This window comes from Actinomadura barringtoniae (assembly GCF_017573505.1).
GTDB classification, from domain to species: Bacteria; Actinomycetota; Actinomycetes; order Streptosporangiales; family Streptosporangiaceae; genus Spirillospora; species Spirillospora barringtoniae.
The window spans coordinates 57,672-113,029 of sequence record NZ_JAGEOJ010000022.1; the positions used below are offsets into that span (position 1 = coordinate 57,672).

Annotated in this window: 55 protein-coding genes (2 of these 55 cut by a window edge); 23 read left to right on the forward strand and 32 right to left on the reverse strand. The window is 71.4% G+C overall.

Annotated features, from left to right (window positions below):
* From J4573_RS41920 to J4573_RS41975, 12 genes are all read right to left on the reverse strand, one after another.
* Positions 1-517, reverse strand: the beginning of a protein-coding gene (locus J4573_RS41920; protein WP_208261730.1) for an outer membrane protein assembly factor BamB family protein. The gene continues 1,220 nt to the left of window position 1, outside the view; the window shows 517 of its 1,737 coding nt (coding positions 1-517); it begins with the start codon at positions 515-517; its stop codon lies beyond the left edge, outside the window.
* A gap of 121 nt (positions 518-638) precedes the next feature.
* Entirely contained in the window at positions 639-1,484 is an 846-nt protein-coding gene (locus J4573_RS41925) for an alpha/beta fold hydrolase (protein WP_208261731.1), read from the reverse strand.
* Entirely contained in the window at positions 1,466-2,083 is a 618-nt protein-coding gene (locus tag J4573_RS41930; RefSeq protein ID WP_208261732.1) for an isochorismatase family protein, read from the reverse strand. Before J4573_RS41930 ends, J4573_RS41925 begins: the two co-directional genes overlap by 19 nt.
* A complete protein-coding gene (locus tag J4573_RS41935; RefSeq protein ID WP_208261733.1) occupies positions 2,073-2,738 on the reverse strand; it encodes an SRPBCC family protein in 666 nt (221 codons plus the stop codon). The genes J4573_RS41930 and J4573_RS41935 overlap by 11 nt, the downstream gene beginning before the upstream one ends.
* Positions 2,735-3,238 carry a (2Fe-2S)-binding protein gene (locus J4573_RS41940; protein ID WP_208261734.1) on the reverse strand — a complete coding sequence of 168 codons (504 nt, stop codon included), beginning with the start codon at positions 3,236-3,238 and terminating at the stop codon, positions 2,735-2,737. The genes J4573_RS41935 and J4573_RS41940 overlap by 4 nt, the downstream gene beginning before the upstream one ends.
* A complete protein-coding gene (locus J4573_RS41945) occupies positions 3,235-5,592 on the reverse strand; it encodes a xanthine dehydrogenase family protein molybdopterin-binding subunit (RefSeq protein ID WP_307797339.1) in 2,358 nt (785 codons plus the stop codon). The genes J4573_RS41940 and J4573_RS41945 overlap by 4 nt, the downstream gene beginning before the upstream one ends.
* Complete coding sequence (locus J4573_RS41950; protein WP_208261735.1) at positions 5,589-6,365, reverse strand: FAD binding domain-containing protein; 777 nt, start codon at positions 6,363-6,365, stop codon at positions 5,589-5,591. The genes J4573_RS41945 and J4573_RS41950 overlap by 4 nt, the downstream gene beginning before the upstream one ends.
* The gene (locus J4573_RS41955; RefSeq protein ID WP_208261736.1) at positions 6,365-7,765 is read right to left on the reverse strand and encodes an MFS transporter; all 1,401 of its coding nucleotides are present in this window, start codon (positions 7,763-7,765) and stop codon (positions 6,365-6,367) included. Before J4573_RS41955 ends, J4573_RS41950 begins: the two co-directional genes overlap by 1 nt.
* 49 nt (positions 7,766-7,814) lie before the next feature.
* Positions 7,815-9,071 carry an FAD-dependent monooxygenase gene (locus tag J4573_RS41960; RefSeq protein WP_208261737.1) on the reverse strand — a complete coding sequence of 419 codons (1,257 nt, stop codon included), beginning with the start codon at positions 9,069-9,071 and terminating at the stop codon, positions 7,815-7,817.
* Positions 9,072-9,191: 120 nt separating this feature from the next.
* Positions 9,192-9,668 (reverse strand): MarR family winged helix-turn-helix transcriptional regulator, encoded by a 477-nt coding sequence (locus J4573_RS41965; protein WP_208261738.1) that lies wholly within the window; start codon positions 9,666-9,668, stop codon positions 9,192-9,194.
* A 4-nt stretch (positions 9,669-9,672) separates the two neighbouring features.
* Positions 9,673-10,743 carry a cytochrome P450 gene (locus tag J4573_RS41970; RefSeq protein WP_208261739.1) on the reverse strand — a complete coding sequence of 357 codons (1,071 nt, stop codon included), beginning with the start codon at positions 10,741-10,743 and terminating at the stop codon, positions 9,673-9,675.
* On the reverse strand, positions 10,730-12,169 hold the full coding sequence (locus tag J4573_RS41975; protein ID WP_208261740.1) for an ABC1 kinase family protein: 1,440 nt from the start codon (positions 12,167-12,169) through the stop codon (positions 10,730-10,732). The genes J4573_RS41970 and J4573_RS41975 overlap by 14 nt, the downstream gene beginning before the upstream one ends.
* Before the next feature lie 53 nt (positions 12,170-12,222).
* Between J4573_RS41975 and J4573_RS41980 the strand changes: the two genes are divergently transcribed.
* From J4573_RS41980 to J4573_RS41995, 4 genes are all read left to right on the forward strand, one after another.
* Positions 12,223-12,825, forward strand: coding sequence for a TetR/AcrR family transcriptional regulator (locus tag J4573_RS41980; protein ID WP_208261741.1), 603 nt, complete (start codon positions 12,223-12,225; stop codon positions 12,823-12,825).
* An 89-nt stretch (positions 12,826-12,914) separates the two neighbouring features.
* Positions 12,915-15,206: an ATP-binding protein gene (locus tag J4573_RS41985; protein WP_307797341.1), complete on the forward strand. Its 2,292-nt coding sequence runs from the start codon at positions 12,915-12,917 to the stop codon at positions 15,204-15,206.
* A 56-nt stretch (positions 15,207-15,262) separates the two neighbouring features.
* A complete protein-coding gene (locus J4573_RS41990; protein WP_208261743.1) occupies positions 15,263-17,512 on the forward strand; it encodes an FdhF/YdeP family oxidoreductase in 2,250 nt (749 codons plus the stop codon).
* Between the two features lie 27 nt (positions 17,513-17,539).
* Entirely contained in the window at positions 17,540-18,220 is a 681-nt protein-coding gene (locus J4573_RS41995) for a DUF1707 SHOCT-like domain-containing protein (RefSeq protein ID WP_243774448.1), read from the forward strand.
* Between the two features lie 21 nt (positions 18,221-18,241).
* On the opposite strand, the gene J4573_RS42000 is transcribed toward J4573_RS41995, so the two are convergent.
* Together J4573_RS42000 and J4573_RS42005 are read right to left on the reverse strand one after the other, a co-directional pair.
* Positions 18,242-19,006, reverse strand: coding sequence for a hypothetical protein (locus J4573_RS42000; RefSeq protein ID WP_208261744.1), 765 nt, complete (start codon positions 19,004-19,006; stop codon positions 18,242-18,244).
* 54 nt (positions 19,007-19,060) lie between these two features.
* Positions 19,061-19,747, reverse strand: coding sequence for a TetR/AcrR family transcriptional regulator (locus J4573_RS42005; RefSeq protein WP_208261745.1), 687 nt, complete (start codon positions 19,745-19,747; stop codon positions 19,061-19,063).
* Between the two features lie 95 nt (positions 19,748-19,842).
* Here J4573_RS42005 and J4573_RS42010 point away from each other — a divergent pair, with 95 nt between their 5' ends.
* Positions 19,843-20,853, forward strand: coding sequence for an alcohol dehydrogenase catalytic domain-containing protein (locus J4573_RS42010; RefSeq protein ID WP_208261746.1), 1,011 nt, complete (start codon positions 19,843-19,845; stop codon positions 20,851-20,853).
* Positions 20,854-20,872: 19 nt separating this feature from the next.
* On the opposite strand, the gene J4573_RS42015 is transcribed toward J4573_RS42010, so the two are convergent.
* Together J4573_RS42015 and J4573_RS42020 are read right to left on the reverse strand one after the other, a co-directional pair.
* Entirely contained in the window at positions 20,873-22,264 is a 1,392-nt protein-coding gene (locus J4573_RS42015) for an amidase (protein ID WP_208261747.1), read from the reverse strand.
* On the reverse strand, positions 22,261-23,238 hold the full coding sequence (locus tag J4573_RS42020; protein ID WP_208261748.1) for a D-2-hydroxyacid dehydrogenase: 978 nt from the start codon (positions 23,236-23,238) through the stop codon (positions 22,261-22,263). The genes J4573_RS42015 and J4573_RS42020 overlap by 4 nt, the downstream gene beginning before the upstream one ends.
* Positions 23,239-23,371: 133 nt before the next feature.
* Between J4573_RS42020 and J4573_RS42025 the strand changes: the two genes are divergently transcribed.
* The 5 genes from J4573_RS42025 to J4573_RS42045 all read left to right on the forward strand — a co-directional run bounded on the left by J4573_RS42025 (position 23,372) and on the right by J4573_RS42045 (position 27,414).
* Entirely contained in the window at positions 23,372-23,863 is a 492-nt protein-coding gene (locus J4573_RS42025; RefSeq protein ID WP_243774449.1) for a DUF3830 family protein, read from the forward strand.
* Positions 23,864-23,876: 13 nt separating this feature from the next.
* Positions 23,877-24,638 carry a maleate cis-trans isomerase family protein gene (locus J4573_RS42030; protein WP_243774450.1) on the forward strand — a complete coding sequence of 254 codons (762 nt, stop codon included), beginning with the start codon at positions 23,877-23,879 and terminating at the stop codon, positions 24,636-24,638.
* 113 nt (positions 24,639-24,751) lie between these two features.
* A complete protein-coding gene (locus J4573_RS42035) occupies positions 24,752-25,498 on the forward strand; it encodes a maleate cis-trans isomerase family protein (protein WP_208261750.1) in 747 nt (248 codons plus the stop codon).
* A complete protein-coding gene (locus J4573_RS42040; protein ID WP_208261751.1) occupies positions 25,482-26,141 on the forward strand; it encodes a GntR family transcriptional regulator in 660 nt (219 codons plus the stop codon). Before J4573_RS42035 ends, J4573_RS42040 begins: the two co-directional genes overlap by 17 nt.
* 13 nt (positions 26,142-26,154) lie before the next feature.
* Positions 26,155-27,414 carry an aspartate aminotransferase family protein gene (locus tag J4573_RS42045; RefSeq protein ID WP_208261752.1) on the forward strand — a complete coding sequence of 420 codons (1,260 nt, stop codon included), beginning with the start codon at positions 26,155-26,157 and terminating at the stop codon, positions 27,412-27,414.
* 5 nt (positions 27,415-27,419) lie between these two features.
* Here the strand turns inward: J4573_RS42045 and J4573_RS42050 are convergent, their stop codons facing one another.
* On the reverse strand, positions 27,420-28,256 hold the full coding sequence (locus J4573_RS42050; RefSeq protein WP_208261753.1) for an expansin EXLX1 family cellulose-binding protein: 837 nt from the start codon (positions 28,254-28,256) through the stop codon (positions 27,420-27,422).
* A 136-nt stretch (positions 28,257-28,392) separates the two neighbouring features.
* On the opposite strand from J4573_RS42050, the gene J4573_RS42055 reads away from it, so the two are divergent.
* Complete coding sequence (locus tag J4573_RS42055) at positions 28,393-29,532, forward strand: acyl-CoA dehydrogenase family protein (RefSeq protein ID WP_208261754.1); 1,140 nt, start codon at positions 28,393-28,395, stop codon at positions 29,530-29,532.
* A gap of 6 nt (positions 29,533-29,538) precedes the next feature.
* Here the strand turns inward: J4573_RS42055 and J4573_RS42060 are convergent, their stop codons facing one another.
* The gene (locus J4573_RS42060; protein ID WP_208261755.1) at positions 29,539-30,183 is read right to left on the reverse strand and encodes a TetR/AcrR family transcriptional regulator; all 645 of its coding nucleotides are present in this window, start codon (positions 30,181-30,183) and stop codon (positions 29,539-29,541) included.
* Positions 30,184-30,240: 57 nt separating this feature from the next.
* Here J4573_RS42060 and J4573_RS42065 point away from each other — a divergent pair, with 57 nt between their 5' ends.
* The gene (locus tag J4573_RS42065; RefSeq protein WP_243774451.1) at positions 30,241-31,677 is read left to right on the forward strand and encodes an MFS transporter; all 1,437 of its coding nucleotides are present in this window, start codon (positions 30,241-30,243) and stop codon (positions 31,675-31,677) included.
* Positions 31,678-31,729: 52 nt separating this feature from the next.
* Here J4573_RS42065 and J4573_RS42070 read toward each other — a convergent pair whose 3' ends face one another.
* Positions 31,730-32,875 carry a CaiB/BaiF CoA transferase family protein gene (locus J4573_RS42070; RefSeq protein WP_208261756.1) on the reverse strand — a complete coding sequence of 382 codons (1,146 nt, stop codon included), beginning with the start codon at positions 32,873-32,875 and terminating at the stop codon, positions 31,730-31,732.
* A gap of 116 nt (positions 32,876-32,991) precedes the next feature.
* Positions 32,992-34,833, reverse strand: coding sequence for a hypothetical protein (locus J4573_RS42075; protein WP_208261757.1), 1,842 nt, complete (start codon positions 34,831-34,833; stop codon positions 32,992-32,994).
* A 186-nt stretch (positions 34,834-35,019) separates the two neighbouring features.
* Between J4573_RS42075 and J4573_RS42080 the strand changes: the two genes are divergently transcribed.
* On the forward strand, positions 35,020-35,397 hold the full coding sequence (locus J4573_RS42080; protein WP_208261758.1) for a nuclear transport factor 2 family protein: 378 nt from the start codon (positions 35,020-35,022) through the stop codon (positions 35,395-35,397).
* A 33-nt stretch (positions 35,398-35,430) separates the two neighbouring features.
* Here the strand turns inward: J4573_RS42080 and J4573_RS42085 are convergent, their stop codons facing one another.
* Positions 35,431-36,810 carry a carotenoid oxygenase family protein gene (locus J4573_RS42085; protein WP_208261759.1) on the reverse strand — a complete coding sequence of 460 codons (1,380 nt, stop codon included), beginning with the start codon at positions 36,808-36,810 and terminating at the stop codon, positions 35,431-35,433.
* A 249-nt stretch (positions 36,811-37,059) separates the two neighbouring features.
* Between J4573_RS42085 and J4573_RS42090 the strand changes: the two genes are divergently transcribed.
* Positions 37,060-38,796, forward strand: a complete 1,737-nt coding sequence (locus J4573_RS42090) for a serine/threonine-protein kinase (RefSeq protein ID WP_208261760.1) — start codon at positions 37,060-37,062, stop codon at positions 38,794-38,796.
* A 25-nt stretch (positions 38,797-38,821) separates the two neighbouring features.
* On the opposite strand, the gene J4573_RS42095 is transcribed toward J4573_RS42090, so the two are convergent.
* Together J4573_RS42095 and J4573_RS42100 are read right to left on the reverse strand one after the other, a co-directional pair.
* Entirely contained in the window at positions 38,822-39,862 is a 1,041-nt protein-coding gene (locus J4573_RS42095) for a hypothetical protein (protein WP_208261761.1), read from the reverse strand.
* Positions 39,859-40,797, reverse strand: coding sequence for a threonine ammonia-lyase (locus tag J4573_RS42100; protein WP_208261762.1), 939 nt, complete (start codon positions 40,795-40,797; stop codon positions 39,859-39,861). Before J4573_RS42100 ends, J4573_RS42095 begins: the two co-directional genes overlap by 4 nt.
* 74 nt (positions 40,798-40,871) lie before the next feature.
* Here J4573_RS42100 and J4573_RS42105 point away from each other — a divergent pair, with 74 nt between their 5' ends.
* Entirely contained in the window at positions 40,872-41,447 is a 576-nt protein-coding gene (locus J4573_RS42105; RefSeq protein WP_208261763.1) for a helix-turn-helix domain-containing protein, read from the forward strand.
* On the opposite strand, the gene J4573_RS42110 is transcribed toward J4573_RS42105, so the two are convergent.
* Complete coding sequence (locus J4573_RS42110; RefSeq protein ID WP_208261764.1) at positions 41,401-42,243, reverse strand: hypothetical protein; 843 nt, start codon at positions 42,241-42,243, stop codon at positions 41,401-41,403. The genes J4573_RS42105 and J4573_RS42110 overlap by 47 nt on opposite strands.
* Positions 42,244-42,305: 62 nt before the next feature.
* On the reverse strand, positions 42,306-42,866 hold the full coding sequence (locus J4573_RS42115; RefSeq protein ID WP_208261765.1) for a cupin domain-containing protein: 561 nt from the start codon (positions 42,864-42,866) through the stop codon (positions 42,306-42,308).
* A 100-nt stretch (positions 42,867-42,966) separates the two neighbouring features.
* On the opposite strand from J4573_RS42115, the gene J4573_RS42120 reads away from it, so the two are divergent.
* Positions 42,967-43,524 (forward strand): TetR/AcrR family transcriptional regulator, encoded by a 558-nt coding sequence (locus J4573_RS42120; RefSeq protein WP_208261766.1) that lies wholly within the window; start codon positions 42,967-42,969, stop codon positions 43,522-43,524.
* 72 nt (positions 43,525-43,596) lie between these two features.
* Here J4573_RS42120 and J4573_RS42125 read toward each other — a convergent pair whose 3' ends face one another.
* Complete coding sequence (locus J4573_RS42125; RefSeq protein ID WP_208261767.1) at positions 43,597-44,394, reverse strand: isocitrate lyase/PEP mutase family protein; 798 nt, start codon at positions 44,392-44,394, stop codon at positions 43,597-43,599.
* Between the two features lie 86 nt (positions 44,395-44,480).
* Between J4573_RS42125 and J4573_RS42130 the strand changes: the two genes are divergently transcribed.
* Entirely contained in the window at positions 44,481-45,071 is a 591-nt protein-coding gene (locus tag J4573_RS42130; protein WP_208261768.1) for a TetR/AcrR family transcriptional regulator, read from the forward strand.
* On the opposite strand, the gene J4573_RS42135 is transcribed toward J4573_RS42130, so the two are convergent.
* Positions 45,036-47,513, reverse strand: coding sequence for an MFS transporter (locus J4573_RS42135; RefSeq protein ID WP_208261769.1), 2,478 nt, complete (start codon positions 47,511-47,513; stop codon positions 45,036-45,038). The two genes, J4573_RS42130 and J4573_RS42135, sit on opposite strands and share 36 nt — an antisense overlap.
* Positions 47,514-47,635: 122 nt before the next feature.
* Entirely contained in the window at positions 47,636-47,818 is a 183-nt protein-coding gene (locus J4573_RS42140; RefSeq protein WP_208261770.1) for a hypothetical protein, read from the reverse strand.
* A gap of 18 nt (positions 47,819-47,836) precedes the next feature.
* Between J4573_RS42140 and J4573_RS42145 the strand changes: the two genes are divergently transcribed.
* From J4573_RS42145 to J4573_RS42165, 5 genes are all read left to right on the forward strand, one after another.
* Positions 47,837-48,469: a hypothetical protein gene (locus tag J4573_RS42145; protein WP_208261771.1), complete on the forward strand. Its 633-nt coding sequence runs from the start codon at positions 47,837-47,839 to the stop codon at positions 48,467-48,469.
* Complete coding sequence (locus J4573_RS42150) at positions 48,466-48,612, forward strand: hypothetical protein (protein ID WP_208261772.1); 147 nt, start codon at positions 48,466-48,468, stop codon at positions 48,610-48,612. Before J4573_RS42145 ends, J4573_RS42150 begins: the two co-directional genes overlap by 4 nt.
* Before the next feature lie 295 nt (positions 48,613-48,907).
* The gene (locus J4573_RS42155) at positions 48,908-49,843 is read left to right on the forward strand and encodes a DUF5996 family protein (protein ID WP_208261773.1); all 936 of its coding nucleotides are present in this window, start codon (positions 48,908-48,910) and stop codon (positions 49,841-49,843) included.
* A 9-nt stretch (positions 49,844-49,852) separates the two neighbouring features.
* The gene (locus J4573_RS42160) at positions 49,853-50,647 is read left to right on the forward strand and encodes an SDR family oxidoreductase (RefSeq protein WP_208261774.1); all 795 of its coding nucleotides are present in this window, start codon (positions 49,853-49,855) and stop codon (positions 50,645-50,647) included.
* A 39-nt stretch (positions 50,648-50,686) separates the two neighbouring features.
* On the forward strand, positions 50,687-51,277 hold the full coding sequence (locus J4573_RS42165; RefSeq protein ID WP_307797343.1) for a GNAT family N-acetyltransferase: 591 nt from the start codon (positions 50,687-50,689) through the stop codon (positions 51,275-51,277).
* Between the two features lie 287 nt (positions 51,278-51,564).
* On the opposite strand, the gene J4573_RS42170 is transcribed toward J4573_RS42165, so the two are convergent.
* The 3 genes from J4573_RS42170 to J4573_RS42180 all read right to left on the reverse strand — a co-directional run bounded on the left by J4573_RS42170 (position 51,565) and on the right by J4573_RS42180 (position 53,688).
* A complete protein-coding gene (locus J4573_RS42170) occupies positions 51,565-51,765 on the reverse strand; it encodes a hypothetical protein (RefSeq protein ID WP_208261775.1) in 201 nt (66 codons plus the stop codon).
* Between the two features lie 109 nt (positions 51,766-51,874).
* Positions 51,875-53,047, reverse strand: coding sequence for a helix-turn-helix domain-containing protein (locus J4573_RS42175; RefSeq protein ID WP_208261776.1), 1,173 nt, complete (start codon positions 53,045-53,047; stop codon positions 51,875-51,877).
* The gene (locus tag J4573_RS42180) at positions 53,044-53,688 is read right to left on the reverse strand and encodes an HAD family hydrolase (protein ID WP_208261777.1); all 645 of its coding nucleotides are present in this window, start codon (positions 53,686-53,688) and stop codon (positions 53,044-53,046) included. Before J4573_RS42180 ends, J4573_RS42175 begins: the two co-directional genes overlap by 4 nt.
* A 78-nt stretch (positions 53,689-53,766) precedes the next feature.
* Between J4573_RS42180 and J4573_RS42185 the strand changes: the two genes are divergently transcribed.
* Complete coding sequence (locus J4573_RS42185; RefSeq protein WP_208261778.1) at positions 53,767-54,213, forward strand: hypothetical protein; 447 nt, start codon at positions 53,767-53,769, stop codon at positions 54,211-54,213.
* A gap of 65 nt (positions 54,214-54,278) precedes the next feature.
* Here J4573_RS42185 and J4573_RS42190 read toward each other — a convergent pair whose 3' ends face one another.
* Positions 54,279-55,358 carry the 3' portion of a transglutaminase TgpA family protein gene (locus J4573_RS42190; RefSeq protein ID WP_208261779.1) on the reverse strand. It continues 1,053 nt past the right edge of the window, so 1,080 of the gene's 2,133 nt are visible here — the last part of the coding sequence; its start codon lies beyond the right edge, outside the window — the gene reads right to left on this strand; its stop codon occupies positions 54,279-54,281.

Genomic DNA, 55,358 nt, shown 5'->3' on the forward strand with positions numbered 1-55,358 from the left:
CGGCGGGGCTGTTCTTGACGGGGTTCTGCTTGAACTGGTCGCCGGTGGGCTCGACCGGCCCGGCGACGGGCCGCAGGTCGAAGGTCCACTTGGTGGCGCCGGTGCGCGCGTTCAGCGCGTAGAGCTTGGAGTCGGGGCCGCCCACGTACATGGTGTCGCCGACCACCGACGGCTGGCTCCACACCATCCCGGTGTAGTTCGGGAAGACGAACGACCACTTCAGCTTGAGGTTCTTGACGGTGGCCGGCGTGATCTTGTTCTCGAACGGCTGGTACCGCCCGCCCTGCGAGGTGTGCTGCCATTCCGCCCAGTCACCCGGCCGGGCCCCCGGCGGAACGCCCTGCTCCCGCGGAACGGAGGCGCCGTTCCCCGGCACGGCGGCACCTGCGGCGGCGCCGGCCGAGGCACCGGCGGCCGACGACGCGAACGCGGCGACCACCGCCAGCACGACCAGCGAGAACAGCGCTATCACCGGCCGGAGCCGACGTCTCGGCGCCCGGAACGCGAACCGATTCATGTTCCGCGAGCTCCTCTCAAGAAAGTAGGTAAGCCTTACTTGAGGAGATGCTCGTGGGCGTGAATCCAGGATCGCTGGAGCGCTCATGGAGGCGGGCCCGGCGGCGGCCGGGACGTCCGGCCTATTTCAGGGCGGTCAGTTCTGCGCGGACGGCGTCCAGAGCGGCCTTCGGGTTGTCCCAGAAGACCATGTGACCTGCGTCGGGGACCTCGACCAGGCGGGCGGCCGGGTTGGCGGCGGCGGCCTCGGCGGCACCTTCCGAGGTCACCACGGGGCTGTCGGCGCCGTAGATGAGGGTCGTGGGAGCCGGAACCTTCGGCCACGTGCCGAAGAAGTCCTCGGTCTCGAAGCCGCGATGCGTGGCCGCGATGGCCTCGGCGCCGCAGCTGGTCAGCCACCGGGCGCGGAGCTCCTGTTCGCGGCGGGGCCAGCGCGGCCAGGACTGCGCGACCTCGTCGGCGGTGGTTCCGAGTTGCGCCTGCGCCAGCTGGCCCTGGAAGGCGGCGAGGGTGGTGGGGTACGGGCCGCGCCCCGGGCCGCTCATGGGCGGGTCCACCAGGATCGTGCGGAGCGAGCTTCGGGCGGCGGGAGTGACTGCGGCGGTGACTGCGGCGATGCGAGCGCCCATCGAGTGGCCCAGGAGGATCGGGTCCTTCAGGTCCAGGCCGGCGATGACGGCCTCGGTGTCGGCCGCGTAGGCGTCGAGGCTGTACGAGGCGCCGTCGTCGGACAGGCCCCGCCCACGGACGTCGAGGATGATCGGGCGGGCCAGGTCCGTCAGCTCGCGGGCCACGAAGTCCATGGCGATCGCGGGGCTGGTGATGCCCGGCAGGATCAGGAGGGGAACGCCCTCGCCCCCGTAGTCGAGCACGTGCAGGCGTACATCGCCCGAGGCGACCCAGCGGCTCGTGGCGGGGACGGCGGCCAGGTCGGCCAGCGCGGGCTGGGTCAGGACGCGGTCAGGCATTGGATGGCCTCTTTGAGATCGATGACGTCGCCGTACTTGGCCTGGATGTCGAAGAGGTTGGCCTCGTGCGGCTCGGCGGCGCGGTCGCCCACGCACTCGCGGGGCACCAGGACCGGGAAGCCGGACTGGACGGCGTCCACGGCGGTCGCGCGGACGCAGCCGCTGGTGGTGGCGCCGCAGATGATGACCATGTCGCGGCGCATCGCCGAGAGGCTGGCGGCCAGGGTCGTTCCGAAGAACGCCGAGGCGCCCTTCTTGGTGATGAGGACGTCCTCGGGGCCGCGCGGCAGGCGCGGGTCGATCTCCACGGCGGGCGTGCCCTCGCGCATCGCCCGCATGCCGGTGGCCTTGTCCAGCCAGGTGACCGTCGTCAGCTCGGCCGGGGTGTAGGCGATCGTGGTGAAGATGACCGGGACCGACGCAGCCCGGGCGCTCTCGATGAGCTCGGCGGTGGACGCGACGACGTCCGAGAGATCGGCGCCCGATGGGTAGGCGGGATCGGTGAAGCCGTTGGTGAGGTCCACCACGACGATCGCGGGGCGTTCGCCGCGACGGATCGTTCCGCCGAAGCCGGCGCGTTCGTAGACGTCATCGATCACGGCGGAGCTCCTTCATCTGGCGGCTCTGGGCGCGCAGCTTGCCCAGCAGCCACCCCTGGAACAGGCCGGCGGCGAACGCGGCGGCGACCGGGGCGTACTTGGCGGCGTTCGGCGGCAGCAGCATCGACAGCCCGTCCAGCTCGGCGGACTGCGCCGGGGCGACCTGCTGAGCCGCGGAACCAGAGGCGGCCGGAGCAGGAGCGCCGGAACGGTCCGACTCGATCAATGCGCCGAGGTTCTTGGCGAACTGCCGCAGGAGACGGTCGGAGACGGCGACGATCGCGCCCTTGCCGAACTGGACCAGCTTCCCCCGGATGAGCAGGTCCGTCTTCAGGCGCAGGACCGAGCCCTCCGGCGCCGCCTCGACCGTGAGGGTCACCTCGGCCTCGGCGTCTCCGTTGCCGTGCGCGTCGGCGCCGCGGCCGGCCAGGCGCAGGTGGCGGCGTTCGGAATCCACCTCCAGAAAGCGGACCGTGCCGGTGTAGGCGGCGCTGATCGGGCCGACCTTCACCTTGACGCCGCCGGTGTAGGCTTCGCCGTCGCGGCCGGTGAGGGCGGCGCCAGGCAGGCACGTGACGACGCGTTCGACGTCGTTGATGAGCGTGAACACCTCGTCGGGCGCGGCGTTCAGGGTGATCTCGTTGTCGAGGATCACGCGGTCCTCCCTTCTCGTTCGGCGGCGCAGGCGCGTTGGCCGGCGCAGTCTTCGATCGCGTCGACGATCGTCTGGTAGCCGGTGCAGCGGCACAGGTTGGACGAGACGACCTCGCGGATCTCTTCTCGGGAGGGGTTCGGGTGTTCGGCGAGGAAGCCCTCGGCGAGCATCAGGAAGCCGGGCGTGCAGAAGCCGCACTGCAGGCCGTGGTGGCCCGAGAACGCGCGCTGCAGGTCGTTCATCTCGCCATCGCCCGCCAGCGACTCGACGGTGCGGATGTCGCGCCCCTCGGCCTGCGCGGCGAAGACCAGGCAGGCGCGTACGGGGGCGCCGTCGAGCAGGACCGTGCAGGCGCCGCAGATGCCGTGCTCGCAGCCGACGTGCGTGCCGGTCAGGCCGATCTGGTGCCGCAGGACGTCGACGAGGGTGTGGCGGGACTCGATGACCAGGTCGTGGTCCTCGCCGTTCACGGTCAGGTTGATCAGGAGCTTCTCGGTCATGCGTTCTCCAACGTCTCCATCGACTCCAGGGCCCGGTGCAGGATCTCCGGGCGGATCGGGGTGTCGTCCAGTTCGATCCCGGTGGGCCGGAGGGCGTCGTTCACGGCGTTCAGCACGGCGGCCGGGGCGCCGATCGTGCCGCCCTCGCCCGCCCCCTTGGCACCGCTCTCGGTGAACGCGCAGGGCGTCTCGAGGTGGTGGACGGAGATGTCGGGGATCTCGTTGGCGGTCGGCACCTTGTAGTCGATGAAGCTGGCGCAGGACGGCTCGCCCTGCTCGTCGTAGGTGACCTCCTCGAACAGCGCCCCCGCGATGCCCTGCGCGATGCCGCCGCGCGCCTGGCCCTCGACGACCTTGGGGTTGATCGCGACGCCGCAGTCCTCGACGCAGACGTAGCGGAGGATCTTCACGCCGCCGGTGCCGGGGTCGAGCTCGACCACGACGCCGTGCGCGGCGTTGGAGAACGTTCCATCGCCCTGCACGTCGAAGGTGGCGGCCGCGGTGAGGCCGGGCTCGGCCTCCTTGGGCAGCAGGTGCGCCTTCAGGTAGGCGACGTCGGCCAGCTCCTCGAACGTCAGGGCCCGCGAGTGGTCGTCGCGCAGGCGGATCCGGCCCCGGCCGAGCTCGACGTTGTCGCGGTTGGTCTCCAGCAGGTGCGCGGCCAGGTCCAGGAGGCGGTCCGCCAGTGCGGTCGCGGCGCGGGCGACGGCGCTGCCGCCGATGGTGGCCGAGCGGCTGGCGAACGTTCCGAAGCCGTAGGTGACGCGGTCGGTGTCGCCCTGGTGGATCTTGACCTGGGCGAGGTCGAGGCCGAGCCGGTCGGCGACGATCTGGGCGAGGGTGGTCTCGTGGCTCTGGCCGTGGCTCATCGTGCCGGTGGTCACGGTGACGCAGCCGCTGAGGTCCATGCGGCACTCGGCCATGTCGAAGCCGGGGACGACGGCCATCTTGCGCTTGGCGAACGCGGCGGAGCCGTAGCCGGTGCGTTCGCTGAAGCACGAGTAGCCGATCCCGATGAAACGCCCCTGCGCACACTCGCGCGAACGCCGCTCGTACCAGCCCTCGTCCTTCAGCACCTTCTCGCACAGGTCGAGCGACTCCAGATAGGAGCCGGGGTCGTAGGTGACGTCGTTGATCCCGGTGTAGGGGAACTCGGTGATCAGGTTGCGGCGGCGGATCTCGACCGGGTCGACGTCCAGCTCACGGGCGGCGCGTTCGAAGAGCCGTTCCATCACCATGACGATCTGCGGCCGGCTGACGCCACGGTAGGGCGCGGTCGGCGCCTTGTTGGTGGTGACGGCCCGGCCCCGCACGCGGTACGAGGGGACGCGGTAGACGCCGGGCATCTCGGCGGAGGCCATCAGCGGCTCGATCCCGGCCGTGAACGGGTAGCAGGAGTAGGCGCCCATGTCGCAGACGACGTCGGCGTCCAGCGCCAGGATGCGGCCGTCGCCGTCGAACGCCGCGCGCACGTCGTAGCGCTGCTCGCGGGCCAGGAACGAGGCGGTGAGGGCGTCGCGGCGGTCCTCGATCCACTTGACCGGGCGGCGCAGCCGCAGCGCGGCGGCCCCGGCGGCGATCTCCTCGCGGCCGACCACGCACTTCTGGCCGAAGCCGCCGCCCATGTCGGGCACGACGACCCGTACGGCCGCCTCCCGGAGGCCGAGGCAGGCGGCCATGACGGTGCGGACCTGGTGCGGGGTCTGCGTGCACGTCTGGACGAGCAGCTGTTCCTCGCGCGCGTCCCACTGCGCGACCGCTCCCCTGGTCTCCAGCGGCAGCGCGTTCTGGCGGCCGGTCTTCATCCGCACGTTCACCACGCAGGGCGCCGCGTCGATCACCTCGTCGATGCCCTCGGTGGCGAACATCGAGACGTCGACGAGGGTGTTCGCCACCGCCGCGTCATGAACGAGCGGCGCGCCTTCCGCCAGCGCCTGCCGGTCCGACAGCACGGGCCGCAGCGCGCGATAGCCGACCTTGGCGGCCTCCACGCCGTCCTCGACCGCGTAGGGATCCTCGGCGAGGACGATCGCGATCGGCTCCCCCACGTACCGCACGCGGTCCCGCGCGAGCACCGGCATGGCGGTCGGCACGAACTGCGACAGCGGCCGGTCCAGCACCGCCTCGATGTCGCCGGCCTCCAGTTCGGCGGCCGTGAACGCCGCGACGACGCCCGGCACCTCGCGCGTGGCGGACAGGTCGACCGACTCCACCTCGCCGTGCGCGACCGTGCTCCGCACGAACTGTGCGTGCAGCATCCTCGGCAGGTGGATGTCGTCCACGAACCGGCCGCGTCCGGTGAGGAGCCGGGTGTCCTCCCGCCGCGCGACCGAGCTTCCTACCAACGGCTTCACTGGGCAGCAGCCTCCTCACAGGCTCGCAGAACCAGGGTTCGGGTGAGCGCCTGGCGATGCCGGTCCTCGGGCGGGACGGCGGCGACCGCGGCCTCCGCGTGCTCGGCGAACGTGCCGCCGGTCAGCGGGAGCCGTACGGGGGCGGGCGCGACACCGCCGAGCACCAGCGCCCCGGCGTCGAGGTCGACGGCCGCCGCGACGATGGCGAAGTCGCCGCGCCGTTCGGCGAACTCGGTCAGCGCGGCGCGCGGCGCCGGGTGCGGGAAGAAGATCTCGACGATCATCTCGTCGGGTTCGAGCGCGGTGGTGAAGAAGCCGAGGAACAGCTCCGCCGCCGGGATCGTCCGGCGCCCGCCCGGTCCCTCGGCGACGATCTCGGCGTCCAGGAGCAGGGCGAGCATGCACCACTCGGCGGTCGCGTCGCCGTGCGCGAGGCTGCCGCCGATCGTGCCGCGGGTACGGATCGGCAGGTGCCCGATCCAGGGCATCGCGTTCGTCAGGAACTGAAAGCCCCCGACCGACGCCGACTCGACTTCGTGGTGCGTGGTGAGCGCGCCGATGCGCAGGCCCTCGCCCTCGCGGCGGATGAACGAGAGTTCCGGGCGGAGCGGCCCCAGGTCGACCAGGTGCGCGGGCCGGGCGAGCCGGAAGTTCATCATGGCGACCAGGCTCTGACCGCCCGCGATGAACTTGGCGTCCTCCAGTTCCGACGCCAGCCGCACCGCGCCCGCCACGTCGCGGGCGCGGTGATAGGTGAATGCCGCGGACTTCATCAGGTGGCCCCCACGGGTAGCGGTTCGTCGGCGCCCGACTCGACGTCGGCCTCCGCCTCGTCCAGCTCGCGGCCCTTGGTCTCGGGAGCGCCCACGGCCATCCACAGCACCACGGCGATCGTGACGCCCGTGAGCAGGGTGAACGTCCAGGTGAGGCCCAGCGCGGGCTTCAGCAGGCTGCCGAAGATGTAGGGGATGAACCCGGTGACCGCGCGGCTGACCGACGACGCCCAGCCGAAGCCGCTGGCCCGGATCTTGGTCGGGTAGAGCTCGGACACGTACGCGTACAGCACCGGGACGGCGAGCTGGATCAGGAAGCCGAAGATCCCGAGCCACACCAGCGCGGCGGTCTGGACGTGCAGCGAGGCGGCGAAGGCGATGAGCGCGGCGGCCGAGATCGGTGCCGAGATCCCGATGACCCACTTGCGGCCGACGACCTCGACGAGCCAGGCCGACAGCAGCACGCCGACGATGCCGACCGCGGTCATCAGGGTCGTCTTGGCGAACGCGGCGACGTCGCTGTAGCCCTCGTCCTTGAGGATCGTGGGCATCCAGGTGAGCGCCACGTAGTAGACCGTCATCACGGCGACGAACAGCAGCCAGGCGACCGAGGTGATGCGCGGGTTGAAGCTCCACACCAGGCGCAGCTGCTCGTAGGCGGCGCGCAGGCCGCGAGCCCGTCCGGCCGTCGCCTTCGGCGGCGGTGCGATCGTGTACGGCTCGGCCGGTGCTCCCGTACGGGCGACCAGGTCGTCGATGACCGCGCGCGCCTCCTCCTCACGGCCGGTCTTGGCGAGGTAGATCGGCGACTCGGGGATGCCGCGCCGGACCCAGAACAGCAGCAGCGCGGGCAGGATCATGACGGTGAGCATCCAGCGCCAGTTGCCGTCGGCCGGTTCCAGCAGGGTCGCGACCACGCCGCAGAGCGTGGCGCCGACCGGCCACCACACGTCCATCGCCGACAGGATCTTGCCGCGCAGCCGGCTCGGCGAGAACTCCCCCACCAGCGCGTAGTCGACGGGGATGCAGCCGCCGAGGCCGAAGCCCGCCAGGAAGCGGAACGCCAGGAACACCTCGTAGTTCGGCGACAGCGCGCCGAGGACCGAGAACAGCGCGAACACCAGCAGCGTCAGGCTGAAGGCCCTGCGGCGTCCGAGCCGGTCGGCGATCGTGCCCCAGACGACGGCGCCGACCGCCATGCCGATCAGGTTGGCGGTCGCGACCAGGCCCTTCTCGCCCACCGAGAGCGAGAACTCCTTGGCCAGCAGCGGCGTGAGGAACCCGTTGAGGGCGACATCCCACGCGTCGAACATGTAGCCGAGGCCACCGATGATGAAGATCTTTCCTTGGACGCCCCACTTCCAGGGCAGGTCCGCGACGACTTGGTTTCCGGTTTTCATGCAGGCTCTCCCGCCTGGTCGGCCCCCGGTCGAACTGGATCGGCCGCGATCAGCCGTGGAACTGGTAGGAGAAGGTCTCCTGGTCGGGGTCGTTCAGCGGCGTTCCCCGCCAGAGCCACTCGTAGGAGACGTCGGACTCGCCGCCGAACCGCTTGAGCTTCTCGTCGCGCTCGCGCTGCTCGGGGCCGTCGGGCAGGTGGTAGAAGGACATGTTGTTCCAGGCCGCGTCCTGGACCATGCCGGCGTGCTTGGCGCGGCGCGCGACGTAGCGCGCGAGCGCGGCGGGAACGTCCGCGGCCGTGACGGCGCCGAGTTCCTCGGCGAGCACGGCGGCGTCCTCCATGGCCTGCGAGGCGCCCTGTGCCTGGTAGGGCAGCATGGCGTGGCAGGCGTCGCCGAGCAGGGCCGCGCGGCCGTCCACCCACACCGGATCGCGGCGGCGGTGGTACATCGCCCAGGCGGAGATCTCGCCCTCGGCCTTCTCCAGCATCGAGGCCACCCGGTCGTCCCAGCCGGGATAGGCGTCGACGAGCTCGTCCACGGTGGCGGGCGCGGTCCAGTCGCGCTCGCACTCCGGGCTGGACGGAACGATCGCGACGACGTTGAGGTACTCGCCGCCGCGGATCATGTAGTGCACCAGGTGCCGGTCGGGGCCGTACCAGATGGTGCTCTGGAACCGGTCCACCAGCCAGCGGGTCGCCGGGTCGGCGGCGATCTTGTCGCCGGGGATCAGCACGCGGTAGGCCATCTCGCCGGAGAACAGCAGCGTGTCCGGCATGCCGAGGGCGTCCCGTACCCCGGAACGGATGCCGTCCGCGCCGATCAGGACGTCGGACTCGTGCCGTTCGCCCGCCGCCGTGACGGCGACCGGGCGGGCCGGGTCGGACTGGTCGATCTCGACGACCTTGGCGCCGGTGTGCACCTGCACGACCGGACCGGCCCCCTCGGGGTCCAGGCACGCGTCGAGCAGGACCTTGTGCAGGTCGGCCCGGTGGTAGTGCCAGTACGGGGCGTTGTACTCGCGCTTGCAGAACTCGCCGAGCGGGGTGAGGCCGATGACGCTGCCGTCCTGCCACCGCCGCCGCACCTGGTCGAGCGGCTCGGTGCGGATGGCCTCCAGCTCGCGGCGCAGGCCGAGGCCGAGCAGCACCCGGCTGGCGTTCGGCGCGGTCTGGATCCCCGCGCCGACCTCGCCGAGCTGGGCCGCCTGCTCCAGGACGGTGGCGCGCAGACCCCGCTGCCGCAGCGCCAGGGCCGCGGTCAGGCCACCGAGGCCGCCGCCCACGATCGTGACGGTGTAGGACAAGGCTCAGCTCCTCCGAATGAGATCGTCCGTGTTCGGACGAAACTAATCCGAACACGGACGATCTGGGAAAAGCAAGACCCTGCGGTTAACTCGTCGTAACGAATGGGGCTCCCGGGGCGGCTAGGCGTCGCCCAGCAAACCCTCCCAATGACCTGCGAGAGCGGTCATCTCGCGCAGCCAGCGCTCCCGGTCGGCGGCCGAGAATCCGCGCATCAGATCCTGGTCCAGGCTGCGGGTGCGGCGCTCGACCTCGTCGAGCCGGCGCCGCCCCTCGTCGGTCAGGTAGAGGAGCTTGCGGCGGCCGTCGTGCATCGCGGTCTCCCGCGAGATCAGGCCGTTGTCCTCCATGCGGCGCACGACGTCGGCCATGGTCGAACGGTCGAGCGCCACCGAGGCCGCCAGCGATCCCTGGTCCACGCCGGGGTAGGCGCGGACCGCGGTCAGCACGGCGAACTGCGGGCCGGTGAGGACCGGGTCGACCGCGCGCGCCCAGAGCGCCACGTACGACTGGTAGAGCCGTCTGGCCACGTAGCCGGGTGCGGCCAGGAGTTCCGGTGGGGTGTCGATACCGGCCGTCGTTTTGCCCGCGTCCGCCATGCGCCTAGCTAACCATGATCCCCCGCGCGGCTCGCACCGGGAGCTCTGTCAAACCGTGGAACGTGGTGGACTCGCGCCACCGCGGCTCGTCGTTCACCAGCGACAACTCCGGGAAGCGCTGGAAGAGACGCGGGAGCGTGACGTTCGCCTCCAGACGCGCGAGCGCGGCGCCCAGGCAGTAGTGGTGACCGGCGCCGAACGCCAGGTTGGGAACGGGTTCGCGGGACAGATCGAGCCGCTCGGGATCGGGGAAGCGCCGCGGGTCGCGGTTGGCGGCGTCGATCCGGACGAGCACGGGGGTGCCGGCCGCGATCTTCTGGCCGCCGAGGTCGTGGTCCATCGTCGCGACCCGGCCGGCGAACCGCACGGGCGACTCCATCCGCAGCAGCTCCTCGACGGCCCGCGCCGGGTCGGCGTGCAGGTGCGGGATCTGGGCGGGATCGCGCAGCAGCGCCAGGGCGCCGTTGCCGATGATGTTGGCCGTCGTCTCATGGCCGGCCGCGAGCAGGAGCATGCAGGTCGACAGCACCTCGTCGATGGTGAGCTCCTCCGCGCGCAGCAGGAAGCTGATGAAGTCGTCGCCCGGGTGCTCCCGCCGCTCGGTCAGGATCGGCACCAGGAACATCATCAGCTCGTTGGCGGCGGCCATGCTCTGCTCGATGTCCTCCGGGCTCGGATCGACCTCCAGCATCCGCACCAGCGCCGGGGTCTCCTCGCCGAAGATCTCCGCGCCCTCGATCCCGACGTCCAGCAGCTCGGCGATCACGGCGAGCGGCATCACATAGCCGAGGTCGGCGAGCAGATCCGCCTCGCCGCTCTCCTCGAAGAGGCCGTCCAGCACCGCGCCCGCCACCGCCTCGACGCGCGGCCGGAGCCGTTCGATCGACCGCGGGGTGAACGCGGGCGAGATCAGCCGCCGCAGCCGGGTGTGGTCGGGCGGATCCATGAACAGCAGCACGTTCGGCGGCAGGAACGCCGAGGCCTCGCCGCCGGCGCTGCTCCAGCCCTCGCCGCGCAGGACCTGCGCCGCCTCCTCGTAGCCGGTGACCTCGACGATCTCCTCAGTGATGGGCATGCCGGTCCTCCCAGAAATGCCGGTCCTCCCAGAAGGCTTGGTCGAGTTCGCCGAACGGTGTGGCGGGCGGGCCGCCGCGGTCCCATTCGTCGGCGATCGCCCGCCAGGGGCCGGTGGAGCCCAGCTCGCCCAGGACCGCGGTCATGCCCAGGTCGATGCGGGTGAGGAACAGGTAGTCGGGGTTCATGGTGAGCCGCCGGATGGTCTCGCCGTGCGGGCCCGTCGGCGAGAAGCCCAGCCGTACGGCCTCGGCCGCGAACTCGCGCGTGTAGGTGAAGGGCTGCGCGGAGACGAGCGGGCGCAGGCCGATCTGGAACCAGGCCAGGAGCTCGGTGGGGGTGGGCAGGTCACCGGCGCCCTCTTCGACGAAGCCGGCGTCCCGCATGCCCGCGAAGACCTCCTCCGCGTCCCCGTCCACCGCCGCTGTGACGAACCTGGAGATGTGCGTTCGCTGCTCGACGCTGAAGTGCTTGGTGCAGCCGAAGTCCAGGAACGTCACCGACCCGTCGGGGTGGAAGAGGTAGTTCCCCGGGTGCGGGTCGGCGTTGAAGAGCCCGAGCCTGCGCAGGCTGCCGATCGAGAAGCGGTAGATCACCTCGCCCCATCGGTCGCGCAGGTCCTGGCCGGCCTCCAGCGCCTTCGACCAGCGCATGCCGTCCGACAGCTCGGTGGTGAACACCCGGCCGGTGCTCAGCTCCGGAACGACCTCCGGGACGCGGATCAGCGGATGCCCCCGGTAGGCCCCCGCGAACTCGGACTGGTTCTTGGCCTCGGCGCGGTAGTCGATCTCCTCGCCGATCCGGTCGCTGACCTCGCGGGCGAGCGCGCGCACGTCCATCCGGGTCATCTCGGGCGCCATCGGCCGGATCAGCTTGAAGAACGTGGCGAGCAGCTCGGCGTTCTGCAGGTCGGCGCGGATCGCCTGCTCGACGCCGGGGTACTGGACCTTGACCGCGACCCGCCGCCCGTCGTGGGTCGTCGCCGCGTGCACCTGGCCGATGGAGGCGGCGGCGAGCGGCTCGCGGCCGAACTCGGCGAACAGCTCCTCGGGCGGCGCCCCCAGCTCCGCCATGACCATCCCGCGCGCGACCTCGTACGGCATCGGCGGGGCGTCGTCCTGCAGCCGCGCCAGCGCGGCCTGGTAGATGCGCTGGTTCTGGTCGTCCGTCGCCGGCGCGAACGAGACGAAGGACAGCAGCTGACCCGCCTTCATCAGCACGCCCTTGGAGCGTCCGAGCTGCTGTGCGTACCGCGCGGCGGCCCGCTGGTGGAAGTCCTGGTCCTTGCCCGCGCGCTCCCCGGTCCTGCGCCGCCGCATCGACGCGACGACCGCCTCTCCCGCCGTCCGGCTCGCCACCCCGAGCAGGGGAGCGGCCCGCTTGATCCGCCCGCCCGGAACGACGTGCGGCCTCTGCTGTTCAGTCATCAGCGAGTCCCCGTCAGTAGACACTGGCTTGGCCTAAGTGTTTACTTAGGAGCATGACGACGTCAACCCCGCCCACTCCGACCCGCGAGCGGATCATCGACGCTGCCATGCGGCTGTTCGGCGAGAACGGCTACCGCGGAACGAGCGTCGCCCAGATCGAGAAGGCCGCCGGCCTCACCCCCGGCGCGGGCGGCATGTACCACCACTTCCGCACGAAGGAGGCCGTCCTCCGCGCGGGCATCGAGCGGCATCTGTCCAGGCTGGACGCGCTGCGCGACATCCGCCGGCTGCTCGGCGGCCTGGGCGACCTGCACGCCGAGCTGACCATGACGGCCCGCTACATCCTGGCCGAACTGGAGGGCGAGGAGGAGCTGCTGCGGATCATGGTCTCCGAGGCGCGCAGCCGCCCCGAGATCGTCGAGGCGGCGGTCGAGCAGCTGGTCAACACGACCTACGGCGAGTTCACCGGGTGGCTGCGCGAGAGCGCCGGGGTGTCGGAGGAACGCGCCGAGGCGGTGGCCTCGGTCGGCCTCGGCGCGCTGATGTCGTTCCGCATCCTGCCGAGCGTCCTGCGGGTGACCGCGGCGGGCGTGGACGACGAGACGTTCGTGGCGACGTGGGTCGAAATGATGCACGGCATGCTCTGTGCGAAGTAGACCCGGGGTAATCGACCGAATGCGGCTGGCGACGTACGATGCTCTCGACCCCCGACGCGACGGCCGAGGCAGCGGTGACGATTCCTGCAGTGGAACGACGGGCCGGGACGACGCTCCCGGCCGAGATGACCAGGTTCATCGGGCGCCAGCGCGAGCTGGCCGACATCGAGGCGGCGTTCGGCCGCTCGCGGCTGGTGACGCTGTGCGGACTCGGTGGCGTGGGCAAGAGCAGGCTCGCGCTGCGCGCGGCCTCGGCCCTGCGCGACCGCTACGCCGACGGCGCCTGTTTCGTGGAGCTCTCGGCGCTGCGCAGGCCCGAGCTGCTCGCCAGGACGGTGGCCGAGGCGCTGCGGATCCCCGACCAGGAGGCGGGCGATCCGGTGGACGTGCTCGCCGACCGGATGGCCGACTGCGAGCTGCTGCTGGTGCTGGACACCTGCGAGCATCTGGTGGACGCGTGCGCGCTGCTGGCCGAGGTGCTGCTGCGCGCGGCGCCGCGGCTGCGCATCCTGGCGACCTCGCGCGAGTCCCTGGACGTCATGGGCGAGCACGTGTTCCGGGTGGCGCCGCTGGAGACCGAGGGCGAGGACTGCGACTCGGTCGCACTGTTCACCGACCGCGCGGTCGCGATGGCGCCGGGCTTCGAGCTGAGCGACGCCAACCGCGCGGCGGTGGCCAGGCTGTGCCGGCGGCTGGACGGGCTGCCGCTGGCGATCGAGCTGGCGGCGGTGCGGCTGCGGGTGATGTCGGTCGAGCAGATCGACGAACGGCTCGGCGACCGCTTCCGGCTGCTCGGCACCGCGCGCTCGGGCCGTGACCGGCATCGGACACTGCGCGCCACCGTCGAGTGGAGCCACGACCTGTGCGACGAGGGTGAGCGGCTGCTGTGGGCGCGGCTGTCGGTCTTCCCCGGCACGTTCGACCTGACCGCCGCCGAACGGGTGTGCGCCGACGACGAACTGCCCGCCTACGACCTGCTGGACGTGCTCGGCAGGCTGGTGGAGAAGTCGATCGTGCTGTGCGACCCGGGGCGCGGCCGCTACCGGATGCTCGACACGATCCGCGACTTCGGCGCCGAACGCCTGGACACCCTCGACGAGCGGGCCTGCGAGCTGCGCCGCCGTCACGCCGTCCACTATCGCGAGCTGGCCGAGCAGACCATGCGCACGGCCGCCGGCGACCGGCAGATCCCGCTGCTGCGCGCCCTGAACGACGAGCATGACAACCTCCGGGTCGCGCTCGAAGAGCTGCTGTCCTCCCCCGCCACCGCGCCCGAGGGCATGGCACTGCTCGTGTCCCTCTTCCAGTACTGGCTGGTCCTCGGCCTGTTCGGGGAGGCGCGGCACTGGTACGCCAAGTCTCTGGCGGCCAACGGCCGGCCGAGCGCCGACCGCCTCTGGAACCTGGGCGCCGCCTGCATGTTCGCCGTGCTCCAGGGCGACCTGGATCCCGCGCGCCCGCTCCTGGACGAGGGCTCCGCGCTGGTGGAGACGCTCGACGACCCGCTGCTCCCCGGGCTCCTCGCCATGTGCACCGGGTGGATGCGGCTCCAGGAGGAGAACCTCGACGAGGCCCAGAAGCTGATGGAGCAGGCCCGTTCGGTGTTCGACGAGGTCGGCTACCTGCACCCGATCACGATCGCCAACTACCACCTGCTCGGCGCCGTGCACTGCTTCAAGGGCGAGCCCCAGCTGGCCATGCCGCTGTGCGAACGGGCCCTGGAGATCTCGCGGGAGCAGGGCGACCTGTGGAACGTCTCGTTCGCGATCTTCGTGCGGGCCGCGGCGCACTGGCTGCTGGGCGAGGCCGACCAGGCGGTGCCGGACGCGATCGAGTCGCTGGGCATCAAGGAGGAGTTCGGCGACCTCTACGGCATCGCGCTCTGCGTCGACCTGCTCGCCGCGTGCGCGGTGAGCGACGGCGACTTCGAGCGGGCCGCGATGCTGTCGGGCAACGCCGAGGTCATGTGGCACGCGATCGGCGCGCCCACGCAGCTCGGGCCGTCCTACCTCGCGATCCGGGTGGCGGCCGAGACCGTCGCCGAGCAGGCCCTGCCCGCCGACACCTTCGCGGCCGCCAAGGCCCGCGGCGCCCGGCTCACCACGGACGAGACGCTGGCGCTGGCGCGCGGCATGGACGGCCCCGAGCTGGCCCAGGAGGCGGCCCCAGAGGCTCCGGCGCCCGACGTCGGGCCGCTCACCAGGCGCGAGCTGGAGGTGGCCGGGCTGGTCGCCGAGGGCCTCACCAACCGGGAGATCGCCGACCGGCTGGTGATCGCCAAGCGCACCGCCGACTCCCATGTCGAGCACATCCTCGCCAAGCTCGGATTCGCTTCCCGGGCCCAGGTCGCCGTGTGGGCGGAGCGCAGGTCCCGCGACTGACGTGCGACAGTGGAAGGGTGAGTACGGACGATGGGCGCACGGTAGACGGGCGCGCGGTGAGCAGCGAAGACGACCACCTGAAGGTCTCGGCACCCAAGGACAGCGCGGCGGGGATTCCCGGGATCACGCACGCGCTGCGCCAGTCGTACGACCAGATGGGCGTGCGGCGGACCGCGCTGACCCTGCTGAGGGTCAACCAGAAGAAGGGGTTCGACTGCCCCGGCTGCGCCTGGCCTGAGGCCGACGACAAGCGGCACATCGCCGAGTTCTGCGAGAACGGCGCCAAGGCGGTCGCCGAGGAGGCGACCACCGACCGGGTCACCCGGGAGTTCTTCGCCCGGCACACGGTCGACGAGCTGGCCGAGCGTACCGACCACTGGCTCGGGAAGCAGGGCCGCCTCACCGAGCCGATGATCAAGCGGCGCGGCTCAGAGCACTACGAGCCGGTCTCGTGGGACGAGGCGTTCGGGCTGCTGGCCGAGGAGCTGCGCGGCCTCGGCTCCCCCGACGAGGCGCTCTTCTACACCTCCGGCCGTACCAGCAACGAGGCCGCGTTCGCCTACCAGCTGTTCGCGCGCACGTTCGGCACCAACAACCTGCCCGACTGCAGCAACATGTGCCACGAGTCCTCGGGCTCGGCGCTGAACGAGACGATCGGGATCGGCAAGGGCTCGGTGCTGCTGGAGGACGTCCACCAGGCCGACCTGATCTTCATCGTCGGGCAGAACCCGGGCACCAACCACCCGCGGATGCTGTCGGCGCTGGAGAAGGCCAAGAAGGCCGGCGCGCGGATCGTCGCGGTCAACCCGCTGCCCGAGGCCGGGCTGATGCGCTTCAAGAACCCGCAGACCCCGGCCGGGCTGGTCGGGCGCGGCACCGGCCTCGCCGACCGGTTCCTGCAGATCCGGCTGAACGGCGACCTCGCGCTGTTCCAGGCGCTCAACCGGCTGCTGCTGGAGTCGGACGCGCCGGACGCGCTCGACCGCGACTTCCTAGACGAGCACACCGCCGGGTTCGAGGCGTTCGAGCGGCACGTGCGCGCGCTGGACTGGGACGAGGTCCTGGAGGCGACCGGCCTGACCCGGGGCGAGATCGCCGCGACGCTCGGCGACGTGCTCGGCGCCAAGCGGATCGTGGTCTGCTGGGCGATGGGCCTCACCCAGCACCGCAACTCCGTGCCGACCATCCGCGAGATCGTCAACTTCCTGCTGCTGCGCGGCAACATCGGGCGGCCAGGCGCGGGCGTCTGCCCGGTGCGCGGCCACTCCAACGTGCAGGGCGACCGGACGATGGGCATCTACGAGAAGCCCGCGCCCGCGTTCCTGGACGCGCTGGCCAAGGAGTTCGACTTCGAGCCGCCGCGCGAGCACGGCCTGGACACCGTGAACGCGATCCGCGCGATGCGCGACGGCACGGCCAAGGTCTTCCTCGGCATGGGCGGCAACTTCGTCCGCGCGACCCCGGACTCGGCGGTGACCGAGGCGGCGATGCGTTCGTGCCGCCTGACCGCGCAGGTGTCGACCAAGCTCAACCGTTCGCACGCGGTCACCGGCGAGCAGGCGCTGATCCTGCCGACGCTCGGCCGTACCGAACGCGACGATCAGGCGGGCGGGCCGCAGTTCGTGTCGGTCGAGGACTCGATGGGACGGGTGCACGCCTCGCGCGGACGCCTGGCCCCCGCCTCGCCGGAGCTGCTGTCGGAGGTGTCGATCGTCTGCCGCCTCGCACGGTCCGTGCTGGAGGCCGACGCCCCGTGGACGGCGATGGAACGCGACTACGGCGTCATCCGTGATCATGTGTCGCGGGTGGTGCCGGGGTTCGAGGACTACAACGGCCGGGTCGATGAGGGCTTCACGCTTCCGCACGCGCCGCGCGACGAGCGGCGGTTCCCGACGGCGACCGGCAAGGCCAACCTCACGGTGAACGAGCTGGAGATCCTGCGCGTCCCGGAGGGGCGGCTGTTGCTGCAGACCGTGCGCAGCCACGACCAGTACAACACCACGATCTACGGCCTCGACGACCGCTACCGGGGCATCAAGGCCGGGCGCCGCGTGGTGTTCGTCAACCCCGACGATCTGACGGAGCTGGGGCTGGCGGACGGCGAAATGGTCGACCTGGTCTCGGAGTGGTCCGACGGCGCCGAACGCCGCGCCCCCGAGTTCCGGATCGTGTCCTACTCGACGGCCCGCGGCTGCGCCGCCGCCTACTTCCCCGAGACCAACGTCCTGGTGCCGCTCGACAGCACAGCGGAGATCAGCAACACACCGACGTCGAAGTCGATCGTGGTCCGGTTGGAACGGGTTTAGGGCGGGAACGGGTCTAGGCTCAAGGCCATGAACCTCCCCGACCGGCCGGACCAGCCGCCGGAGATGCGGGCCTCCGACGCCGACCGCGACCGGGTCGCCCTCGTCCTCCGCGAGGCCGCGGCCGAGGGCCGGCTCGACATGGACGAGCTCGACGAGCGCCTCAGCGCGGTGTACGCCGCCAAGACCTACGCCGAGCTGGAGCCGATCACCCGCGACCTGCCGGTGCCGACCGGCGGCGCGCCGATCGCGCACCCGGCCGGGTCGCTCGACCGCGCGTTCGGCCCGTACGTGGACGGCGCTCCCTCGTGGAGCGGCGGCGTCGGGATCATGAGCGGGTTCGAGCGGGTCGGCGTGTGGAACGTCCCGCGCACCTTCACCGGGTTCGCGTTCTGGGGCGGCGGCAAGATCGACCTGCGCGACGCGCGGTTCGCCGACGAGGAGGTCCACATCCGGCTGTTCGCCGTGATGGGCGGCATCGACGTCATCGTGCCCGACGACATGTCGGTGCACGTCAACGGACTGGGGATCATGGGCGGGTTCGACCACAAGGCGAGCGGACCCGGCGTGCCCGGCTCGCCGCGTGTGGTCGTGTCGGGCTTCACGTTCTGGGGCGGCGTCAACGTCAGGCGCAAGGAGCGCCGGGAGGAGCGGCGCCGCCGCAAGGAGCTGAAGAAGCAGGAGAAGGAGCAGGGCGAGCTCGACGCCTAGCGGGCAGCCCCGCCTCGACGCCTAGCGGGGCGCGAGTTTGGAGCCGGGGTAGGGGCTGAGCAGGGTCTCGCGCCACGGGCCGGACAGGAAGTCACGGGCGCGCTTGCGCCACGACAGCAGCCGGTGGTCGGGGTCGGCCTCGTCGTCCAGGCCGAGCGCCGCGTCGCGGGCGCGCTGCACGGCCAGATGTGCGTCGATGTCGGTCCCCCACAGCGTGACGACCTCGGTGTCGCAGAACTGGACCTCGTACGAGCCGACCAGCCGGTGCCTGTGGTCGGCCATCATCGGCGCGCGTTCCTCCCGTACGGCCGCCAGGTAGTCCAGCGCGGCTCCGGGGCGGACCTCGGCGCTCTCGAAGAGGTAGAGCGGCGCGGCGTAGCCCTCGGCGACCAGGTCGGCGAGCAGCGGGGCGCCGGGCGCGGAGCCGAGCGGCCGGGAGTAGGCGCCGAACCGCAGGTCGTCGATGTCGGACAGGAACAGGTTGGCCTTGACGTCGTCGTAGATCTCCAGCATCTGGCGCCAGCCGCCGTCCCAGCCGCCGTGGCAGTCCCACAGCGTGACCACCTTGAACTGCGGGTGCCCGGTGATGCCGACGGCGTAGAACGCCCCGACGAGGTCGATCTCCCGCGACCTGATCGACATGCCCTCGGTGAGCTCGTGCTCGCCCGCCGCCCGCGCGTCGTCCGCCCGCTTGTAGTCGGTCAGCCAGCGCAGGTACTCCAGCGGCCGGCGCGAGTTCATCGGGTGGAATTCGACCTCTTCGAGCAGGTGGACGCCGCGGCGCATGAACTCTCCCGGGGTGCGGACCGGTCACGAGCAAGCAAGTGCTTGATCGGGAGATTACCGGGCGGCGAGCCGTTCGAGCCACTCCCCCAGCAGCGCGGCCTCCGTGGCGGTCAGCGCCTCGGGCCGGTCGGCCTCCAGCGCGGCGCGCAGGGCCAGCGCCTGGGCGGCCAGCGGCGCCTCGCCGCCGTCCGGCCGCTCGCCGGTGATCGCGGCCAGGATGGCCTCGCGGGTCCGCTGGGACAACTCCAGGCCGCCCTCCGGCTCGGAGATCATCGCGAGCGTGGCGCCGACGCCGGCCGCGCTGATCATGCGTACGGCCATCGGCACGGGCACCCGCAGCCGTCCGGCGCGCGCGACCCGTTCCACCAGGCCGGTGAGGATGTCCAGGGACTCCAGGGCCGCGCGCGACCTGTGGTCCTTGCCGTACATCAGCGTGTAGAAGGCCGGGTGGGTGCGGCCGAACTCGGCGTGCAGGTCCCAGCCGCGCCGCAGGTCCTCCACCGGGTCGCCGGTACTGGCCTGCGAGCGCTTGGCGACCAGGTACTCCTCGAACGCGCGGGCGGCGACGGCGTCGAACAGCCCCTGCTTGTCGCCGAAGTGGTGGTAGAGCGTGGGTGCGCCGACCCTGGCGGCGGTGCAGACGGCGCGGGTGGAGACGGCCTCGGTCCCCGACTCGCTCAGCAGCCGGGCGGCCGCGTCCAGGATCCGTTCCCGGGTGTCCGCATCTTTGACCTCACTCATGAAAACAATGCTACATAACGTTTGCCAACATCGCTATAGAGTCGTACCGTAGCTACAACAACTACTAGAGCAGCGCTATACGCCAGGGAGGCAGCATGCGCGCCGCAGTTCTGAAGGCCCCCGACACCCGCCTGGAGATCGTCGAGCGCGACGTCCCGGAGCCGGGCCCCGGCGAGATCCTGATCAAGATGGTCGCCTGCGGGATGTGCTTCTCGGAGGTCAACCAGGTCCACGGCCACTACCCGTTCGCCCGTTTCCCGGTCGTGCCCGGGCACGAGGTCAGTGGCGTGGTCGCCGCGCTCGGCGAGGGCGTCGACTGGCCCGAGGTCGGCACGCCCGTCGGGTCGCAGTTCCTGTACTCCTCGTGCGGCCACTGCGACTACTGCGTGCGCGGCGACCAGATCCTGTGCACCGGCGCCAAGAACATCACCGGGATCAGCATCGACGGCGGCTACGCCGAGTACTACGTCGCCCGCGCGGGTTACGTGACGCCGATCCCGGCCGGGATCGACCCGGTCGCGGCCGCCCCGCTGATGTGCGCGGGCATCACCGCGTTCAACGGGCTGCGGCACGGCGGCGCGGTGGCCGGTTCGAAGGTCGCCGTGCTCGGCACCGGCGGCGTCGGCACGATGGCCGTCCGTTTCGCCGCCGCGATCGGCGCGCGCGTCGCCGTCGTGTCGCGGTCGCGCCGCGCCGAGGACGAGATGCGCCGCCTCGGGGCCGAGACGTTCATCGCGACCGAGGAGGGCGACCCGGCCAAGGCCCTGCAGGCCTGGGACGGCGGCGCCGACCTGCTGATGAACACCGCGCCGAGCACTGCGGCCGGGCAGGCCGCGTTCGACGGGCTGCGCCCCGACGGGACGCTGCTGTTCCTCGGCTACAGCCCCGAGCCGCTCTCGGCGAACGTGCAGGGCCTGGTCATGGGCCGCAAGCGCGTGATGGGCATGCCGTCGGGCTCGCCGCACGACATGCGCGACACGCTCGCGTTCGCCGCCGCGCACGGCATCGTCCCCGACGTCACCCCGGTCACGCTCGACGACTCCCCCGACATCCTGGCCGCCATGGAGGCCGGGACGGCGCGCGGCCGGTCCGTCATCCGGTTCTAGGCCGGGCCTGGATCGCGTACTAGATCGGCGGCCGGCGGTCGCGCCAGGGGCGGGCCTGCTCGAACGCCGCGCAGGCCCGCATGACCAGGCCGTCGGCGTGCCGGGCCCCGACCACCTGGAGGCCGACCGGCAGGCCCGCCGCGGTGAAGCCGCACGGCACGCTCGCGGCGGGCTGCTGGGTCATGTTGAACGGGTAGGTGAACGGCGTCCAGCTCGTCCACCGCGCGTTCGGCCGGTCCCCCGGGGTCTCGCGGCCCGCCTCGAACGCGGGGATCGGCATCGTCGGGGTGAGCAGCAGGTCGTACTCCTGGTGGAAGGCGCCCATGATCTGGCCGAGCTCCATCCGGCGGGCCGTCGCGGTGAGGTAGTCGACCGCCGAATAGCGCGCGCCCTGCTCGGCGATCTCGCGCAGCCCGGGGTCCAGGTCGGCGCGGCGCTCCTCCGGAAGGTGTTCCAGCACCTTGGCGACGCCCGCGAACCACAGCGTCTCGAAGTCCTCGACCGGGTCGCCGAAGCCGGGATCGACCTGGTCCACCCTGGCGCCGAGCTCGGCGAAGACCCCGGCGGCGACGGTGACGAGCGAGGACACCTCGGGATCGACCGAGGCGAACCCGAGCGTCGGGCTGTAGGCGACGCGCAGCCCGGCGAGGTCGGCGATCCCCGCGTGCGTGCCGTCCGGCGTCGGCATCGCCGACCAGTCGCGCGCGTCGGGCCGCGCCATCACGTCCATCATCAGCGCGGCGTCGGCGACGCTCCAGGTCATCGGGCCGACGTGGGCGAGCGTGCCGAACGGGCTGGCGGGCCAGTGCGGCAGCCGGCCATAGGTCGGCTTGATGGTGAAGGTCCCGGTGAACGACGCCGGGATGCGCACCGATCCCCCGCCGTCGGTGCCGACTGCGAGGGGCGCCATCCCGGCCGCGACGGCCGCCGCGGCGCCGCCGCTGGATCCGCCGGGCGTGCGGGAGGTGTCCCAGGGGTTGCGGGTGATCCCGGTGAGCGGGCCGTCGGTCACGCCCTTCCACGCGAACTCGGGCGTGGTGGTCTTGCCGACCATCACCGCGCCGGCCTCGCGCAGCCGCGCCACCGAGGGCGAGTCGTCCGGCCAGGGGCCCTCCGCGCCGATCGTGGTCGAGCCGCGCCGGGTCGGGTGCCCGCGCGTCAGCAGGATGTCCTTGATGGAGATCGGAACGCCGTCGAGATCGCCCTCCGGCTCACCGCGTCGCCAGCGTTCCGCCGAGGCCTCGGCCTGCTCCAGTGCGTCGTCGGCGGTGAGGAGGCAGAACGCGTTGAGCTGGGGATCGACGGCCTCGATCCGGGCCAGCACGGCCTCGGTCGCCTCGACCGGCGACAGCCGCCCGGCTCTGTAGGCGTCCAGCAGTTCGGTCGCGGTGAGCTCGGTCGGGTCGCTCATGTCTGCTCCTCGAGCGGCTGGTGGGGGACGTAGCCGAGGCGCTTGTCCACGACGTTGCGGAGCGGCAGGCCCTCGCGGCGGCGGCCGAGGTTGTCGGCGAACAGGTCCACGAGCTCCTGGCGCCAGCCGATGGTGTCGCCCGACATGTGCGGCGACACGATGACGTTCGGCAGCTCCCACAGCGGCGAGGACCCGGCGAGCGGTTCGGTGGCGAACACGTCGAGCGCGGCGCCCGCGATCACGTTCGCGCGCAGCGCCTCGATCAGGTCGTCCTCGATCACCAGCTGGCCGCGCCCGACGTTGATGAGCCGCGCACCGGGGCGCATGCGCGCCAGCGCCGCCGCGTCGATCATGCCCCGGGTGACGTCGGTGAGCGGGGCGGCCAGGACGACGTAGTCATTGCTCCCCAGGGCCTCGTGCAGGGCCTCCATCGGCAGGACCGTGCCGAGGTCGGGATCGCTCGCCCGTGCCGTACGGCCCATGCCGGTGACGCGCAGGCCGCCTGCGGTGAGGCGGCGGCCGATGGCGCGGCCGATCGGGCCGGTGCCGACGACCAGTGCGCTCTTGCCGTCGGAGCGTTCGGTCTCGCGATGGCGCCACTCGCGGCGGTGCTGCAGCCCGATGGTCGTGTGCAGATCCTTGGCAAAACAGAGAACGAGCGCCAGCACGTATTCGGCGATCGGCTCGTCGAAGATCCCTCGCGAGTTGGTGACGATCGTGTCACCCTCCACCAGCCGGGGGAACAGCAGCCGGTCGACCCCGGCGCTGGCGATGTGGACCCAGCTCGGGCCGCCCTCGCGGGGCCACGCGGAGGCCAGCGCGTCGGACCAGAAGTCCCACATGAACAGCGCGTCCGCGTCCTGCAGCGCCCCGGCCAGGTCCGCCTCGCGGACGTAGGTGACCTTGGCGAGGCGTTCCACCGCGGCCATTCCGGGCGGAGCGTCCGCACCCTGCAGCACCACCACTGATTCCATGCTCGCGGATCTCCGTATCGACGCTGGTCAAGGAGTTAACAGGACTGCAACTGCGAGGGCATTGACACGCTATGAACGGTTCGTAGGATTGTCAACAATCAGAGCAAGCACTCCGACTATGGCCAGGGCGGGTATGCCAAGGAAGATCAGCATCACGTTGGAGCGCCGGGGCGTCTCCTGCGTCGCGGAACTGCTCGACAAGGACGCACCTCGTACGTGTGAGGCGGTCTGGCAGGCGCTACCCCTCGGGGGCGACGCCTACCACGCCAAATACGCCCGCAACGAGGTCTACACGATGGTGGAACGGTTCGGAGAGGAGGTCGGACTGGAGAATCCCACCGTCACGCCGATCCCGGGCGACGTCGTCTTCTTCAACTTCTCCGGCGGGATGCTCGACCGGGCGTTCAAGGAGGAGAAGGGCATCGACGCGCTGCCCGGCGTGATCGACCTGGCGATCTTCTACGGTCGCAACAACCTGCTGCTCAACGGGGACGTCGGCTGGGTACCCGGCAACGTCTACGCGACGATCACCGAGGGGCTGGATCAGATGGCCGAAGCCTGTAATGACGTTTGGAGGTCCGGCGCCGTCGGCGAGCGCCTGGTGTACCAGCGGCTCGGGCAGTAACGGGGCCCCGGCGATGGCGATCGACCCGGGCCTCGTCGTCACACCCGAGCTGCTCACACAGACCGGCATCGGCGTGGTCGCACCGTTCGACTTCGCCCTGGACCGCGAGCTGTGGCGCTGGATGCCCGACGACGTGTCGCTCTACATGACGCGCCTGCCGTATGTGCCGGTGCCGGTGACCGTGGAGATGGCCTCCGCGCTCTCCGACCACTCGATCATCCGGCAGGCGACCCGCGACGTGCTCGCACCCGGGCCGCTCGCGGTGGCCTATGCCTGCACGTCCGGCAGCTTCATCAAGGGCGCGACCGGCGAGGCCAAGCTCCGGCAGACCATGCTGGGGGCCGGCGCGCCCGCCGCGACGACCTCGTCCGGGGCCCTCGCGGAGTCCCTGCGCCTCCTCGGAGCGCGGCGGATCGCCGTGGTGACCCCCTATATCGACAGCGTGACCGACCGGCTGGTGCACTTCCTGCGCGCGCACGGCGTGGAGGTGGTGTCGCGGGTCGGGCTCGGGCTGCTCAACCACATCTGGAAGGTCGGGTACGGCGAGATCGTCGACTCGGTCGCCAAGGTGGACCGGGTGGAGGCCGAGGCGGTCTTCATCAGCTGCACGAACGTGCCGACCTACGACATCATCGCGCCGCTGGAACGGATGCTGGGCAAACCGGTGCTCACCGCCAACCAGGTCACGATGTGGTCGGCGCTGCGGGCGATGGGCTGGACGGCGGAGGGCGAGGGCCAGTCGCTCCTCCAGCTGCCGGGAATCCACGCTGCCTAGCGCCGCGTGACTGGGCCGTTTGCTCCTGGTCGGGTCCCCTCCGACCAGGAGTTTTTCAACTGGTATGATTGTTGACAATCTGCCATTGCACGCCTTGCGAGCGGAGGAACAGGTTGGGGCACACGGTCGGGTTCCTGTACCCGGGTTTCAGCGCGGAGGACGACTACCCCACGATCGAGCAGGCGCTCGGCGACGACGTGCGGCTTCCCGTGGTGCACACCACCATGCGGGAGGACGCGCATCGCGTCGACGCGCTGCTGGACATCGGCGGCGCGGACGTGCTCGCCGAGGGCGCCGCGACGCTCAGGGAGGCGGGCGTTCAGGCCGCCGTCTGGGCGTGCACGAGCGGCAGCTTCGTCTTCGGCTGGGACGGTGCCGCCCAACAGGTGGAAGGGGTGCGCGAGGCCGCCGGGGTCCCGGCGTCCAGCACCTCGTTCGCGTTCGTCAACGCCGCTCGCCACCTGGGCCTGCGCCGCGTGGCGGTCGCCGCGACCTATCCCGAGGACGTCGCCGGACGCTTCGCCGCGTTCCTCGCCCACGCCGGGGTGGAGGTGGTGTCGCTGTCCTGCGAGGGCATCATCACCGCCGCCGAGGTCGGCACGCTGGGGCGGGACGCGGTGCTGGAGTTCGTCGCCGCCAACGACCATCCTGACGCCGAGGCCGTGCTCGTGCCCGACACCGCCCTGCACACCGTCGCCTGGCTCGACGAGCTCGAGGCGCGGCTGGGCAAGCCGGTGCTCACCGCCAACCAGGTGAGCGTGTGGGAGGGGCTGCGCCTGGCCGGCGCCGGCCGTCCCCGAACCGGCCTGGGCACGCTGTTCGCTACCGAGGAGGGGCCCCCGAATGGGCCAATTGGGTGAGCTGGAACCAGTCCCCCGCAAGTCCACAGTAGAGATCGTCTCCGACGAGCTGCGCTCGGCGATCCTGTACGGGTCGCTCGCGCCCGGCTCGCAGCTCGGGGAGGCCGACCTGGCGGCGCGGCTCGGGATCAGCCGCGGGCCGCTGCGCGAGGCCATGCAACGCTTGGTGCAGGAGGGGCTGCTGCACAGTGAACCTCACCGCGGCCTATTCGTGATCACGTTGGACGAGAGCGACGTCGAGGACGTCTACATGACCAGGCTCGCCATCGAGCGGGCCGCCTGCGTGCTGGTCATGCAGCGCAACCGCGGCGAGGCGGTGGTGCAGCTGACCGAGTCGCTGCAGGAGCTGGAGGACGCGGCGCGCGAGCGCGACCGGGTCAAGATGAGCGACGCCGACCAGGCCTTCCACGAGGTGCTGGTGCGCGCGTCGGGCAGCCCGCGGCTGGAGCGCATGGCGCAGACGCTGCTGGTGGAGACCCGGATGTGCCTGAACGCGCTCCAGGCCACCTACCCCGAGCCGGACGAGCTGGTCGAGGAGCACCGCCGGCTCGTGGACGCGATCGCCGACGGCGAGGAGGAACGGCTGCTGCGCCTCATCGAGGAGCACATGACCGAGTCGATCGAACGGTTGAGCAACCCCTGAAACGAGGCTCCCCATGGCGAAGCTTTCTCCCCTGCTGAAGCAGGCCACCCCGGTGCTGGCCGACCACGGCGAGGGCGTCTACCTGTACGACACCGACGGACGCCGCCACCTGGACTTCACCGCCGGCATCGGCGTCACCAGCACCGGCCACTGCCACCCGCGGGTCGTCGAGGCGGCGCAGCAGCAGGTCGGCAAGCTCATCCACGGCCAGTACACGACCGTGATGCACGAGCCGCTGCTGCGTCTCACCACGCGGCTCGGCGACGTGCTGCCCGAGCCGCTGGACTCGCTGTTCTTCCTCAACAGCGGCAGCGAGGCCGTCGAGGCGTCGGTCCGGCTGGCGCGGCAGGCGACCGGTCGGCAGAACGTGGTGTCGTTCGCCGGCGGGTTCCACGGGCGGACGATGGGCGCCGCCGCGCTCACCACGGCGGGCACCAAGTTCCGCGCGGGGATCGGGCCGCTGATGCCCGGCGTCGCGGTCGCCCCGTTCCCGCAGGCCTACCGGTACGGCTGGAGCGAGGCCGAGGCCACCTCGTTCGCGCTGCGCGAGCTGGACTACCTGCTGGCGACCGTCAGCGCGCCCGCCGACACGGCCGCGTTCATGGTGGAGCCGGTGCTGGGCGAGGGCGGCTACATCCCGGCGCCGCCCGGGTTCCTGGAGGGGCTGCGCGAACGCGCGGACCGGCACGGCATCCTGCTGATCGTGGACGAGGTGCAGACCGGGTTCGGGCGTACGGGCCGGTTCTGGGGACACGACCACGCGGGCATCAGGCCCGACATCCTCATCACGGCGAAGGGGCTGGCGAGCGGGTTCCCGCTGTCGGCCATCGCGGCGCCGACCGAGCTGATGGAACGTGCCTGGCCGGGGTCGCAGGGCGGCACGTACGGCGGCAACGCCGTGTCCTGCGCCGCCGCGATCGCCACGCTCGACGTCATCCAGGAGGAGAACCTGGTCGACAACGCCGCCGAGACGGGCGCGCGGCTGGCCGACGGCCTGCGCAAGATCGCCGCCGACCATCCGCGGATCGGCGACGTGCGCGGGCTCGGGCTGATGCAGGCGTGCGAGTTCACCGGTCCCGACGGCGAGCCCGACGCCGCCGCCGCGCAGCGGGCGCACAAGGCGGCCGTGGACGGCGGCCTGCTGCTGCTCACCTGCGGTGCGCACGGCAACGTGGTCCGGATGATCCCGCCGCTGATCGTCACCGCCGAACAGGTCGACGACGCCCTGGAGCTGTGGTCCGCGGCCGTCTCGGCCACGGCCGACGGGGACTGACAGGTTCAATGGCACTGGTGGGCGGAGCGGGGTGAGCTCTGCGGCACGATCGTCGGCGCCGACGGAGCCTGCTTCGGCGTGGACGGAACGGGCGACTGCGAGGCGGTGTTGGGCTTGGCCAGGGGGCCGTACAGCCGCGCGCTGCCGCTCTGCGTGCCGGTGGTGCGGGGGTCCACGTCGGTCAGCGTCGCGCGGTTGCCGAAGCGGTCGGTCACGCGGACCAGGAACGGCCCCGCGCCCGGCCCGGACACCGACCAGTAGTTGTCGACGCCGCGCGACATCGAGCGCCATCCCTGCTCCCCCGTACGCCGCAGCTGGACGCGCGCGAGCGGGTTGCCGTGGCCGAGGACCAGCAGGGCGAGCCATTCCGGCGTCGAGCCGGGCTTGACCCGTACCGCCAGCCGGGCGGCGGGCTCGGGGTCGCGAACGAGCCGGTAGCTGATCGGGATCACCCCCTTGCCGACGTCCCCGATGCGGGCGAAGGCGCGCTCGCTGAGGTCGACGCGCCCGTATCCGCAGCCGCGGCAGCGGTCGACCACCTGCGCGCGGACCGTGCCGCGCGGACCGGTCGCCTCCAGGTAGGAGCCGCAGAGCGAGGCGCCGTCGTACTCGCCGGCCGAGACGGAGGCGTAGAGGCCGTTGTCGGGCAGCGGGCCCATCGAGCAGAGCACGACGGACCAGTCGTTGTGGTAGACGGCCGTGCCGCGCGTACCGGGATCGGTGCCCGCGCAGGCGGTCTCTTGAAGGCGGATCATGCCGACGGTGAGGGCCGCCACCGCGACCACCGCCAGTGTCGCCCAGATCCAGCGAGGCCTCGGCCTCCGTGGCGGTGTCGCGTGCATCGCCCTCCCCCGACGTGCATTGCATGACTCTCAATATGTAATCACCCGGACACGCAGAGTGTTACCGAATTGTGGATTCCGGCGGGAGGCCTGTTAGATTCCGAATCCGGTTCTGTTGCTACCGAGGGAGACGGCGTTGAGCCCCTGGAACACCCCCGAACGGGTCGCGCTGCGCGAGCTGGTCCGAGAGTTCACCGCGCGTGAGATCGTGCCGTTCCTGCCCGCGTGGGAGGACGCCGGGGAGCTGCCGCGCGAGCTGCACCGCAAGGCCGCGGACGCCGGGCTGCTCGGCGCGGGCTTCCCCGAGGAGGCGGGCGGCTCGGGCGGCGACGTCTTCGACGCCCTCATCGTGGCCGAGGAGATCATCCAGTCCGGCGGCTCGGGCGGCCTGGTCGCCTCGCTCTTCACGCACGGGATCGCGCTGCCGCACATCATCTCCTCCGGCGACAAGGACCTCATCGACCGGTTCGCCCGGCCGGTGCTGGCGGGCGAGAAGATCGGCGCGCTCGGCATCACCGAGCCCGACACCGGCTCGGACGTGGCGGGCATCCGCACCACCGCCGTGCGCGACGGCGACTCCTACGTCGTGAACGGCGCCAAGCTCTTCATCACCTCGGGCGTACGGGCCGACTTCGTGACGCTGGCGGTGCGCACGGGCGAGCCGGGCTTCGGCGGCATCTCACTGCTGGTCGTCGAGAAGGGCACGCCCGGCTTCACGGTCTCGCGTTCGCTGAGCAAGATGGGCTGGCTGTGCTCGGACACCGCCGAGCTCGCGTTCAGCGACGTGCGCGTCCCGGCTGCCAACCTGGTCGGCGCGCAGGACAGCGGCTTCCTGCAGATCGTGCAGAACTTCGTGACCGAGCGCCTGTCGCTGGCCGTCCAGGCGTACGCCACCGCGCAGCGCTGCCTGGACCTCACGATGGAGTGGATCCGCGCCCGCGAGACGTTCGGCCGCCCGCTCTCCTCGCGCCAGCTGGTCCGCCACAAGGTGGCCGAGATGGCACGCCAGGTCGACGTCGCCCGCGCCTACACCCGTCAGATCGCCGAACGGTACGTCGCCGGCGAGGACGTGCTGACCGAGACGGCCTACGCCAAGAACACCGCCGTCTACGCCGTCGAGCACGTCGTCCACGAGGCCGTCCAGCTGCACGGCGGCATGGGCTACATGCGCGAGTCGGAGGTCGAGCGCCACTACCGCGACGCGCGCATCCTCGGCATCGGCGGCGGCACCAACGAGATCATGAACGAGATCGTCGCCAAGCGCCTGGGCCTCTAGCCGGGACTAGGTGATCAGACCGTTCACCAGGGCGCGCAGGCCGGTCTCGAAGGTGTCCTGCGCGGTCAGTTCTCCCCAGCGCGCGCCGACCTCGGCGAGCCTGGGGTAGTCGGCGCCGTCGAGTTCGGCGAAGACGCGGTCGCGGTAGGTCGGGCGGTCGTCGGCGGCCCGGCGTCTGCTCGCCTTGCGGTGGATGATGATCTCGCCCGCCACGTAGTACCAGATGGCGCGGTAGGCGTGCACGGCCTGCTCGGCGGTGAGCCCGCAGGCCATCGCGCCGTCGACGATGTTCTCGACGTACCAGAGCGCGGACTCCGACATCAGGTCGTCGGCGGTGATGACCTCGACGACCCACGACACCCGGACCAGCGAGTCGTGCATGGCGCGCGCCGCGAGGACCACCCGTTCGCGCGGGTCGTCCGGGAGCTCGGGCTTGAGCATGTTCTCTTCGGCGTAGGCGTCGAGCAGGAGGACCAGCAGCTCGTCCTTGTCGCGCACGTGGTGGTAGACGGCCATCGGCGTGCTGCCCAGCTCCTGGGCGAGCCGCCGCATGGTCAGCTTGGCGACCCCGTCGGTGTCCACGACGCGGCGCGCCGCCTCGACGATCTCCGGCAGCGAGATCTTGGGCGGTCGTCCGGTGCGCGAGCTCACCCGCTCATCTTGCCAGCCCGCTGGACGGGCCGATGCCGCGCGGGTTACTTTTTATACATGTATAAAAAATCCTCCCCAGGAGTGATCCTCGCCGCGGTGGCGATCGCGCAGTTCATGTTCGCCCTGGACATGGCCGTCGTGAACGTGGCACTGCCCGCCATCCGCACCGCGCTCGACTTCGCACCGGCCGACCTGGCCTGGGTCGTCCACATCTACGCACTGACCTTCGGCGGCTTCCTGCTCCTCGGCGGCCGGGCAGGCGACCTGTTCGGGCGCCGCCGCCTGTTCGTCGCCGGGCTCGTCGTCTTCGGCCTGGCCTCGCTCGCGGGCGGCCTGGCCCAGGCGCCGTGGGAGCTGGTCACGGCCCGCGCCGTACAGGGAGCCGCGGCCGCCGCAGCCGCGCCCGCCGCGCTGGCGATGCTGACCACCACGTTCGCCGAAGGCCCGGCCCGCGTCCGCGCGCTCGGCATCTGGGGCGGTGTGAACGCGGCGGGCGGCGCCCTGGGCGTGCTCGCGGGCGGTGTGCTGACCGAATACGCCAACTGGCGCTGGGTGATGCTCATCAACATCCCGATCGTGCTGGCCGCGCTGGCACTGGCGGCGGTCGGCGTCCCGGCGGGCGGCCGCGACTCGCGGCGCCGGCCTGACGTGCTCGGCGCGGTGCTCGCGACCGGCGGGACGGGCCTGCTGGTGCTCGGCGTCGTCCGTACGGACCGGTACGCGTGGACGTCGGCGACGACGCTCGGCACGCTGGCCGCCGCCTTCGTGCTGCTCGCGGCGTTCGTGCTGGTCGAGGCGCGGTTCGCCAAGGCGCCGCTCGTCCGGCTCGGGCTGCTGCGGAGCCGCTGGGTGGCCGGGGCGAACGCGTTCGTCTTCCTCGTGGCGGCCGGGCAGTTCGCCGCGTTCTACTTCGTGTCCCTCTACATGCAGCAGGTCCTGCACATGGGCGCGGCCGAGACCGGGCTGGCGTTCCTGCCCTTCTCGTTCGGCGTCATCGCCGGAACGATCGTCGCCACCCGCCTCGGCGCGACGCGTTCGCCGCGCACTTCGCTGATCGCGGGCGGCGCGCTCGGGGCGGCGGGCATGGCGTGGTTCGCCGCGATGAGCCCGACGGGCGGCTTCCTCACCGACGTTCTGGGGCCGTCGATCCTGGCCAGCCTGGGCATCGGGCTGTGCCTGGCCCCGGTCGCCGCCGCCGCGACGACCGGCGTTCCGCCGCACGAGGCGGGCATGGCGTCCGGCGTTCTCAACAGCTCACGCCAGCTGGGCGGCGCGATCGGCCTGGCCGCGCTCTCCACCATCGCCGCGCACCACACCGGGTCCGACCTCTCTCCCGCCGGGCTGAACGGCGGCTACGCGCTCGGCGTTCTCATCGGGGCGGGGTTGCTGGTCGTGGCCGCGTTGCTGGCGCTGGTCGTGTTCCCGCGCGCACGGCGTACGCCGGCCACAGGTGATGGCCTGCCTGCCGAGGAGCGTGAGTCTCAGGCTGCTTGAGATGAGTGAGGCCCGGCGGGGGTTCCGCCGGGCCTCTTGTGCTTGCGGGTGCTCAGGCTTGGGCCACGGCACCGGACTTGATGAGGGCCTCGGCGTCGTCGAAGCCCAGGTCGGTGAGGATGTCGCGGGTGTTCACGCCGGGCAGGACGGGCAGTCCCTCGATCTCGGCGGGCGTACGGGAGAAGCGCGGCGCCGGGGCCGGCTGCAGGTGGCCGCCCTCCTCGACGAAGACCTCGCGCTCGGTGTTGTAGGGGTGCTCGGCCGCTTCCTTCATGGACAGGACGGGAGCCACGCAGGCGTCGCTGGGCAGGAAGACCTCGGCCCACTCGTCGCGCGTACGGGCCTTGAACGCGGCGGCGAAACGCTCGCGGAGCTCGGGCCAGCGGTCGCGCTCGTGCTGAGCGGGGAGCTCCTCGTTCTCCAGGCCGATGAGGCGGACGAACTCGGCGTAGAACTGCGGCTCGATCGCTCCCACGGCCATGTGCTCGCCGTCGGCGGTCTCGTACACGTCGTACCAGGGGGCGCCGGTGTCGAGCATGTTGACGCCGCGTTCGTCCTGCCACATGCCGCCCGCGAGGAACCCGTGGATGAACGTGGACAGGTGCGCGGCACCGTCCACGATCGCGGTGTCGACGACCTGGCCCCGGCTGCTGATCTTGGACTCGAGGAGCGCGGCGAGGACGCCGACGATCAGGTACATGCTGCCGCCGGCGAAGTCGCCGAGCAGGTTCATCGGGACCTGGGGCGGGCCTCCGGCGCGGCCGATGGCGTGCAGGGTGCCGGTGATGGCGATGTAGCCGATGTCGTGGCCCGCACTCTGGGAGAGCCTCCCCTCCTGGCCCCATCCGGTCATGCGGCCGTAGACGAGCTTGGGGTTGCGCGCCAGGCAGTCGTCCGGGCCGAGGCCGAGGCGCTCGGTCACGCCGGGGCGGAAGCCCTCCAGGAGGATGTCGGACTGCTCGACCAGCCGGAGGACGACCTCCTTGCCCGCCTCGCTCTTGAGGTCGATCGCGATCGAGCGCTTGCCGCGGTTGGTGAAGTCGGTGCTGGCGAAGCCGCCGCCGGGTCCGACGGCGGCGGCGCGGTCGACCCGGATCACCTCGGCGCCGAGATCGGCCAGCAGCATGGCGGCGAACGGGCCCGGCCCGATCCCGGCCAGCTCGATCACCCGTACTCCGGAGAGCGGCCCCTTGCCCATGTACGAACCCCTTGTTCCTCGGTCGACGCAGCCCTGAACCTCGTTCGGTGCACTCCTAGTGTGCCCGATCCGAGTAAGTGCGCGCTGACCGGGGCGGGCGGGGGCCGCGCCCCGGATCAGCGGGCGTCCGCCGTGAGGGTGACGGGCGCCGTGGGCTTGGTCTTCGGCTTGGTGGCCGGGGCCACGAGCAGGCGCTTGGTGACCTTGGACTTGCTGAACGGGCCCGTGGCGTGCGGCGTGAGCCCGGTGGATGCGGCGCCCAGGTAGTACCACTTGTCGGCGGGCGACTGCCACCACGCTCCGCTGACCGGCTTGCGCTCGTCGCACCAGCCGGTGGTCTGCTGGTCGGACTTCTCCAGCAGGTCGGACTGGGCCGCCGTACCGCCGCCCGCGAACGTCATGCGCGTACAGACCCACTGCGCGCGGCCCGCGTCGGCGGGCAGGTTCCCGGACCAGAACTCCCACGCCATGGCCTCGGTGACGGGGCGGGCCGGCTGCGGCAGCAGGCAGCCGAGCCGCTCCCACAGGTGCACCCCGCTCGTCGGGAGCTGAACGGTGGTCGCCGCCGGAGCCGTGGTGGCCGAAGCCGCGGGCTTGGGCGTGCTCTTCGCCGCCGGGGTGCTCGTGGCCGTCGGCGTGCTCTTGGCCTTGGCCTTGGACGAGCTCGTCGGCGTGGGCGTAAGCGAGGTCGTGGACGTGGACGTGGCCGAGGTCGTCGGCGTGGGTGAGGTTGTGGGCTTGGGTGAGGTCGTGGGCGTGGCCGCGGTCGCTGGCACGGGCGCGGCAGCGGTCGTCGCGGCCGCCGCTGTGGCGGCGGGGTGGTAGGCGGGCGAGTGGTAGGTGAGGACCACCGGGCGCGGGCCGCCGAGGTCGCCGACCGTACGGGAGCCGGCCGCGCCGGACAGGTCGAGCAGCGGGCCGCGGGCGCACCGGGTGCGGGTGGTGACCGGGCCGGTGACGCCACCGGTGACGATCACCTTGCGACCGGCGGTCGTCTTGGCGGTGGTGTCCCACGGCGCGAGCAGGTAGCGGTCGCCGCCGAGCGGGATCGGGGCGGACGCGTCGGTCCCGGCGGCGAAGGCCTGGAGGGTCGCGGTGGACGTGCCGGAGTAGCGGGCGATGCGGTCGTCGTGGCGCAGCACGGCGACGGGCGTGCCGTCGACGTGGCCCGCGTACAGGAGCTGCGCGCTGCGGCCGTCCAGGTCGGCGTGGTCGGCCGATGCCCAGGCGTGCAGCGCCCGTCCGGTGAACGAGCGGTCGCCGGCCAGGTCGCCGCGGGCGGGCCAGGCGTCCAGGCCGCGTCCCGCCCCGGCCTTGCGCCAGGCGTCCGGCGCGGCCTCGATCAGGCGGAGGTTGCGGGCCGAGGCGGACCGGGTGCCGCCGACGAAGCCGCCGCCGCTCTCGGTCACGATCAGGGCGCCGATCAGCGCGGTGGTCAGCGTCGCGGCGGCCAGCGGCAGCACGGGGCGGCGCCGGATCCGTACCGGCGCCGGCTCGAACGGCGCGGGCTCGTCGGCGCCCGGCAGGTCGGCCTCGTCGGCGGCGTCGATGACCGGCCACGGGTCGCGGACCCGCAGCGCCACGAGCTGGTCGCGCACCGCGTAGCGCGGCAGGCCCTCGACGTGCCGGAGCACGTACGCGACGCGCACCGGCGGCTCCAGCTTGGCCAGCGCGCCGGTGAGCGCGGCGTCGGGCAGCTTGGCGGGCAGCGCGCGCAGCCAGGGGCCGAGACCGACCCGCAGCCGCCACGAGGGGCGCATCGCGCGCTTCAGGACGCGGGTGCGGCGGCGCTCGGCCCCGCCGCGCCCGGGGCGGCCGACGACACCGTCGACGATCCGCTGGGCGACCGCGAGACGGTAGAAGCGCTTCCCCTTTCCCGGAAGGACGAAATACGCCAACCGGACCAGATCGCGATATTGCGCCTCCGTCCCGGATTGCGCCATTGCTGCTTCCGGCATCGAGTTGACTCCCTTACGACCCCGTCGTGCCATTACCTGTCAGAGGCTAGGGAGAATGAGGGGCTCGCTGCATGGAATTGACGGAACGATTAACCGACGGCGCCGACATCTCCGGCTATTTCCGTATGGCCGTGCGGAGACTACCGTGGATCGCCAGCGTTCGATCCCGTCCCGGGGAGCCGCGTCATGACCTCAGCCTTCCGCACCGCCGTCGAGTCCGGCGACATCGCTCAGCTCATCGCGCTGCTCGCCGAGGACGTGGAGTTCGCGAGCCCCGCCGTCTACGCGCCCTACCACGGCCGGGAGGCGGCCGCCGAGGTGCTGCGGGCCGTCTTCGCGGTGTGCGACGAGTTCGCCTACACCTCCGAGATCCGCGACGGCGACCGCGAGATCCTGATGTTCACCGCCAAGGTCGGCGACCGCGAGATCCAGGGGTGCGACTTCGTCCGCTTCGACGGCGAGGGCCGCGTCCGGGAGCTCACCGTGATGATGCGCCCGCTGTCGGGCCTGAACGCCGTCGTCGAGGGCGTCGGGGCGTACCTGAAACAGGAGGTCGGGGGCTAGCCGGAGAGGGCGGGGGCCAGCCGGAGAGGGCGGCTAGCCGGCCACGCGGTCGGTGAACGAGCCGTGGAAGCCCAGCGGGATGTGGTGGCGAAGGTGGGCCACCGCGACCGGCTCGGCCTCGACGTCGCGCGCGTCCAGGATCAGCAGCCGTGACCGGTGCTCATCCGGGTCGTACGCGAGCGTCAGCAGCCACCCGTCACCCTCGGCCGCGTCCGGCGTACGCGGCACGAAGACCGGCTCGCCGAAGCCGTGGCCGAGCGGCAGCCGGTGAACGGTCCGCTCGCCCGTGTCGTGATCGTAGGCATGGATGCCGACGCGCTCAGGGGACTCGGGGACGCGACCTGCGAAGTAGGTGAAGCGGTGCGGACGTCCGGCTTGGCGTACGTCGGCGTGCGGCAGTTCCATCGGCAGCGAACACAGCTCTTCGCCTTCGACTCGACCGCCGGGGCTGACTCTGTAGCGCATCAACGCACAGCCCCAGGGGAAGTCGCTGGTGCGGAAGTTCTTGAAGGCGGACGAGACCTGTTCCCAGTCGGCGAACCGGACGAATTCCACGATGACGTCGTCGCCTTCTTCAAAGGCGTTCACCATGTGAAATCCGAGCAAGGATTCATGTTCTATGACGCGCGCCTTTCCGCCATAGCGCGGAACGATGGTGAAACAGGTGGGACGGTCGGGGTGGAAGCGCAGGCCGTCGGCGATCGAGTCGGTGCCGAGCAGGATCGGCGCGGTGTGCGGGATCACCGGGTTGATGACGAAGACCAGGTGGCGGCGCGTGAGCGCGAAGTCGTGGTTCCACGGGCTGTAGGGCAGCGAGATCCTCGGCATGTGGTGCAGCGCGCCGCGCGGGTCGACGCGGTAGCAGCGCAGGCTGCGCGTCCGCGTGAAGTCCATCCCGAAGTTGAACAGCTCGCCGGTGTCGGGGCAGCGCGAGGGGTGCGCCGAGAACGCCGACATCATCTTCAGGCGCCCGTCGAAGGAGTGCTCGCCCAGCGTCTCCAGGCTGTCGGGGTCGAGCCGGAACGGGCGTCCGCCCTCCCAGAGCGCGAGCAGCTGACCGCCGTGCAGGATCACGCCGGTGTTGGCCACGTTCGCCGGCGGGCGCAGCATGTTGGCGAGCGCGCCGCCGGGACGCTGGGTGCCGAGCCCGCGCAGCCCGACCCGCCCCTTGCGCTGGCCGTAGCGGTAGTGGCGCGTACGGACGTAGCGGTTGCGGTAGCGGATCGTGCCGTCGCCGGGGAACGCGAACAGCGACAGCATCCCGTCGCCGTCGAAGATGTGGTCCAGCAGGCTCTCCCCGACCTGCCAGCGGCCGGGCCCGTTGCGGTAGAGGGTGCCGACGAGCTCCGGCGGCAGCGTGCCGTCGATCTCGTCGACCTCGTAGTCGTGCTCCTCGTTCAGCGCCTCGTACACGCGGCTCAGGGTGGCACGGCGGCAGGGCGTAGTTCAATACCTAACGACTAGTCCGGGCCGCCAGGCCGTTCACCGTCCGGGTCCCGTCCGGGGTCACGTCCGGGGTCACGTCCAGGGTCCCGGACGGGTGGCCGCGAACGGCCCATCCGCCTGACCAGCCACGTCCGTTTCGTCCCCGTACTACTCTTGGCCCTGCCGGGGGGCCTTCCACCGGCCTTTGCCGCCCAGACGGAAGGATCCGCCCGTCTCATGACCGAGGACGTTCCCGGCTACAGGGTGCTGGAACAGGTCGGCGAGGGTGGATTCAGCGTCGTCTACCGGGCCCACCAGGAACGACTCGACCGTGCGGTGGCCCTGAAGATCCTGCACATCAACGCCGTGGACGAGGCGACGCTGCGGCGGTTCGAGCGCGAATGCAAGATCACCGGACGGCTGTCGGGGCATCCGAACATCGTGACGGTGCTGGACACCGGCAAGACCCGGTCCGGCGCCCCCTACATCGCGATGGAGTACTTCGAGCGCGGCACGCTGATCGACCGCCTGGAGCGCGAGGGCCCGCTGCCGGTCGCCGAGGTGCTGCGCATCGGCGTGAAGATGGCGGGCGCGCTCGCCGCCACGCACGAGACCGACGTGCTGCACCGCGACGTCAAGCCGCAGAACATCCTGGTCTCCCGCTACGGCGAACCGGCGCTCGCCGACTTCGGCATCGCGCGGCTGACCGACTCGTTCGACCACAGCCACACGCAGGCGTTCACCCCGCACCACGCCGCGCCGGAGGTGCTCCAGGGCACCACGCCGGGCGTCGGGTCCGACATCTACTCGCTGGGATCGACGCTCTACCAGCTGCTGGCCGGGCTGCCCGCGTTCAAGGGCCCCAAGGGCGAGGGCATCGCGCCGCTGATGCTGCGCATCATGAACGACGCTCCCCCGCCCATCCAGCGCGCGGACGTTCCGCAGCCGGTGTTCGAGGTCATCACCCGCGCGATGGCCAAGGCGCCCGAGCACCGGTTCGCGAGCGCGGTGGACTTCGCCCAGCGGATGCAGCAGATCCAGGCCGAACTCGGGCTGCCGATCACCGACCTGGCGACCAGCGGCATCATGCCCCAGCCGACACCGCTGCACTTCCCCGACCACCCGCGTCCGCCGGCCGTTCCCGAGTGGGCGCCGACGACGCCGCGTTCGTCGGCCGCGGAGACGGTGACGCCGGAGACGCCCGGCGCGTCCGGCCTCTCTGGTGTGGTGCCGGCCGACGCCCTGGACCTGTCGCCGTGGCACCCGGCCGCCGCGTCCTCGACGACGCCGCCCGCGCCTTCGGCGCACGTCACCTCACCGCAGCGGGATCCGTCGTTCCCGCAGTCCGCCGCGCAGCAGGCGCAGCAGCAGGCGCAGCACGCCCAGCAGGGCCAGCAGGCTCCGACCTGGCCGCCCGGTCCCCCGTCGCAGGAGTCGACCCGGCCGCCGGAGCAGCACGGCGACGGGCCCAAGCGCGGTCTGATCATCGCGGCGGGCGTCGCGCTGGTGGGCGGGCTCGCGGCCGGGATCGGCGCCCTCGTGCTGACGACCGGCGATGACGGCGGCGGCAACAAGGCCACCCCGGTCGCCTCCACTCCTGCGACTGGCGGCGTACCGCAGACCGGCAACAACAACCAGCCCGGGCAGAGCCTGCCGCCGATCTCCAAGGCGCAGCGGGCGGCGGCACGGCCGTTCGGCCTCACGGCGCGGGCGATCCAGGGCGGCGCCGGCCTGGCATGGAAGCTGCCGCCGGGCGCCAAGGAGCTCACCATCATCGTGCAGCGCGCACCCTGGGGGCAGTCCCAGATCGTCTCGGCGGGCATCGGCGGGGTGACCGCCACGGTCGCGCACCTGAACCCGCGGCTCGGCTACTGCTTCCGGGTCGGCGCGGTGCTGCGGATCAACTCGAACGGGCCCGCCGACGTGTCGTGGTCGGTGCCGTTCGGCCTCCGCGGCGCACGCTGCCACGCCTAGCCTTCGGCGTTCATCCGGCCAGCGTTCATCCGGTCAGGGCTTGGGCCACGTAGGTGCCGACGGCTGCGTCCTCGGCGCCGAGACCGGTGAGGTCGGCGACGGTGATCTGGTCGCCCGCCGTACGGCCCTTCGCACGGCCCGCGAGCACGTCCCCGAGCGCGACCGTCGCGACCACGTCCGAGGCAGTCGCGTCCGGGGCAGTCGCGGCCGAGGTGGGCGCAGCCGAGGCGGGCGCAGCCGAGGCGGGCGCGGCCGGGGCGTACTGCAGCTCGCCGACGCGGCGGCACTGCGCGATGTCGTCGGCGGCGACCAGCGACGCGACCTCCAGAACGGACGGGGCGAGCTCGCGCTTGCCCTCCATGTCGGCGCCGATCGCGGTCACGTGCGCGCCCGGCTTCAGCCACTCGCCGACGATGTGCGGCTCGCGGGTGGGCGTGGCGGTGGTGACGATGTCGGCGCCCTCGATCGCCTCCTGCGCGGTCGCGGCGACGGTGACGGTCCAGGTGTGCAGGTCGCGCATGCGTGCGGCGAACGTCTCGGCCTTCGCACGGTTCGTTCCGTAGACGCGGAGCTCGGTCGGCTTGCGCAGCTGCAGCAGCGCCTCCATCTGCAGGCGGCCCTGGATGCCCGGCCCGATGACGGCGGCCACGTCCGCGTCCGTACGGGCGAGGGCGTCGGTGGCGAGCGCGCCCGCCGCCGCCGTCCGGACGTCGGTGAGGTAGCCGTTGTCGAGGGCGATCACCGCCGGGTAGCCGGTCTGGGCGTCGGCGATGAGACTCAGCCCTGACGAGACCGGCAGGCCCGCCTGGGAGTTGGCGTAGAAGCCGGTCGCGAGCTTGGCCGCGTAGTGCGTCGCGCCGTGGATGTAGGCGCCCTTGATGTGCACCTCGCCGCGTACGCCGGGGATCTCCAGGTGCCAGGGATCGGGCTGGGTGACGAGCCCGCCTGCCTGGGCGACGAGCGCGTCCCTGGTGACGCCGATGGCCTCGTTCATGGGCAGTATTTCGCGCACCTGGTCCTCGGTGAGGACGACGGGAGCCGGGATGCCGGTCGTGAGCTCGGTCATGAGTTCAGCGCCTCCGTGTAGTTCTGGACGGTGATGTTGCGGCCGGACAGCACGACCACCAGCCGTCCTTCGATCTGGACCTTGCCCGCGAGCACCGCGGCGACCCCGCAGGCGCCCGCGCCCTCGACGACCAGGCCGTGCTCGGTGAACAGCCACCGCATGGCCGCGTGGATCTCGGCGTCGGTGACGGCGGTCAGCTCCGCGTGCCCGCTCAGCAGGGCCGGGGTCACCGAGCCGGGTTCGAGGTTTCCGGTGACGCCGTCGGCGATGGTGGAGCCGATCTCGACCGCCACGATGCGTTCGGCGGCGACGGCTGCCGACACGGCCCGTGACTCGCTCGACTCCACGGCGACGACCTTGACGTTCCCGCGTTCGCGCGCCCAGAGGCTCAGCCCGGACGCCAGCCCGCCGCCGCCCAGCGCGGCGACGACCGTGAGCGGGCCGTCGGCCTGCGCGTCGAGCTCGCGCCCGATCGTGGCCTGACCGGCGATGACATGCGGGTCGTTGTAGGGCGAGACGTAGTGGCCCTGGAATGACAGGGCGTGGCGTTCGGCGTGGTCGAAGAGCGTCCCGTGCTGGACGAGCTCCACCGGGTAGGCCTGGATCTTGGCGATCTTGGCCGGAGAGGCGGTCTCGGCGACGACGACCGTGGCGTCCGCGCCGACCCGGGACGCCGCGTACGCCATGGCCAGGCCGTGGTTGCCGGCGCTCGCGGTCACGGCGCGCTCCCCCTCGGGCAGCGCGGCGAGCGCCGCCAGGGCACCCCTGACCTTGAACGATCCGGTCGGCTGGAAGGTCTCCAGCTTGAGCAGCGCGTCCGGGGCGAGCGCGCTGGGCAGCACCGGAGTCGGGGCCAGCACCGAGTGGACGTCGCGCCAGGCCTGCTCGAGGTCGTGGGCGTCGGGCGGCCGTACGGCCCGTACGTCGAGGGTCATGGCTCTCCTCCGGTGTCTGTGGTCGGCCCGTGCCTGTGATGGTCAACGCGACCAGTGTGCAATATATTTCCCACATGGACGAACGGCCGGAGATCGCCAAGGTGGTCGCCCGCAACCTCCGCACCCGCCGCACCGACCGGGGCATGACCCTGGTGGAGCTGGCCGAACGGTCCGGGGTCAGCCGCCGCATGCTCACGTTGATCGAGAAGGGCGAGGGCAACCCGAGCCTCGGGACGCTGGAACGCGTCGGGCGGGCGCTGGGCGTCCCGTTCGCCGCCCTCGTCGGCGCCGACCGGCCCGGCGAGGTGCACGTCACCGCCCCGGAGGCCATGGTCACGCCGTGGCGTTCCGAGCACGGCCACGGGCGGATCGCGGTGACCGGGCCGCACGCCGTCGAACTGTGGGACTGGCGGCTGGACCCGGGCGACCGCTACGACGCCGATCCGGACCCGACGGGCGCCCAGGAGATGATCCTCGTCGTCTCCGGCCGCCTCACGCTCGAACTGGCGGCCGACCGCTACGTGCTGCCCGCCGGGCACGCCGTGCGCTTCCCGAGCGATCGCGGCTACGCCTACGTCAACGAGGGCGAACGGCCGGTCCGCTTCAGCCGTAATACCGTGCCGCCGCCCGTTCCGGCCGCCGGATCCTGAGCCGGCGCACGATCATCGCCACCAGCAGCATCGCGGCGGGCAGGCCGAGGGCGAGGGCGGCGAGCGGCGCGACGGTGGCGGTCTTCAGCGCCGAGCCGGCGAGCACTCCCGCGACGCCGAGGTTGTCGCCCTGCCGCCCGGCGCCGACCGCGACCGAGGCGACGGACGCGACCAGCGCGACGATCACCGCGGGCATGGCGACGGCCTGGCGTCGTACGAAGAAGCCCATGCCGACCCCGATCGCGGCGATCACGGGAAGCGCCATCACCCCGTACCAGCGCTCGGGTCTCGGCCGCATCGTCACCTGAACGACCGGCGCCGCGCCCCTGAGCGTCCAGGCCCGCTCGTCGCCCCGCAGGTGAGAGGTCGATCCCCGCACCGTTCCGGAGACCTGCGGCAGCTCCAGCCGGACCCCCGCCTCGGTGAAGCCCTGGTCGGACAGCCGCTGCCACACGTTCCGCAGGTCGATGGTGAGCCGGACCGTACGGCCGCGGCGGTAGGCGCCGCGGACGTGCGCGCGGGCGTACGGCCGCCCCTGGCCCGCCTCCATGTGCGCGCGGACGTCCTCGCTTCGCGGGAACGCGTCCTTGGCGAGCCGGCTGGTCAACGCCACGGCCTCGGCGTCGGACTTCAGATGCCCGGCGGGATAGACGTCGACCTGCGCGTCCCCGGTCGTGAGCAGGGCCAGGTGAACCCAGGCGCCCGGCTTGGCCCGCTGCTGCGACGCCCCGCACGCCGCCAGCCCGACGAGCGCGAGGAGCATCAGCCCGTACGCGACGACCCGCCGAACCGCCATTGCGCCTCCGATGCCCGAGCCACCCGTTGACCCCAGCATCGAAGGCGCGGATCGCACATTCGTTACTTTCCGATCCCGGAACCGTTCAGAACCGCGTCACGGTCCGCGCCGACGGCCACACCGACGATCACGCAGGCCTCGGTGCCGTTGTTACGCCAGGCGTGCCGGGTGCCGTTCTGGACGACCACGTCGCCCGCCCGCAGCACCGTCTGCTCGCCGTCGTCGACCTCCAGCGTGACCTCACCCGAGACGACCACGACGTAGTCGAGGCTGTCGGTGGTGTGCATCCCCGGCGAGTCGAGCTCCATCGCGGCCATCGCGCCGGGCATCTTCCGTTCCACCTCGGCCAGCGCCGCAGCCGTGTCCAGCTCCGGAGACACGACCGGCTCGCCCGGCGGGATCAGGTTGACCATGAACCGCGATCCGTCCCGGGGCGGGTAATACGCCTCGGCTCCCCGCGGCGAGCCGTCGTCGGGGAACGTGGCCCGCTCGTCCCTCCCCCACACCCGGTAGGCCGCATAGCCGGGCATCCATTCAGACGTGATGGGCTCGACGGCACCGTCATCGACCAGGCGCGCCTTGCCCTCGGAGTCGTGTCCCGTGACCACTCGGCGAATCTTCATGCCCCTCCTCCATACTGTCGCGTATCAATACGCAACCGTATCCATACGGTAGCGTATCTTTCATCGCGCGACAATACGCTGGCGTATCCTGTGGCCCGTGGTGAACGAGTCGACACGGCTGTCCGCCCAGGACTGGGCCCGGGCCGCGCTGAAGGCGATCGCGAACGGCGGCCTGGCCGCGGTCGCGGTGGAGCCCCTGGCCCGCACGCTCGGCGTGACCAAGGGCAGCTTCTACGCGCACTACCGGAACCGCGACGAGCTGATCGCCGCGGCGCTCGCGGAGTGGGTGCAGAGCCACGGCGACGAGGGACTCGCCGAACTCGCCGCCGTCCCCGATCCGGCGCGGCGGCTCCGCGACCTGATCTCCACCGTCGTGCACGCCGTTCAACCGCTGGCCCCGTCGGTGCACCTGAGCCTGCTAGGCGACCGCAACGACCCGCGCGTCAGGGACGCGGTAAGCCAGGTGAACCAGGCCCGCCTGGACCTGCTGACCCGCACCTACAGCGAGCTGGGCCTGCCACCCGAGCGAGCGGCATCCCGGGCACGGGTCGCCTACGCGGCCATCCTCGGCCTACTGCACCTGGCCCAAACAGACCCGGACGCCCCCAACGCCGACGTCCTGACCGCCGAAGCCACCGCAATCTTCGTCCCGTCCTAGAGACACCTCAGGGCGCCGGCACTCTCAAAGCCGGCGCCCTCACAGAGTTGCCTAGTGACGCCTGCGTCGTCGTCAGAAGCGCATGATGGCGCCGGCTACCTCGGAGGCGTCGGTGAAGGCGTCGTAGGTGCCGGCGTTCAGCAGCTCGGTGACGGCTCGGTGGGCGGCGGCGTAGCTGGACATGTGGAGTGCGACGCCGAGGCTGACGCGGCGGACGCCCGCGTCGCGGAGTTCGGCGGGCGTGGGGCTGCCGGGGCCTGCCATCGCGTTCACCGGGATCGGGGAGGCCTCCACGACCGCCTGCAGCTCGGCGAGGTCGAGCAGGCCGGGGACGAACAGGCAGTCGGCGCCCGCCTCGGCGTAGATCTTGGCGCGGTCGACCACCTCGGCCCGGTCGCCCTTCTGGAAGAAGATGACGTCCGTGCGGGCGTTGATGAAGAAGTCGGGAACGTCCGCGGCGGCCTCGCGTGCGGCGCGGATGCGGGCGGCCTGCTCCTCGGGGGTGTGCAGCGGGTCGGCGGGGGTGCGGGAGTCCTCAAGGTTGATGCCGGCCGCTCCGGCCGCGATGACCTGGCGTACGGTCTCGGCGACGTCGTCAGGGCTCTCGCCGTAGCCGTTCTCAACGTCGGCGGTGACCGGGACCTCGACGGCGGCGACGATCTGCCGGACGGCCGCGATCATGTCCTCGCGGCTCAGCTGGTGGCCGTCCGGAACGCCTCGGGACCAGGCCACGCCGGCGCTCGTGGTCGCGACGGCGGGCGCGCCTGCGGCGGCGATGGCCGCCGCGCTCGCGGCGTCCCAGGCGTTCGGGAGAACGAGGAGGTCCTGGTGGAGGGCACGCAGGGTAGCCGCCTTGGCGTTGAGCGTCATTGCCTTGCTCCTAGGCTGGGTGATAATACCGACCGACTGTCGGTTTCGAACGCTACCGACCGACAGTCGGTATGTCTAGGAGGATCGTGAACAAGAAGGCCGAGCAGGGCCGCACCACCCGCGAACGCCTGATCTCCATCGGGCTGGGACTGTTCGCCGAGCACGGCTACGAGGGCACCTCGATCGAGGCGGTGCTGCGCGAGTCCGGGCTCAGCCGGGGCGCGCTCTACCACCACTTCGACGGCAAGGACGCGCTGTTCGCGGCCGTTCTGGAGCAGGTAGAGCAGGACGTCGCCGCCAAGCTCGCCCCGGTGGTCATGGCCGCCGCGCCCGATCCGGTGGCCGAGCTGCGCGCCGGCTGCCTGGCCTGGATCCGGCTGGTGGCCGACCCGGTGGTGCGGCGGATCATTCTGATCGACGGCCCCGCGGTGCTCGGCTGGCATGAGTGGCGCTCGGTCGAGGAACGGCACGGCCTGGGACTCTTCAAGATCGCGTTGGCCGAGGCGGCGGAGCAGGGCAGGCTCCCGGCCGAACGCGCGGACCTGTTCGCGCACATGCTGATGGCGGCCATGAACGAGGTCGCCCTGCTCGTCGCCCAGGCGGAGGGCGACGAGCAGTCGATCGCCGAGGGTGAGGCGGCCCTAGAGGACTTCCTCGGCCGCGTCCTCGGCGTATAGCCCAACGGACTCGGACTGGTTGCGGGCAGTGCCAGAGCTGCGGACGTTGCCGGAGCCCTGGGCGCTGTGGGCGCTGCCGGAACCGTGGGCGCTGTGGGCTGTGCGGGAGCCGTGGGCGGCGTGGGAGAGCTCCAGGTCGACCGGGTCCAGGCCTGTGCCCGGGAGGGCGACTGAGGCCGTTACGGGGGCGTAGCCGCTGGCCACGAGCGTGTAGTCCGCCTCGGGCACGTCACTGATGGCGTACGTGCCGTCGGGGTCGGTCGAGGAGGCGGCGACCACGTTGCCGTTGTGGTCCAGCAGCGTGACCTTGACGTCGCCCAGCGGGCGGCCGTCGGCGTCGCGGACGGTGCCGCTGACTCCGGCGGCGGCCCTGAGCGCGATGTCCTGCTGAACGGGAGCGTCCCCGGCCACCTCGACCTGTACGGCCTCCGGACGGTGTCCGTCGGCCCGTACGGCCAGGGTGTAGGCGCCCGCGGGCAGGCCAGTGAGGTCGTAGACGCCGTCGGGGCCGGTCGTGGCAGCGGCGGCCACCTCGCCGTGGCGGTCGGCCACGACGACGGTCGCCTCCGGAAGGGCGGCTCCGGTGGCGGCGTCGAGGACCGAGCCGCGCAGGCCGCCCACGTCGCTGAGCTCCAGGTCGAACTCGGCCGGCGTGTCCCCCAGCGTGAGAGGCGCGGCGCCTGGCCGGTGGCCGGGCGCGGATCCGATCAGGAGAAGGCGGCCGGTGGCGGAGACGTCCAGGGCGTAGAGGCCCGCGTCGTTGCTGGTGGAGTGCGCGAGCTGGCGGCCCTCCGCGTCGATCAGCGTCACAGCGGCGCCCGCGACCGGGCGGCCGTCGCTCAGGACGCGGCCGCGCAGAGACGGAGCGGGGATCTCGTCGCCCTCGATGGCGGGCGCGTGTGTGTGCGCGGGTGCATCGGTGGCCACGTGTGCGGGTGCATCGGTGGCCGAAGGTGCGGGTGCATCGGCGGACGCGTGCGCGGCGGCCTTGGCGCGGCGGCGGCCGGGCAGGAACGCGGCCAGGACCAGACCGGCCAGCGCGGCGCCGGTGGCGATCACGAACGCGGTGCGGAAGCCGCTCAGGCTGGGCACGGCGGTCTTGCCGAGCGAGGTGGTCATGTGGGCGAGCACCATGCCGACCACGGCGCTGGAGACCGAGGTGCCGATGGAACGCATGAGGGCGTTCAGGCCGTTCGCCGCGCCGGTCTCCGACGGCGGCACCGCGCCGATGATCAGGGCGGGCAGCGAGGAGTAGGCGAACCCGATCCCGGCGCCGATCACGGTGACGGTGATGCCGATCTGCCAGAGCGAGCCCAGCATGCCGAGGCCCGTTCCGTACCCCACGGCGATGATCGCCAGGCCCAGCATCAGCGCGGTCTTGGGGCCGCGCGCGGCCTGCAGGCGGGCCGAGAGCGGCGAGACGAGCATCATCGCGATGCCCATCGGGGCCATCACCAGGCCGGCCACCACGAGCGACTGGCCGAGGCCGTAGCCGGTGGCCTTGGGCAGCTCCATGACCTGCGGCAGGACCAGCGACATCGCGTAGAACGAGACGCCGACCATGATCGAGGCGATGTTGGTCAGCAGCACCTGCCGGCGGACGGTGGTGCGCAGGTCCACCAGCGGGCTCTTGATCCGCAGTTCCAGCACTCCCCAGAGCAGGAAGAGCGCGGCCGCGGCGCCGAAGAAGCCGAGCGTGGTGGGGCTCCCCCAGCCCCACTGGTCGCCCTTGGTGATCGGCAGCAGGAACGCGACCAGGGCCGCGGACAGGCCGAGCGCGCCGAGGATGTCGAAGCGCCCCTTGGCCCGTACGCCCGACTCGGGCACCAGCAGGACCGTGAGCAGCATCGACACCACGCCGAGCGCGGCGGAGCTGTAGAAGAGCGCGTGCCAGTCGGCGTGCTGGGCGACGAACGCCGCGCCGGGCAGGCCCAGCGCGCCGCCGATGCCGATGGACGAGCTCATCAGGCCCATCGCCGAGCCCAGCTTCTGCGGCGGCAGTTCGTCGCGCATGATGCTGATGCCGAGCGGGATGGCGCCCATGGCGAAGCCCTGGAGCGCCCGTCCCACCACGACCGGGCCGAGCTCGGAGCTCACCGCCGCGACGAGCGAGCCGACGACCATCAGCGCGAGGCTGACCAGCATCATCCGGCGCTTGCCGAACAGGTCCCCGAGGCGTCCCATGATCGGCGTCGCGACCGCCCCCGCGAGCAGCGTCGCCGTCATGACCCACGTGGCGTTGGCCGCCGACGTGGACAGCAGGCCCGGCAGCTGCGCCACGATCGGCACCAGCAGCGTCTGCATGACCGCGACGACGATCCCCGAGAACGCCAGGACCGCGATCATGGCGCCGCCGCCCCGGCGTTCGGCCCCCGGAGGCGAGGCCGGGTGCGCGGTCATGGAGGGCGGGCTTGCCTGAGCGGCGGACTGCAACTGGGACATGCCAGTGATCAAGCCACGCGCACGCCCAGATATTTCGCCAAGCTAACGGGATCTAGGTCACACCGTTAGGTCAGCCGCCTTTCGACCCGTTCTTCGTCACGTCGACGCCCCGCATTGGCCGATCAGCCGGAACCCGTTTCCCCGGGCGTCGCCGGGCCGGACGACTCGTCCAGGCGATCATGGAGCCGCTGGCGCACCTCGTCGGGCGTGTAGGCGCGCCGCTTGCGTTCCGAACGGGCGATCACCGCACCGGTCGCCGCGACACCGACCAACGAGGCCACTCCGAGCGCCTTCCACAGCTTCATTTGCCTAAGGTAGCGAGCATGTCCGGCACGAGCATCTCCCTCGACAAGGCCGCCGAGCTGTCCCGCACCGGCGACATATGGGTCTTCCGCGGACGTTCCGCCGCGGACCGCGCGATCCAGATGACCACGAACAGCCCGGTCAACCACGTGGGCATGGCCGTCGTGATCGACGACCTGCCCGCGCTCATGTGGCACGCGGAGCTGGGCAGATCGCTCCCGGACATGTGGTCGGGCGGCCACCACATGGGCGCGCAACTGCACGACCTGCGGGCCGCCGTGACCCAGTGGGCGACCAGATATGGCCAGCGCGCCTGGCTCCGCCAGCTGGAGCCGCCCGCGACCACCCCGATGGAGGACGCCGCGCTGCGCGCCGTGGCCCGCCTGAACGGCACGCCGTTCCCCTCCACCAGCAAGCTCGCCAGCCGCTGGGCCCGCGGCCGCGTCCCGTTCCGCCGCCCCGCCGACCGCGACCCCAACCTCGAGACCGCCTTCTGCGCCGAGATCGTCGCCGTGACCTACCAGGCCATGGGGCTGCTCCCCCGCGGCCGCCGCCCCAACTGGTTCGACCCGGGCCGCTTCTGGAGCGGCGACGACCTGGAGCTCGAGCAGGGCGCGGCGCTGGGAGGCGAGATCTCCGTCACCGTTCCATGATCGGCCGCACGTACCTGGAACGTGGCCGCCCGGTGGTCGTCCTGGCCCGCTGGGCCGGTGGCGGCCCGCGCAACGTCCTCATCCGGCGGGAGAACGGCGAACTCGTCGTCCGCCCGTTCAGGGGCCTCCGCAAAACCGGTTGAGCCACGCCGGCCGCGCATGGTGTCCTGATCTCGTTCCTCCCGCTGCGAAGGCCACGGGTTACTTCTCCTGCAACGAGAAAACCGGTCCCGAGGCCGCTCTTGATCTCGGGAGGGACGTCGAGGGTGCCCGATGCGCAGGCGACGGATACTTCTTGGGAGCCGCGGGTCGCGGGTTCGAATCCCGTCATCGCTCCGGGCGATGTAGCTCAGTCAGGCAGAGCAGCGGTCTAAAGGACCGTCGCCGACCTCCTGATCTCGGGCATCCTCGATGTGGCGCCGGGGTAGGACCCGGAACATGACCGACCAACTTCCGGCCCTGCCGCTCGAGGCCTGGGAGCCCACCAAGGACACCCTGCACCTCTGGTCGCAGATCGTGGGCAAGATCCAGCTGGCGTCCGCGGCGCCGCGCAACCACTGGTGGCACACGACGCTCCGGGTGACCGAACGGGGCTACTCCACGGGCCGGATGGTCCACGACGGCGTCCGCTTCAGCATCGCGTTCGACCTCGTCCAGCATCGCCTGGTCGTCCGTACGACCGAACGCGAAGAGGACATTCCGCTTCGCGACGGTCTCTCGGTGTCGGAGTTCTACTACAGCCTCATGGCCCTCCTGCGGGAGCTCGGCATCCACGTCAAGATCAAGGCCGAGCCGTTCGGCGTGCCGATGACCACGCCGTTCGCGGACGACACCGAGCACGCCTCCTACGACCGCGAGCGCATCGAGGACTTCCGCCAATCCCTCCTGTGGGTGTCGGAGGTCTTCGAGGAGTTCCAGAGCTGGTTCAACGGCAAGGCGAGCCCGATCCAGCTCTTCTGGCACAGCTTCGACCTGGCCACGGCCCGCTTTTCCGGCCGTCCCGCGCCCGAGATGGAGGGCGCCGACCCGGTGACCAAGGAGGCGTACACCCACGAGGTGATCAGCTTCGGCTGGTGGGCCGGCGACCGCAACTTCCCGGCCGCCTCGTTCTACTCCTACACCCACCCCGAGCCCGAGAAGCTCACCGAGCAGCCGCTCCGCCCGCCCCAGGCCCGCTGGGAGCCCACCGGCATGACCCACCAGGCCCGCCTCAGCTGGGTGGACGTACGCTCCTCCCCCGACCCCCGCGACGCCGTCCTGGACTTCATGCAAAGCGCCTACGCCGCAGGCGGCCGCACCGCCGGCTGGCCCTACGACGACTTCCACTCCACCTGGTGCCCACCCCGAGGCCGCGTCCAGCCCTCATCTGCCTAATCTGATCGAATGAAGCTCAGCGGGCCGTTGAACGGCCGGGTGGCCCTGGTGACAGGGGTGAGCCGCCGAGCCGGGATCGGGTTCGCCCTGGCGTCCGACCTACTGGCCGCCGGGGCATCGGTCATGGTCCACTCGTGGTCGCCGCACGATGCGGAACAGCCATGGGGCGCCGATCCGGGAGGCGACGCGAGCATCATCGGGTCACTAGGCGGCGAGGGCCCGCACCTCCGCCACATCACCGCCGACTTCGCCGACCCCGAAGCCCCCGACCGCGTCGTGAACGCCACCCTCGACGCGTTCGGCGCCGTCGACATCCTGGTCGCCAACCACGCCCGCAGCTCCCACCAGAGTCTCTCCGAGCTGACGGCCGCCGAGCTGGATCTGACCTGGGCGGTGAACGCCAGAGCGAGCGTTCTCCTGGCACAGGCCTACGCGGCAGCCCACGACGACACACGCCCAGGCGGCCGAATCATCCTCTTCACCTCGGGTCAGCACCTCGCCCCCATGAGCGCCGAGCTGCCGTACGCGATCAGCAAGGGTGCGATCCACCAGATGACGCTCAGCCTCTCGGACGCTCTGATCGACCGGGGCATCACCGTGAACGCCGTCAACCCCGGCCCGGTCGACACCGGCTGGGCCGACCCCGAGCTCACCGCACACGTTGGCCGTTCCCTCCCCGCAGGCCGGTGGGGCCATCCGGAAGAAGTGGCCCGCCTGGTCCGCTGGCTGGCCGGCGACGACAGCGGCTGGATCACCGGCCAGGTCATCAACTCCGAAGGCGGCTTCCGCCGCTGGGTCATGTGACCGCCCCCAACCGGCCGGCGTCGCTGAGAAAGGATCGCCGTGGGCAGCTCTGAACTGCGTACCGACCGGCTCACCCTTCGTCGATGGCGTGACTCCGACCTGGCGCCATGGGCGGCGATGAACGCCGATCCCGTGGTCCGGGAGCACTTGGGCGACCTGCTTACACGCGAACAGACCGATGCGGGCGTAGCGCGGTTCCAAGCCGAGTTCGATCAGCGGGGCTACGGGTGGTGGGCGGTTGAGGTCCAGGCCACACGAGAGTTCATCGGCTTCGCGGGCTTGGATCAGGTGGATGACGACATGCCGTTCACCGGAGTGGAGATCGGTTGGAGGCTCGCCCGCTCGGCCTGGGGCCGGGGTTACGCGACCGAGGCCGCGCTGGCGACCCTGGCCTACGGCTTCGACGCACTTGAACTTCCTGAGATCCTTGCCGTGACAACGGCCACCAACCTGCGTTCACAGGCGGTGATGCGCCGAATCGGCATGACCCGCGACCCCGCCGACGATTTCGACGACCTCACCGCGCCCGAGGGCCCACTGCGCCCGAACGTGCTTTACCGCATCACGGCAGTCCGGGGACCGGACCCTCACTCCGCTAAGGCAGTTGGCCAGGCACCAGAGCCCAGCTGACCCACCACGCCGAACGATTCGGCGAGTTGCAGCGCCCGCGCCAACAGCGGCTCAACGCGACGTACGGCCTCCTCCACATCTGTGACCGGAGCCAGCGGCACCCCGCTGCCCGACCAAAACCAGGGCTCCCCCAGCTCGCGCGACCAAACGAGCAGGCTGTCTCCAACGCGTGGCGTGGCCGGGCCGTACGCCAGCAGGAGGGGTGGGCTGGCCTCATAGCGTGGACGGCTGGCGATGCCCCGTTCGGCCAAGGCAAGCGCGAGGCGATCGAGATCGCTCGGCCGACCTCATGCCCCGGCCACCTTGCGCAGCTGCGCCCGCAGAGTCTCCGGCTCGTCGGCGTCGAAACACGAAGGTCCGTGCTGGACGAGCTTGCCCACGTCCGGCCCGCGTGTCGCCCACCACCGCCCATTCGGCGAGCTCTGAATGATCGACCACCGCGGAAACTCCCGGCGCAGCGCCGCCTTGATCTCCTCCGCCGAACGCATCCGCCATCTCCCGCTGCTGATCGTCTCCAGATCGTCACTGACGGTTAGATGGTCGTTGCCGGCGGACGGCGTGAGTGACACATCTTGTGGCACCCCCGGTGACCTGAGGTTAGATCGCGCGCGCCCATTCGGCGTACGCCACCAGTGCCTGCGGTGGCGAGACGTGCAGGCGCAGCAGCGTGAGAAGGGCCTGGCGTACGTGAGGGTGCTCCCGTACGTGCTGCGGAGCGATGCGCCTGGCGGTCTGCAACGAAGCCAACGCTTCGTCCCGCAGCCCGAGCCAGAGTTGCGCGCGAGCGACCTCGATGTGGTGATGCGATCTGCGTTCGGCTGGGAGCGCACCAAGGTCGATGGGACGGGTGGCGATATCAACCGCACGTGCGGCATTCCCCAGCTCGACCGCGACAGAGATCTCGTGCACATGGACCGACGCGGGCCCGAAGGCCGTGCCGGTGTAGATCCCCTCAGGCACGTCGACGGCGAGCCGCCGTGCGTTGGCCATGTGCTCGTCGGCCGAGTCGGAGTCGCCGGTCAGGCGGGCTGCGAGGACGGCCGCGCGCATGTGCAACGCACCGGCGGCTGCAGTTACTGCGGCGCTCTTGAACGGGGGCATCGCGTCCAACGCGGCCTCAAGTGCGCGCAGCCCTGGGGCCAGGTTGCCGCTCGAGAAGAATACCTCTGTCCGTACGTACGCTGCCGTGGCATCGAGCGCCGGATCCTCGGCTCGGGACGCAGCCCAGCGCATCAACTCGATCAGGCGCGCCGACAGGTCGTAGTAGCCGTACTTATAGGCGACCGCGTCAGCTGAACGGTACGCCACGGTCAGCAGGGTGGCTGCTTCTCGCACAACCCCGTCATCGGGATGCTGCGTAGCGCGAGCCAACTCGGCCAGCAATGGCGGCACGTTCTCGGCGAGGCGTGTGTAATGGGAAGAGAGCCGCTGCCAGGTCGTCTCCTCTACAGCTTGGCGCAGGCACACCATGGGCCGTACGGGTCCGTCCTCGGGCAGGTCATAGGCGTCGATGGCGGTGCGCATTGCGGGGATCGCATCGTGCACCCGGCTGCTCGTACGGACTCGCCGCCCCAGCAGAGAGTCGGGTTGAACGCCGAGGGCACTGGCCAGGGCATCCAGCGTCCGATCAGTGGCGGACCTGCTCCCCTGCTCAACCTTGCGGAGCAGGCTCAACCCGAGATGAGCCTGCTCCGCGAGCTGCCTCTGCGTGAGCCGACGCGCGGTGCGTGTCGCAGCAATGCGCGCGCCTACCTCTGCGTTCTCACTCATTGGGCTGCGATGAGCTCGGGCAGGGCGGTGAGGTCGTCCAGTCGCCAGTCAGCGGCCTTGACCACCTCGGGGTCGTCGGCCCACAGGTAGCCCCATGGGCCTCGGCGAATCAGCGCCGTTCGAAGGCCGGCGCGCTTGCCCGGCAGGATGTCGTTCGCGGGATGGTCGCCGACGTAGAGGATCTCTCCTCGAGCGGCCGGTGCCCACTCGATCAGGCGCGCGAAGAACTCGGGCGACGGCTTGGCCACACCCCACTCGCCTGAGGTGGCGATCGCGTCAACGGGGAGGTCCAGGGCGCGGAGGAGGTCTGCGGCGCGCACGGTCTGGTTGCCTGCGATGCCGAGCCACAGGCCATGACTACGAAGCACGTTCAGAGTTGAACGAACATCCGGGTAGAGATCGTCGGGGTCGAGTTGCTCGCCATGGCCGCTGTCTTCCCGCGCGCGGCGTTCGGCGGCGACGTCCAGGCCGGGTCGGATCAGACGAAGCGCGTCGGCGTTGTCTCGCCCCTGCGCGGTGACCGCGCCGACGAGAGCGGACATCGTGTGAGGGGGCACGCCGAGCCAGTCGGCCCAAGCCCGCCATTCGCGGGTGTCGTCGATCAGAGTCTCGCCAACGTCGAACACGACTGCGCGAATCACGCAGGTCAGCCTAGGCGTTCCGCAACTCGTTCGTGCCCGTGACGGTCGTAGGTGGAAGGGAACACAATGCCGGCAGTCGTGACCATCACGGGTACACGTTCGACAGAGCACCGACCGTCGGGCGACTACCGGGAGATCTTTGGGCAGTATGTGGCGCCGTTCGCCAGGCCGGGTGTGCGCTTTTACCTCGGAGGCGCGAAGGGGATCGATTCGTTGTGCCTGCTCTGGCTGGCAGAGGAGACGCGGGCTGAACTGGTCGTGGTCGTGCCCGCTGCGTTGGGCGATCAGCCCGCTGATGCTCGCCATGCGGTCGCCGCCGTTCGCCAGGCCGGCCGCCTGGAGCAGCTGGTCGAGCTGGGCGCCGAGCCCAGGACCTCCGGCTACCACGCCCGCGACCGGTGGATGGTCGACCGGTCAGAGATGGTGATCGGGTTCCCGCTGCGTGGAACGAGCGAGAGCGGCACCCATTACACGCTCGGCTACGCGACAAACCTCGACAGGACGCGCCTAATTTTGCCCGTGTGACGACGTTCAGTGCTGGACCAGCGAGGGATGGCGCGGGGCTGTGCTGGATTCGGTACGGCCGTGGGTTAGCGGGGGCGGAGGGTGCGGGGGTGCAGGCGGCGGCGTAGGCGGCGGGTGCGGCCTGCTTTGGCGGTTACCAGGCGGCCCAGGTTGTTGGTGTGTTCCCAGGCTTCGGCGGCGGCTCGGTCATCGGGGGTGGCGCCGGAGAAATGGGTCTGGTTGACGAGGTCGGCTAGGGGGCGCAGGTGCGCTTGCGCTTCGGTGCCTACGTTGGTGGTGCCGTAGCGGGCTACCTCGTGGGCGGTGAGGGTCTTTGTCTTGGCGAGGCCTACGTCGCTTAGGTGCTCCAGGGCCTGGTGCCAGGCACCGGCTATGCGAGCGGCGGGCGGGCCTGAACGGCGGCGGCGTTTGCGTAGAGCGGGGAGCAGTAGGACTGCTAGGAGGTAGGTGGCTAGGAGGGCTACCAGGGGGATGGCGGCGTAAGCCCAGGTGGGGAAGGTGAATTCCTTTTGGGGGGCCGGTTTGCCTGGGGCAGGGGCGTTGCGGTGGGGGCCTGCGCCGGGGCCTCGGTTTTGGGCGGCGGCCTTTTGGGCTTGTTCGATTTTCTGGGTCTCGCCTGCGGCTACGGCGCCGGACGAGTTGGAACGGCCGGCGTGCTGGGGCATGGGGTTGAACGGGACCCAGCCCTGATCGGCGAATTTCACCTCGGGCCAGACGAGGACGTCGCCGGACTTGATGTCGTTGGTGCCTGCGAAGCCGACCACTACGCGGGTGGGGAGGCCGAGGGTGCGGGCCAAGAGGGCGTAGGCGGTCGCGAAGTGTTCGGGGGTGCCGCGCCGGGATTCGCCTAGGAAGTAGTCGAGTTGGCGGTAGCTGTGGCCGGGTGGGGCTGTGACGTCGTACTTGGCGTAGGTCTTGAGGAACTCCGCGAGCTTGGCGGCCTGTTGGCCTGCGGAGCTGGCTCCGGCGGTTGCTCGTTGGGCCAGGCTGCGGAATTCGGTTAGTTGTACGGGGGGCTTGGACTCTCCTGGGCCGTTGGGGAGGGTCAGGGCTGCTTGGGCTTCGGCGTCCTGGGCGGCGGAGGCGTCGGGGAGGTCGTCGATGTCTTCGCGTACGCGGGAGTCGACCGTGTAGGTCTGGCCCGG

Excerpts from the sequence above, each read along its gene's own strand:
- J4573_RS42050 (WP_208261753.1), bottom strand. The coding sequence starts at position 28,256 with ATGCACGCGACACCGCCACGGAGGCCGAGGCCTCGCTGGATCTGGGCG.
- J4573_RS41925 (WP_208261731.1), bottom strand. The coding sequence starts at position 1,484 with ATGCCTGACCGCGTCCTGACCCAGCCCGCGCTGGCCGACCTGGCCGCC.
- J4573_RS42025 (WP_243774449.1), top strand. The coding sequence starts at position 23,372 with ATGCCAAGGAAGATCAGCATCACGTTGGAGCGCCGGGGCGTCTCCTGC.
- J4573_RS41965 (WP_208261738.1), bottom strand. The coding sequence starts at position 9,668 with ATGGCGGACGCGGGCAAAACGACGGCCGGTATCGACACCCCACCGGAA.
- J4573_RS42020 (WP_208261748.1), bottom strand. The coding sequence starts at position 23,238 with ATGGAATCAGTGGTGGTGCTGCAGGGTGCGGACGCTCCGCCCGGAATG.
- J4573_RS42175 (WP_208261776.1), bottom strand. The coding sequence starts at position 53,047 with ATGAGTGAGAACGCAGAGGTAGGCGCGCGCATTGCTGCGACACGCACC.
- J4573_RS42045 (WP_208261752.1), top strand. The coding sequence starts at position 26,155 with ATGGCGAAGCTTTCTCCCCTGCTGAAGCAGGCCACCCCGGTGCTGGCC.
- J4573_RS41975 (WP_208261740.1), bottom strand. The coding sequence starts at position 12,169 with ATGACTGAACAGCAGAGGCCGCACGTCGTTCCGGGCGGGCGGATCAAG.
- J4573_RS42040 (WP_208261751.1), top strand. The coding sequence starts at position 25,482 with ATGGGCCAATTGGGTGAGCTGGAACCAGTCCCCCGCAAGTCCACAGTA.
- J4573_RS41970 (WP_208261739.1), bottom strand. The coding sequence starts at position 10,743 with ATGCCCATCACTGAGGAGATCGTCGAGGTCACCGGCTACGAGGAGGCG.
- J4573_RS42000 (WP_208261744.1), bottom strand. The coding sequence starts at position 19,006 with ATGCGCCGCGGCGTCCACCTGCTCGAAGAGGTCGAATTCCACCCGATG.
- J4573_RS41955 (WP_208261736.1), bottom strand. The coding sequence starts at position 7,765 with ATGAAAACCGGAAACCAAGTCGTCGCGGACCTGCCCTGGAAGTGGGGC.
- J4573_RS42160 (WP_208261774.1), top strand. The coding sequence starts at position 49,853 with ATGAAGCTCAGCGGGCCGTTGAACGGCCGGGTGGCCCTGGTGACAGGG.
- J4573_RS42105 (WP_208261763.1), top strand. The coding sequence starts at position 40,872 with ATGGACGAACGGCCGGAGATCGCCAAGGTGGTCGCCCGCAACCTCCGC.
- J4573_RS42135 (WP_208261769.1), bottom strand. The coding sequence starts at position 47,513 with ATGTCCCAGTTGCAGTCCGCCGCTCAGGCAAGCCCGCCCTCCATGACC.
- J4573_RS42075 (WP_208261757.1), bottom strand. The coding sequence starts at position 34,833 with ATGCCGGAAGCAGCAATGGCGCAATCCGGGACGGAGGCGCAATATCGC.
- J4573_RS42170 (WP_208261775.1), bottom strand. The coding sequence starts at position 51,765 with ATGCGTTCGGCGGAGGAGATCAAGGCGGCGCTGCGCCGGGAGTTTCCG.
- J4573_RS41980 (WP_208261741.1), top strand. The coding sequence starts at position 12,223 with ATGACGACGTCAACCCCGCCCACTCCGACCCGCGAGCGGATCATCGAC.
- J4573_RS42150 (WP_208261772.1), top strand. The coding sequence starts at position 48,466 with ATGATCGGCCGCACGTACCTGGAACGTGGCCGCCCGGTGGTCGTCCTG.
- J4573_RS41950 (WP_208261735.1), bottom strand. The coding sequence starts at position 6,365 with ATGAAGTCCGCGGCATTCACCTATCACCGCGCCCGCGACGTGGCGGGC.
- J4573_RS42115 (WP_208261765.1), bottom strand. The coding sequence starts at position 42,866 with ATGAAGATTCGCCGAGTGGTCACGGGACACGACTCCGAGGGCAAGGCG.
- J4573_RS42155 (WP_208261773.1), top strand. The coding sequence starts at position 48,908 with ATGACCGACCAACTTCCGGCCCTGCCGCTCGAGGCCTGGGAGCCCACC.
- J4573_RS42095 (WP_208261761.1), bottom strand. The coding sequence starts at position 39,862 with ATGACCGAGCTCACGACCGGCATCCCGGCTCCCGTCGTCCTCACCGAG.
- J4573_RS42080 (WP_208261758.1), top strand. The coding sequence starts at position 35,020 with ATGACCTCAGCCTTCCGCACCGCCGTCGAGTCCGGCGACATCGCTCAG.
- J4573_RS42110 (WP_208261764.1), bottom strand. The coding sequence starts at position 42,243 with ATGGCGGTTCGGCGGGTCGTCGCGTACGGGCTGATGCTCCTCGCGCTC.
- J4573_RS42145 (WP_208261771.1), top strand. The coding sequence starts at position 47,837 with ATGTCCGGCACGAGCATCTCCCTCGACAAGGCCGCCGAGCTGTCCCGC.
- J4573_RS42125 (WP_208261767.1), bottom strand. The coding sequence starts at position 44,394 with ATGACGCTCAACGCCAAGGCGGCTACCCTGCGTGCCCTCCACCAGGAC.
- J4573_RS42015 (WP_208261747.1), bottom strand. The coding sequence starts at position 22,264 with ATGAGCGACCCGACCGAGCTCACCGCGACCGAACTGCTGGACGCCTAC.
- J4573_RS42065 (WP_243774451.1), top strand. The coding sequence starts at position 30,241 with ATGTATAAAAAATCCTCCCCAGGAGTGATCCTCGCCGCGGTGGCGATC.
- J4573_RS42140 (WP_208261770.1), bottom strand. The coding sequence starts at position 47,818 with ATGAAGCTGTGGAAGGCGCTCGGAGTGGCCTCGTTGGTCGGTGTCGCG.
- J4573_RS41995 (WP_243774448.1), top strand. The coding sequence starts at position 17,540 with ATGAACCTCCCCGACCGGCCGGACCAGCCGCCGGAGATGCGGGCCTCC.
- J4573_RS42030 (WP_243774450.1), top strand. The coding sequence starts at position 23,877 with ATGGCGATCGACCCGGGCCTCGTCGTCACACCCGAGCTGCTCACACAG.
- J4573_RS41940 (WP_208261734.1), bottom strand. The coding sequence starts at position 3,238 with ATGACCGAGAAGCTCCTGATCAACCTGACCGTGAACGGCGAGGACCAC.
- J4573_RS42010 (WP_208261746.1), top strand. The coding sequence starts at position 19,843 with ATGCGCGCCGCAGTTCTGAAGGCCCCCGACACCCGCCTGGAGATCGTC.
- J4573_RS42100 (WP_208261762.1), bottom strand. The coding sequence starts at position 40,797 with ATGACCCTCGACGTACGGGCCGTACGGCCGCCCGACGCCCACGACCTC.
- J4573_RS42005 (WP_208261745.1), bottom strand. The coding sequence starts at position 19,747 with ATGAGTGAGGTCAAAGATGCGGACACCCGGGAACGGATCCTGGACGCG.
- J4573_RS42070 (WP_208261756.1), bottom strand. The coding sequence starts at position 32,875 with ATGGGCAAGGGGCCGCTCTCCGGAGTACGGGTGATCGAGCTGGCCGGG.
- J4573_RS42090 (WP_208261760.1), top strand. The coding sequence starts at position 37,060 with ATGACCGAGGACGTTCCCGGCTACAGGGTGCTGGAACAGGTCGGCGAG.